Raw genomic sequence first — 57,671 nt, 5'->3', positions numbered from 1 at the left:
CGCGGAATGCGTGCTCCCCTTCGGAGTCTGGGGCCTCCGCACTCGCTGCGACATCCGTGTCGTTCGTCGTGTCGACGTTTCGCTCATCTCCACGACCGACTACAGGACTGAGAAGCAGAACCATGGCTTTCACGACCCGGCGGCGCCGCCCCTCACGGCACCGTGCGCCGTCGCGCCTCGGAGTGCGGGCCGTCGTCTTCGCGACGATCGGCGCTCTCCTCGTCGGCTCGTGGGGGCTCGGCGACGTCTCCGCCTCGTCTCCCGCTCAGGCCGCGAACCAGGCGGATCCGGTCGCCGGCGACGCCCCCGCTCCTCTCCCGACGCCCGTCGCACCGACACCGCCGGCAGCCCCCGAGGCCGATCCGGCACCCGCTCCGTCGGCACCCGCTCCGTCGGCACCCGCTCCGTCGGCACCCGCTCCGTCGGCACCCGCTCCGTCGGCACCCACTCCGTCAGCGTCCGCCCCGTCGGCGTCCGCCCCGTCGGCACCCGCCGAGGCCGCGGAGTCGCCGAGTGCCACGGCGGAGGAGCCCGCTCAGGACGAGCCCGATCCCGCAGCGCCCCGCAGCGCCGCGCAGACGGAGCAGCCCGTCGAGCCGACGCCCGCCGAGTCGGCGCCCGCTCCTCCGGCGGCTGCGGACGACGATCAGGAGTCGGACCGCGGCCCGCCCGCGACGGCGCGAGCAGCGGGAGGCTTCTCCACGCTCGCGGCCGGCGTCGCCGAGGCCCCGCGACAGGTGTGGACGGAGACCTTCGAGCAGGGCCTGACCGCCACCCCGAGCGCGCTCACCGCCTACGCGAACGGCCGCTACACGGCCGCCACCGGCTGGTCGACCGCCACGAACTGCACCGGCGTCCTGGTCAACTACACGGCGCCCTACCCCAACTCCGCCTTCTGCCCGACCCGGCCCCTCCTCACCGTCGGCACGGGATCGTCGGCCGCACGCGAGACCCGCCGCATGGCGGACGTCCTCGGCCAGGTGGCGGCCGGAGTGCCGGGGTCCACCTCCAGCACCGCACCGGCCAACGGCTCGAACACCGGCACGCAGGCGAACCACGCCCTGGTCGAGTACCCGTACGCCGCCGTCACCGGCGGCACGACCGTCGCCCAGAGCGCCGCGGGGATCGGCGTCTCCGCTCCCGCCGCCCGCTACTACGCCGTCGGCATGAACGCCGCCGGCGGGCAGTGCGGGACGAACAACGCGTCCCTCTCCCTCAACCTGGTGTCGGGCGGGTCCACCGTCCTCACCGGATTCGCCGCACCGGTCGTGCCCTGCGCCGCGACCGGCGGCGTGTTCTACACGTCCCCGACCCTCCCGCTGGTCGGCGGGCTCGGCTCGCTCGTCGATCCCGCGCTCCCCGCCTCCGCCCGCGCCGCCGCCTACACCGGCACGAGCACCGCGCTCCTCACTCCGGCGCAGATCGCCGCGGCCCAGGTGCAGCTCGTGAACACGGTCACCGGCACGGGAAGCGCCTTCGCCGTCGACGACCTCCGCGTGCTGGACGTCACCCCCGCTCTCGACGCGGCCTTCACGCAGGCCGTGCCGACCGCGACGGTGCCGACCACGCTGACCTACACCGTCACCAACACCAGCGACCTCCTCGCGAAGGCGGACTGGCGCTTCTCGACCGCTCTCCCGGCCGGCCTCGTCGTGGCCCCGACGCCTGCCGTCGGAGGGTCCTGCACCGACGTCACCGGAACGGCGTTCGCCGTGACCGCGGCCGCCGGATCCTCCTCCGTCTCGACGGTCGGCGGCGACCTCGCCGCGGGCGCGACCTCCTGCACGATCTCGGTGGACGTGGTGGCCGCCGCCGCCGGGACGTACAGCACCGGGACCACGACTCCCACCGGCCTCATCGCCTCCGCTCCCACCTCGGTGACGATCCAGGCCGCGACGACCCTCACCGTCCGGAAGAACCTGCCGGTGCGCAGCGCCACGGGCGACCAGTTCACGCTCTCGGTGCGCAGCGGCACGACCGTCCTCGCGTCGGCGACCACCACGGGCACCGCCACCGGGATCCAGGCCGCGCAGATCAGCCGCCTCACCGTGCAGTCCGGAGCGACGTACACGATCGCCGAGGCGCAGACCGCGGGCGCGGGCCTGGGGTACTCCAACAGCTACGAGTGCTCGCGCGGCGGTACGGTCATCGCCTCCGGAGCATCCGCCGCCGGGTCGATCACGATCCCCAGCGAGGCGGGAGCAGAGGTGCTCTGCACCTTCACGAACACGGTGCAGACGCCGCGCCTGTTCTGCGACACCGGCCGCTTCTACTCCCTCACGGCGGCCGGCGCCCTGCAGCAGGCCGACATCGTCACGGGATCCCTGACCTCGATCGGCAGCTGGTCGGGGACCGCCGAGGCCAACGCGCTCGGCGTCGGCGCGAACGGCGCCTTCGCCTACGCGCTGGACCGCTCGTCCGACGCGACGGACGTCGACGCCGTCCTCAAGTGGACGCCGGAGGCGGGCTTCCAGAGGATCGCGAACAGCGCGTACACGACCGTGGCCGGCGGAGCGCAGGTGACCGGCAGCATCGTCGCCGGCGCGGTCGACCTCCGGACGGGCCGGTACCTGTTCGGCAGCTTCGCGAGCGGCCAGTTCTACATCTGGAGCTTCACCGAGGCCAACCCCGTCGCCACCCGGTTCGCCCTCGTCGGCTCCTTCCCCACCTCCGGAACCCCCAACGGCAACGGCGACATGGCGTTCGACGCTCGCGGCAACCTCTACGTCGTCGGCGCGGGCTCGGTCAACAACGCCAGCAGCGCCGCGATCTTCACCGTGCCGGCCGACGCCCTGGCCGCGGCGACCGGGGGCACCCTCCCGGTGAACACCTCGATCGCGAAGGCCGTGACGGGGACCGACGCCGCCTTCGCCAACATCAACGGCATCGCCTTCTCGCCGCGCGGAACCGTCTACCTCGCCAACGGCGACGTCGCCGCCGCGAACGGTGTCCCCGCGATCCCCGGCAGCGCCTACGAGTTCGACGCCACCACGTGGACCCGCGTCAGCGGCACGCCGCGCGTGAGCGTCAACGCCGTCGACCTCTCCGGCTGCTCCTCGCCGGCCACGATCACCGTGCAGAAGAGCGTGGTGGGCCGCCTGGCCGCGGCGGACCAGTTCCAGCTCACGGCCGCCGCCGGCTCTCCGGCGTCGCCGTTCGCCACGGCCACCACCACCGGCGCCACCACCGGCCGCCAGACCGCGCAGATCGGCCCCTTCCCCACTCCGATCAACAGCACGGTGACGGTCTCGGAGGCGATGGCCGCGGGCTCCGCCTCCCCGATCACCGCCTACACGAGCATCTACGAGTGCTACGCGGACGGCGTGCGGGTGAGCGCGGGCTCGAACCCGACCGGGACGGTCACCCTCCCGAACCGGCTCGGCGTCAACGTCACCTGCACCTTCTTCAACTCCCCGCGCCCCGCCTCCACCGTGCGGATCACCAAGACGATCCGGGACGCCTCCGGCACCACCCGCCCCGGCGTGGACTGGACCGTGGGCACGACCGCGACGGCCACGGCGGGCACCGTCGCCCTGCTGCCGGAGCAGTCGCCCCGCCAGCAGACGGACGCCGCGGGCCAGGCCGCCTGGACCGTCCTGTTCGGCACGGAGGCGTCGCGGGCGACGCTCACCGTCTCGGAGGTGCAGCAGACGGGCTTCGCGTTCGTCAGCGGCGCCTGCACGGTCAACGGCGCCGCCCGGGCGACCACCTTCTCGCAGTCGGGGACCGTCATCAGCGCGAGCCTCACCGGCATCGCCTCCGCGGCGGTCGTCGAGTGCTCGATCGTGAACCGGCCCACGGCCTCCCTCACGCTCGTGAAGACGGTGAGCTCCGGCAGCGCGCTGCCCAGTGACTTCACGCTCAGCGCCACCGGCCCGACCGGCGCCCTGCCCGGCCCGACCGGCCGCGCGGGCTCCGCGGGGGTGTCGGCGATCCCCGTCACCCCGGGTGCCGCCTACCGGCTCGCCGAGACCGGGGGCCCCGCCACCTCTGTGCAGACCGGGCCCTGGCAGTGCCGCACCGACACCGGTGCCGCCCTCACCGTGAGCGCGGCCGGAGACGTGACCCCGACGAACGGTGCCGCCGTCACCTGCACCGTGGACAACGCCAGCGCGACGATCACCCTGGTCAAGCAGGTCCTGCGCCCCCAGACCGGGTTCCAGGCCGCCGACTGGCGCGTCACCGCGACGCCCGCCGCACTGGCCGGAGCGACGCTCCCGACGGAGACCCGGGCCGGCGCGGAGTACGCCGCCGCGGGCAACCCGGCGAGCACCTTCGAGGTGCGACCGGGCCACGGCTACACGCTGTCCGAGGCGGCGACGGATCCGACCCGCCGCCTCGCGTACCAGGAACTGCGTCTCGAGCGCCTGACCGGGACGACGTGGTCCCCGGTCGCCTCGCGGACGATCACGGCCCCCACGGCCGGTCAGACGGCGGTCTACCGCTTCGTCAACGCCCCCGTGGACCCCACACGCCTGCCGCTGACCGGTGGCGCCAGCACCGACGCGTTCCTCCTGGGCGGGGGGTCGGTGCTCACTCTCGCACTCGGCCTCCTCCTCTGGGAGCGGCGCCGGAGGCTGCGAGGCCCCTCCCGGTGACGCCCCGACCGAGAGCCCTGGCGCTCTCCCGCAGACCCCTTCCCGCACACCTTCGACTCCACGACACCAGCACTCACGACCTCAGTAGGAGAGATCACATGTCCCGCTCACTCACCAGGCGGCTCGCCGCCGCAGCCGGCGTCCTCGCGCTGAGCGCTGCGGCGGTCTTCACCGCCGTCGCGCCGGCGTCAGCGGTCACGCTGCCCGGCAACATCGACCCGACCATCAGCCGCACCCTCACCGTGCACAAGCTCGCGCTGGGCTCCAACAACGGCCAGGCGATCGGCACCGGCCAGGAGATCACGGTCCCCGGCGACGCGCTGCCCGGCGCCGTGTTCACCGCCGCGCGCGTCCAGGGCGTCGACCTCACCACGCCCGACGGCTGGAACCAGGTCGCGAACCTGACCCCGGGCACCGCCGCGACCCGTGTCACCGCCGCCGACACCTTCACCGCCACCAGCGGCACCGACGGCGAGGCCGTGTTCAACAACGGCGCGAGCATGCCGCTCGGCCTCTACCTCGTGACCGAGACCCAGCTCCCCGCCGGAGCCACCAACGGCGCGGCGCCGTTCCTCGTCACCCTGCCGTTCCCGACGGGCCCGACCGGTGCGCCGGCGAACCAGTGGATCTACGACGTCCACGTCTACCCCAAGAACGCGGTCACGGAGCTCACCAAGACGCGCGTCCCCGCGGCGGCGAACTCGGTCGAGGCGCGCAACCCCGACCTCATCCGCTGGGCCATCGCCTCGGACGTCCCGGTGCTCGCCGCCGGTGACGCGCTGGAGGCGTTCACCCTCACCGACACGCTCCCCGCCGAGCTGACCTACCTGCCGACCGGCCCGGCCGGCGTCGCGCCCACCGGCATCACGGTGACCAGCGCCGCGGGCACCGCGCCCGCACCGGCGTTCATCGCGAACACGGACTACACGCTCGGCTACGACGCCGCGACCCGGAACGTGACGCTGAACTTCTTGCAGTCCGGCCTCACCAAGCTCCAGGGTCTGCAGGGCGGCGTCGTCACCCTCACGGTGCTCACCCGCGCCACCGCCATCCCGGCCAACGGCATCATCACCAACTCGGCGACGAGCGTCGTGAACGGGGCCACGGAGACGGTCACCGGCAGCACCCCGATCGGTCAGCTGACCGTGTACGCCTACCAGAACAACGGCGCCAACCGCGTGCCGCTCGCGGGTGCGGTCTACCAGGTGTTCCTCACCGAGAACGACGCCAACCTCGGCCAGAACCCGGTGTTCATCAACGGCAACCAGAACTGGACGACCGGAGCGAACGGCTTCGTCGAGATCCCGATCATCACGCCGGGCAACTACTACGTCCGCGAGCTGACCCCGCCCGCCGGATTCCGTCTGCCCACCCCGGCCCAGGTGCTGACGCAGGTCGTCGCCGGACCGAGCTCGGCCACCGCGCCGATCCAGAACTACGTCGAGTTCCTCCACACCCAGGTGCCGGCGTTCGCCCTGCCCCTCACCGGTGGCGGCGCGCAGTGGTTCACCCTCGGTGGAGGCGCGCTCCTCGCCCTCGCGATCGGTTCGGGCCTGATCGCCTCGCGCCGTCGCACCGCGCTGGCTGCTCAGACCGCCGAGTAACGTAGCACCATGCCGAAGTCGAATGCGGGGCACCCGTCGGGTGCCCCGCATTCCTCTGTCTCCGGCTCTTTTCCTCTGCGGAGGCAGCTCCACCGCCGGCCGCGGTGGCGGCTCCCGATCGCCCCGCTGGTCATCGCGCTCATCAGCCTCTCGGGGGTGGCGCTGCTGCTGTACCCCGCCGCCGCCAGCTGGCTCAGCGCCGTCGAGCAGGCGCGCGAGATCGACTCGCTCACGCAGGACATCACCGACCTCGGCGCCGAGACCCTCCGGCAGAACCTCGTCGAGGCCCGCGCCTACAACCAGAGCCTCAGCGGAGGCGGCGCGGCCGTCGCCGCGAACGAGCGCCTCCCCCTCGCCGCCGACGAGCAGGTCGCCGACCGCGAGCGCTACTCCTCCCTCCTGCGCGGCGACGCCGAGGGACTGATGGCCCGCATCCGGATCCCCGCCATCGACGTGGACCTGCCTATCTTCCACGGCACGAGCGACGCCGTCCTCGAGCGCGGCGTCGGCCACCTCGAGGGCACCGCCCTGCCGGTCGGCGGCCCCTCCACCCACTCGGTGCTCACCGGCCACCGCGGCCTCGCCTCGGCCGAGCTCTTCACCCACCTCGACCGCGTCGACGTCGGCGACACCTTCACCATCGAGGTCTACGGCGAGGTGGTCACCTACCGCGTGCGCGAGACGCTGGTCGTCGAGCCGGAGGACACGCAGAGCCTCCTCGTGCAGCCCGGCCAGGACCTCCTGACCCTCGTCACCTGCACCCCGCTCGGGATCAACACCCACCGCATCCTCGTCACCGGCGAACGGGTGATCCCGACGCCGCAGTCGGACGTGGACGCCGCGGGGGAGTCGCCCGACGTCGCCGGGTTCCCGTGGTGGGCGATCGCGGCCGGAGGCGCCGTGGTCGCCGCCGGTGTGTACGTCTGGTGGGCGGGGCGGCCGGCGCGGGGTGCGTGGGCGCCGGTGGTGGTCGCCGGCGAGGAACGCGACAGAGTTCCTGCGGATCTGTGAGGCGAGGGGGCGCGGATCCCCGCTGTCCTGCTCCAGTCGCCTCGGCGCCGTGCTGTCCCCGTCACCGGGATCGCGGCTGTGCCGACCCGGTCAGGCGGGACGCCACTCCTCGAGGAACTCGGCGACCGTCTTCGTCTCGAGGTCGAGCTCGACCTGCCCGAGGAGATAGTGGGGATCGGTGAGATCGGCCTTCACGCGGCGAAATGTGCGTCGAGTTTCCATGCTGAGCTCATCGCAATCGATGAGGCCACTCGCGCGCAACCGCAGTTCACGCGAGTGAAGCTCCTCGTCGACTCCCAATGCGCGGTCGACGCGGTCACGCTCGTCCTCGCGAACCCGCCCCAGCGCAGGGAGCGCCTCGATGTCATCGAGCGCCGCCTTCATTCCATCGTGAATGCCGCGGCCAACCGTGAGGTGGTACTCCGGTGGGTGCGCGGCCATGACGGCCATCCCCTCAACGATGCGGCCGACCGCATCGCGGTCTTGATGCGGCGGTCCTTCGCCTGGGGGACATCGCGCGACGTCGTCGCCGACCTCGCCCGCTCCATCGCGGAAGCCGGCGCAGCGATCTTCACGTCCTCATCTGACGGCGACGAGCGGTAGCCCGTAGTACAGCAACCGGGAGCGCGTCTCGGCGCATTCGTCGGCCCTGTAGCGGTCAGGACGGGTCGACGAGGCCGATGAAGCGGCTCAGTTCCGCGACGCCGGCGGGCGTGCTGGGCAGCCCTTCGAGGAGGTCGGGGGAGTAGAGCAAGAAACACGCCCACTGCGCACGCGAGACAGCGACGTTGAGCCGGTTTTGTTGGATGAGGAACTGCATGCCGCGGGGGACGTCGACGGGCGATGAAGCTGCAAGAGACACGATCGAGATCACCGCCTCTTGGCCCTGAAACTTGTCCACCGTCCCCACGCGAACACGCGACAGGCCGGCAGCGTCGAGAGCTGACCGGAGTTCCTGGACTTGCGCGTTGTAGGGGGTGACGACGATGAAGTCCGTCTCGCCGAGAGTCGAGCTGGTGCGACCGGCAGCCTGGTCGTGCCAGGGCATACCGAGGTGCTCCTGCACGATCTCCACAACGAGGGCAGCTTCTTCTGCGGAGGAGGTGGAGTTGCCGGAGTGGCGCACCGGCCTCGCATGCAGCCCAGGGGCGGCACCGTCGAGTGATCTCTCCGAGGTGCTCGCATGCGCGTGAAGTTCGTTGTTGTAGGACAGTGCGGAGACTGACGCGGCGACGGCGGGATGCATGCGCCTGCTCTCAGCCAGGAAGTACCCGAGCTCTGGGGGAAGAACGTCGTGGCCGGCGCTGACCCAGCCAAGTGCTGATTGATCGATGGGCTCCGGGTGAATGCCCTGGCTCACCTGCGGGAGCTGCTGGGGATCGCCGAGCAGCAGCAGGTTGCGCGCACCGACCGCGGAGGCGACGGTGGACGCGAGCGAGAATTGCCCGGCTTCGTCGATGACGAGAAGATCCAGGCTGCGCCGGGCGATGCGCGACGCGTTCGCGAAGTCCCATGCTGTTCCGCCGAGGACGAAGCCACCCGCGTTCTCGGCCACGAACGCGGGAAAGGCTTTCGGGGGAACGGCGACGTAAACGTCAGGAGTGTCACCGGGTGACGCCTTCTTCCCCACCTGCTGCGCGGGGACGCTGGCGGCGACGATCTCGGTGAGGAGATTGTCGACGACCTTGTGGGACTGCGCGACGACGCCGATCTTCCAGCCGTGCTCGAGGACGAGAGCCGCGATCACCCGCGATCCGAGATAGGTCTTACCCGTTCCGGGCGGTCCCTGCACGGCCAAGTACGAGTCGTCGAGGTCGAGCACGCTGGCGGTGACCGCAGCGATGGTGTCACCGTGGTTGGCCGCGAGAGCGCTGGAGCGCGTGCGCGGCGGCACCCGGCGGAGCAGATCCGCGACGGGGTCGCGGGGCCAGTCGGGGTACGAGTCGACAAGACGCTGCGCCCACTCCGTAATGGCTACCTGCTGCTCAAGGGCGGGCGGAGGTTTCGCCGGAGTGACAGCAAGGGGGAGGTCGTCGAACATCTCAACGTCCTTCGGCTGGGACTCCTCGATCTCGACGAACGCGCCGTTGTATCCCGTGGCGACGGGAACTTCATGCGCATGCCGCTGGTCGTCGCGGTCCTTCGGCCCTGAAATTGACGCGTCGAAGTCGTAGACGAGGAACGGCTTCACGCTGGCGTTCGGTTCCAGAGCACCGCCTGCGGCGAGGGTCCCATGCAGGCGGAGAAGGCGCCGATAGTTCTTCTGTCGTCCCTCCCGGTACCAGTCCCGGAGAACCTCTGCGCGGTCAACGCGGAGGACGCCCTTCTGGTCGTCCCATTCATCGATCGGGTACTCCAGTCGCCAGAAGTGCTCCCACCAGAAGTTCGTGTGCTCCCGGTCGTGGAAGTCGAGCGCTGCGGCCGCGAACGCCAGCGCGGTCTGATTAGCAGACCGCTCGGGGTTCAACGGATCACCCGCGAGGCGCATCAGTTCCACGTGAAGCTCCGAAGCGGGTCTGTCGTCCTTTCCCTCCCGCTGCGCCCCAACACCGGTCAAGGAGACCCCGGCGTCGGCGGCGTGACCGAGCAGCCAGCGGTGCAGGCGCAAGGTCGAGACGCAGTCGTAACGGTTGTAGTCGGCGATAGCCGCAAGCTTCGCCCTCCCTGCATCGACCTTGCCGTGGTCGATCAGGTCGCGGGCGAGGGCATACTCGACGATCGAGGCCGCCGCGTTCGTGACGTCACCGTCGCGGAGCTCATCACCCATGTAAAGAGGTTCGAGTTTCTTGATCGAGTACGACGGCGAGCCGATCCGGATGCTCTGACGAACGATCGGATACAGGTCGACGAGCACTCCCTCCCGCAGCATCTGATCAACCTGCTCAACACCGAGGTCATGTCGAGCGGCCAGCGACGCGAGGTGAGTTCGTTCGTAGGACGCGTAGTGGTAGACGTGCATCGACGGGTCACGCCGTCGACGCTCCGCGACGTCCGCGAGGAAGAGTCGCAGGGCTTCGCGCTCTTCGGAGAAGGAATGCGCCCAGTAGGCAGTGAACATTTCGGAACGGTCGACGTAGCCGAACAGGTAGTCCAACCCCCACCGAGCACCTCCGCCTTCGGAGTAGAGCGGGTCACCCTCGAAGTCGAAAAAGATGTCCCCTGCGGATGGTGCCGGCAGCGCTTCGAAAGCCGACGGAGTGTGAACATCCACGGGGGGTATGGTTCCGGTCGCCGTGATCTGCGGCCTGGCCTGACTGCGGAGATTGACGAGGGTCTCAGCACCGATCCCGTCTACCGGGTGCGTGGAAGTGGCGAGCCCGTCGATGGTGCTGATTCCAGCGTTCTGCAGGCGCTCTCGCTGCAGCACGCGCAGGCCCGCAACCAGCAGGACGTCGCGGGCAGCTGCGATCTCGCTCTTGCAGGCGTCGCACTGCTCACAAATCGAGAACCGTTCGTCTCCCCATTGGAGCGGGTCCTTCTCGCTCATCCGCTGCTCGACAATCGCTTCAAGACGCGCTCGGCGCTTCCGGTACACGGGCAGGATGTCCACCACCTGGTGGGTGCTGGTCGTGCCGTCCCCGAGAAGGAGGTCGACCTCGTCGTCGACCGGAACTCCGACTCGCTTCAGCTGGTCCGCGTACGCGGCCAACTGGAGCAACGCCGTCACCTTCGCTGAGCGGGCGAGCTTCGTGTCCTGAACGCGGTAACTACCGGCAGCCGAGCGGACGATAAAGTCCGCGAAACCCACGAAGGCAACATCAGTGAACGTGGCCTGGAAGACCACATCAGCATTCCTGGCGAACGCCTGGACCGTCGCCGCGGCGGCGGCCTCGACGGCTCCCTCATCCCGCACCTCCGGCTTCTCTACCTCCACCACTCCGTCGTCGAATCGGGCCCGGTATGCCTTCAGGGTGCGATCCTCGTGGTCGTCTCCGAGCTCAGACGTCCGCTCATACATCGGGTCGACGGCAACCGACAGCGGTTCTGCGCGGCCCAACTTCACATCGAGGGCACGCAGAAACGAGAACTCGCAGACGGATGCAGAACTGAGATCGCTGGGGCTAAGCACGACGTGACCCGTAGAACGTAGGAACATCCGCAACCGCATCTCTCTATCGGGGCGCCAAGCAGAACGGGGCCACGTACGGTCGCAGGATATCTAGTCGCCGCTCTCGAGGAGCCGTTCCCAGGCGTTGTGCGCGGGTATCCCCCGTCGGCTGGTGCTCAATCCCGTTTATTCGAACCTGCGTCATTGCTGACTCCGTTCACGGATGTACGTGACGCCGAACGCACGCACCTGCCGGAATTCCTGGCGGCTGGTGCCGAAGTCGAACCATCCACCGTCGGACTTCTGGAAGATGTCTAGGCCTCGGCCGAGGTTGATACGCCAGTCCGTGTCGGTTCGGATCCAACGGTCGTGACCGCCGGGATCCTTCGCCACGTTCACCTTGATACCTTGCTGTGCGGCGCCCTGCACGATGTCGTTGAGCATCCGGAGCTGCTTTGGCTGATACTCGGGATCTTCGTCAAGCACAGTGAACAGGTTGAAGATCACTTCGTCGGCCGGGTCTTTCGCCACGGCGATCATCGCGAGCAGCTCAACGAGATTGCGCCCCTGGTGCCCCAGTCGTATGTAGGGATCGTGCAGTTCAATCTCGGTTGCGCCCTGCAGATACGGCATGAGCAATGCCTCGTAGGAAATGCCCCGCTGGTTCTCGACGAAGTCCCGCTGCCCCTGGAACAGTTCTGACCGAACGGATTCGGGAACGAGTGTGGGGACGGAAGACGCCGACGCGGTGGACACCATCAGCACATCAGCCGCGGCCGATGCCGCGCCAGCAGGAGCTACTAAGCCACCTCGGTGGTAATGCAACGGGTACTCGTCTTCCTCAAGCGTCGTAACCGCCGACCAGCCCCCGTCGAGCGAACTGTAGCCGAATTTCACGGCCGTCATCGTGGCGTCGATCCGGAGGATCTGATCCTTTACGCGCTTTCGCCCCTCAATAGCAAAACGCAGGATCTCCTCGATCTGCTCGGCCGTGGCCTGCTCGTGAGGATAGAGCAGTTTCATCAGTCCAGAGAAGGTCTTGTGAATGCCATCGCGATCGCGGGTCGAAATGTCCGACCCTAAGGTGAAGTGCTGTTGGTAGCGATCCGAGTAGTCGAGATTGCGCATCGACTTCAGTACCTCGGCGATGTAGTCGACAACGAATCCATAGCCGTCCGAGAACATTTCGCTGCGGATCGTGTCGACTTCCCAGCCAGGGATGTAAAAGTGCAGCCGGTCAAGGAAAGCGGGGTCATGGTAGCTCTCGGGCAGCTCGTCGAACAGGTCTGAATTTTTGAGCATGTACGGGACGGTGTGCGAGGTGTTGCCAATGAACACCATCGAGGCCTCCGCACCCAGTGTCTCGACGCCGCGAGAGAACGACTTGTTCGCCATGTAGTTCTTCATGATGTCGACGATCGCCTTGTCGGTGCGCTTCTTCTTGCCCGCAAACTCATCGAATGCAACTACATCCCAGTAACCCACAAGACCGAGCCGTCCGTTCGCGTTGTTCACGAACAACTTCGGAACGGTCACCTCGCCACCTGAGATCAGCATGCCGTGCGGCGAGAACTCCGAGTAGATGTGCGACTTGCCAGTGCCCTTGGGACCCAGCTCGACAAGGTTGTAATTTCGCTCGACGAACGGGATCAAGCGAACCAGTTGCAGCAGCTTCGCACGACGACCGAACATCTCGGGGTTGAATCCGATCGACTGGATCAGTAGGTCGATCCACTCGCCGGTGGTGAACTTGGCTCGCGCGGCAAGGTAGCCGTGATAGTCGAAGTTCGACATCTGGATTGGTTTGAGTGATCCGAGGATCCAGGGCGAGACCCGTGCATCATCGGAGTGGAAGTACTCAACGTCGCACAGGCACCAGACTCCGCCGACGAGCATCTTCTGGTGCGCGTTGACAGTGGCCGAATCGACGACCACGCTACTGATCCCAAGGTTTGCGAACGAGGCTTGGTAGACGTCGTCCTTCTCATTCAGTGTGACGCTGACCTTGTCGATGACTCGGTAGCGCCCGCGTTCCTTGATCTTTGACTTGACCAGTTCCGACTCGTTGCGATGCACATAGTGCTGGGCGAGGATAACGCGGACGCGGTCGATACCCGCTTGGATCGTCGCCTCGTCGTCGGATGCCGCGTACTGGCCGAGCAGGTACTCCAACACATAGGACGGAACGATTGCGTTGCCCTTGACCGCTTTTACGAGGTCCTTGCGAACCACTGCCCCGGCGAAGTGCTCGTTGATTTTGTGATCAAGCTCACTCGGCTGCGCACGACCGTCGGGGCCTCCAGCTGCGAACGGCTCCTCGGCGGACGCCGCTTGGGAAAAGTCAGTATCGTCGCTCATCAGCAGTCCTTAGAAGTCGAAGTCTGAGGTGAAGGAACGCTTGATTGTGTACGGCGCGCTCTTGTATTTCTTCCAGGCCCCGGTGTCGGAGATTGGCTGCTCCAAACGGAACTCCACAGCCTTGTTGTTGGCCGCTTCGGCATCTTTGCTCAGCAGCAGTCGCACGCTCTGGAATCGGTCGCGCCCCTCCGCGCTCTCGGTATCGAAGAGCAGCTCCGGCTGGTTCGAGATCAGCATGTCACCGAAGTAGAGGCCTGCCCGCAGCTTCCGGGCAGTGCGCTGATCTGCAACCGGCATCGTCTGGTACAGCTTGACCACGACCTGCCCGGTCGTGATCTTGTCGGTCTCGGGGTGGATGTCGACGTTGACAGGCTCGACCGTGTCGGAGCGACCCTTGTTAATCGTGATCACCGGGATTACGATTTCCTGCAACGAGGCACCGCCGTGCACGAACTGAAACCCAGCACCAGGCTTGATGATCCGGCAGATCGAGTTCGGGATCTGAACCTCAAGATCACTTGCGAGTCCAATTTGCTCTGGCAGGAACTTTCGGAACGCCGGGTCATCCTTGAGTCCACGCCCAAGCACATAGCGACGGTTCTCGACCAAAATTGCGTCGCCCTGCGGCTTGACGGTGAGGTTGAACTGCGGTGGCAGTTTGCTCTCTTGGTAGAGGAACCCATGGTCGGCCGTGACAAAGACGTTCGTCGCGTTCGCGCTGGCGAGCGCTTTCACGATCCCGACGAGTTCCTCAATCGCATCGGCGGCGGCCTTGAACGTACGGTGCTCGGAGACCGCCTTGTCACCAGTCGCATCGATGGTGTCGTGGTAAACGTAGAGCACCTGGTTCGCCCCGTAGAGGTCACGCCGTTCAGCGGGCTTCATCTTCAAGAAGTCCTTGGCCTGGATGGCGGTTCCACCAACGGCAGCGAGTATCTTGCTCCGGTTGTTCGTGCCGTCCGAGCGCTGGCCATCGACCAGTACCGGGTCACCGTTCTCTGAGTGCGCGAGCGTCTTGTGCGGCAGCAGCGATGCCATCCCAAGCTGGGTATAGCTCGGGAGCACTCCGATCATCGCCTCGATCTCGGCTTCGAACTTGTTCTCACCACGAATGCGTGAGTGCAGCTCGTGGGCGACCTCGTACCGCACTGCATCCGAGATCACCACGACGGCCTTCTTCCGCCCGCCGCGCACGATCGGCGCGACGTACTGGCTGTAGAACGAACTCTGCGAGGTTACCGATGGCGTCCTCCACCGCTCCACAAGATCTACCTGGCTCTGCCAACTCGTGCCTAGCTTGAACAGGAAGTCGGTGACGTAGGCGTTCTCGACCTGCTCGGTGAGCATCTCGAGCGGCTGCTTGAACTCCGCCGTTTGCGCCGCGTACGTGTACTGGCGGTACAGCTGGTCAATTCGATAGAGGTCATCGCGGTATCGAGTAATTCCCTCATCGAAGCTGGACACGTCGAGCCGGGCGGACCTGATCACCGGGATCAGCTCCGCAGCAGCGCTGAGCGCGGCATACAGCGTTGCGTAGTCTTCGAACCACACGCTGTCGCGGCGTCGAGTTCGAATCGTCTCGGCGAGGTCCCGAGCTGACATCGTCTGGGCAGAGATTCCGCCGATCAATCGACGGATGATCTCCTTCTCGCCCGCATCAAATGTGTCCGTGGCGACAAGATCACTCAGCGACGCCGAGGATGCTTCGTCAGCGTAATCAAGGTCCTTCTCAGCATGCTTGGCAAGCGTCTTCAACGCGTGGGTGCTCTGTCGGTTGTCGCGGAAACTGCGGAAGTCGATCTCGAGGTTGCGTGCCGCGTTCGACGTCGACGCGGCGAAACCACCCTTGGCATGCTTGAACATCCAGAGCACAAAACGGGCAATGCTCGGCGAATCAGATTCGAAGCCGTAGATCTTCTCCGCTCCACCCCAGTAGAAGTTGGCCAGATCCTGCTCGACGAGCGCGTCGTAGCCGGAAGCCTCGTCGCTCGCGTGCTGGATCAGCAGTGTGCGGGTGAGTTCCGAGAAGCTGTGTTCCTTTTGTCCGAGCAGGGCGGCGCACATCATGGCCTGCACCGTGACAAGGTCATCTCCGTCGCGGAGCAGGGCTTTGAGCTTCGCTACCGACTTGGCATTGCCGAAAAACGTTTTGTGCGCAGCGATCAGCTGGTCGGCACCGGGAGCGGTGATACCGAGATCTGCTCGCATCAGCGCAGCTCGGTCGGCGCTAAAGGTGCCGTATGCCAACTCCAAGTCGAGCAACCAGTTGTCTGCCCCCTCGGGCACGACACCAGGGCGATAGAGCAAGAACTTCGCTGAAATCTCTTCCCGCAGAACCCGGTACTTAATCGCAAACTCGTCGCCCGCGATGCGCAACGCTGTCACGTCGGGCGGAGTCTGCACGTCGAGGTCATCGGCGTAAATGCCGTCGGGGTCGCGCCAGATCACCAGCCTTTGGCGGTCGAACCGCGCGGTAAGGTGCTCTTTGATCGAAGGCACTTTGCTCACTCTGTAGCCTCCAGCCCAGAAATATTCTTCAGCGCTGGGTAGAACTTCGGGTAGTTCGCCTTCACGCCGTCGTCAAGGTCGATCACGATCTGCTTCGTTGCCAGCGGATAGAGCACGTCGTGCTCGTACTCCGCCAGCTCCACGAGCACCTTGCGAAGTCGGTCGGCTTCTTTCTGTTCCTTCGCCGACCCACCGCCCGCCGCAGCTTGCTCAGCATGGGCTAGCGCAACTTCCAATTTGGCGCGATACTCCCGCAGGTACTCATTCAGCACCGTCGACACCGTCGACGGTGTGTAACGGTGCATGTAAATCAGCGCATTGAAGGACCCTTTCGGGCTGGAGAACATCCAGTAGATTGGGCGCTTCTTGTAACGCTGCACGTGGTCGTAGTAGAACTTCGACTTGCCTGCCTTCGTGATGAAGTAATCACGCAAGGCCTTCACTCCCAGCGACTCCTCGACGAACCGCAGGTTCTCCTCGAAGTGATCCTCTCCAAACGCGGCACGGAGGAACTGACGGAACCGCTCCACGATGTCGTCCTCGAACCAACCGTCATCAACGAACGGGATCACGTTGTCCGCGTCAGGCATGAAGGACGGTGCGGGTACTCTCGCGAGGTAGTCCTGCAACGTCGCGCCTTGATCCGCCAGGATCAGGCCCGGCTCGTCGATACTGAATCGGCCGAACATGCAGCCAACCGCGTAGGCGACGAATTCGATAACGGTTGTCTGCAGGTCAGCAGGAGATTCTCCGTCCCTGACGTCGGATGTCAAAGTATGAGAAACGCCGAACGCGGAATTGACCTCCATGTCTACTTTCTGAGAGAGAAGGGCCATCTGTCCAGCCCTAGTTTGAGATGCGCGGAAGAACCCTTCAACCGCATGCCTCAGGGATTCTGTTGGCCAGCGGAGCAGGGGACTCTGTCTGAAACCCCACGAAAGTTCGCTCTCATCCCATTCCGATTTCGCTTCTTCCACGAGCTGTCGGACTAGCCCATCGACGGTGCTGTCAAGAGCGTTTCCCGGAACTGGAAGGCCCGCAACGATACCAACTTCAAAATTAAGAGTGGGCGCGACCACGGCCAAAACTCTCTGGGACACTGTCGAGTTTAGAATCCCGAGCAATTCGTACGGCGATTGTCCTACGTTAGGAAAAATCGAGGGGCCAGCGCCATCGAAGTGGAATCCCTGTGGAAAGAACCGAAACGAGGGACGGCCACTCGAGACCGCAGTCCACCCCAGGCTCTCTCGTCCTTGATAGGAAAGGTTTCGAATGACGGCCTTGGGCGACGAAATTAGTTGCCTTCCCCCGTCGGCCCAGTCGACAACGTGCAACTGATTGCCAAACCATCGACGAAACTCCCCGCCCTTGTTGTACGCGACCCACCTTCGCGTCGCGTCAGAGGTTAGTGACTTATCGCCCGACGGAAGGGCCGAGGCAGATCGCGAAACCTCAAACCAAAAACGGAGAAACAAGCCGACGTCGCCTGTTGAAATTCCCTTTCGCACGTCTGCGACGTCGGCCAAAACCTTGCCCCCCATGAAGACATGTCTGATCTCCTCCGGCAGACGATAGGCGAAAGGCATTCCTGAGATCCGTGAGAAATCGCGAGCATCTACGACGAACCGCCGAGAGCTACCTTCTTCCCGGACGGCTTCACGGAACTGCGAGATCTTTGCGTCTTCACTGAGAGCGTCAACGTACTGAAAATCCGAAGCTGAGTCCGTCCGTCCTGGAGAAATTACCAGCGCAGTGTTCGCCCCGAAGACATCGGAATGATTTGAGACGTCGTGGATGTGAAGAAGAGTATGCAGGCGGCAGGACTCGACAATGAACTTTCGTAGGCCACCGAACGTGGAGATGGTCAACCACGTGTCGCCAACGACTTCAGCGACCATCCCTCCGGAAGTGACTAGGTTGGTCGCTCTGCGAATGAAGCAGCCGTATAGATCCTGCTTCACATCCGGAAACTCTTTGGACAGCCACTCGGCCAAACGGCCACCCATATTTTTGGTCCCGAGGTAGGGAGGGTTGGCGATGACTACTGAATACTTTCGGGCTAGGAATTCGGCTTGGCGAACAACTTGGCCAGCAGTCTCGATGATGTCGGACTTCAGTAGGTCGTCGTCGCGGTCGAGTGTCTCGTGGTGCCGAGCCAGGCGGTACGTCACCGTCGGGTCCGGCTGAATCAACGACCCGAAAAGGTCAGCCTCTGCAAACTGGTTCCAAAAGGTCTCTTCCTCATGAGTGTCACCCGCGCCGCTCACGAGGAAGTCCAGCTCCTCCTGCTCGAATACAACGGGCTCGATCACGCAGATGTTGGGCCTGATCTGTCTATTGAAAAAGGTCCGCTGTTTGGCGCGAGCCTTCATCGTGAGCGCGAACGCTGCGAGAGATCCGGCCCGCGGGTCGATCTCGGTGCCATGGAGGTTGTGGGTAAGGATTAGTCCTGGGATGGAGGAGGGCGAGTGGCCCTCCTCCTCATAGATCGCGTAGAGCAAGTCGAATGCGTAGGTGAGCATGTGCCCGGAGCCGGAAGCCGGGTCGATTATGGACAGCTCTTCGGGTCTTTCGATCTTGGCAAAGTCAGACGGCTCATCGACGGGGGGAACGTAGTACTCCATCAAGTCAATGAGCCGTGACCCGGGCCGATTAAGCATCCACAAGCGGCCCAAGGAGTTCTCGACGAGGTAGCGGACAATCCAATGCGGCGTAAATAGCTGGGTTGCCGCCGCGATCTCTTCGGCCCCAGCCTTCTGATCCTTCTTAAACCCAGCGAGGACCTGGTCTTTCCGTTCGGATATGTAGAACTGGTAGAGCCAACCGATTACCTCAACGTCATCGCAGACATCCTCAGTCAGTACCTCCCGGGCGCGTGAGAGTATCGCACCATCGGCGAGGAGGTTCGCCGGCACGAGTAGCTCGGTATAGTCGCCCTCGCGCTCGAACATGAACGGCATCGACATATGCCAGTGCCGGCAGTACTCGGTCAGAAGCAGCGCATATGCCTCGCCCTCGACGTCGGTGCTTCGACGAGTCCCGTCGAGAAGGCCGATGATCGCGTTGGCCGTGCGGCTGTTCGTCACAACATCGGTGTCAAGGTTGCCACGCTTGGCATCGGAGAGGATCTCAGGTTGCCCGTGCGCTTGCCCCTGGGCGGGTGAGACGACCCCGGCGTCGGTATAGCCGCGGGCATCCATGAAGCGCAGTGCAACGATGCGGTTGAACCAGATGTAGGCGACCTTGTCGACAATATTCTGGCGGCCGTGGCGTCCGATCTCGGCTTCGAGCTTCTTGACGATTTCGGCTCGCTCGCTACGCGCGATCGATCCGACGGCGAGCACGGCGGTTGTTTGTGCGTCGACCGCGTTGATGAGTTCGCGACGGGCCCAACTGGCGAAGCGCTCTAAGGGTTTGGTGTCCATGTATCTCTCCTAGAGCGCGATGCGCTTGTTGTCGTTGATCGTGGAGAGCAATGTCTCGCGGAGCTGGTCGAGATAGCGATCGACGTCGTCCGCGTTCTCCAACACCCGGCCGGCTCCCGGCAGTGCAAGGCGCTTGATTGCGATGGTTTGCTTCGATGGGGCTGGCGCCGGTGCGGGGTGGGTACCCGCGCCCGCGCCGGGTGTTTCTGGCAGTTCCTGCGCAGGTGCTGCGGCGACGAGTTCGTCCAGGATCTCCGGATAGGTCGTGTCCGCGAACGTGGCTGCAACATTCCGAATGACCGGGATTTGTGTCTCACGTTGCACCCGGGCAAGTACGGCGTGCGCCTTACTTGTGACCGATCGCTGCGCAGCGTCGGATGCGTCCAAGAACGCCTTGCTAGCGGGCACCTGTTCCCAGCGTGCGTTGATGTCATCTGCTGCTTCTGCTCGTTGCCCGTCAACGATGGCGGCGATCTGGCCTTCGAGCGCCCAGACCGCGGTGCCGAGTTGGCTGATCTTGGCGCCACGGAAGACCTTGGGGTCTTCGAGCAGCAGCGCGACAGGATCCGTCGTCCCTACGGTCAGGTAGCCGATGTTCGACTGGTTAGCCTGCATGAACGTCGTGGCGCTGTCATAGATTCTTCGCTGGGCGCCGTTGAGGAACTGCTTGATCGGGTCAATTACGCTGTCCTTGGCATCGAGTAGCTCGTCCGCCCCAGGGAACTCGGTGATGAACCATTCGGCCGTGTGGTCGCACAGTTCGGTGAGCAACCTAACTGGTCCGTCGAGTTGGTCGATAAAGGGATAGCGCGAACCGGTGGTGAGCCCCTGGAGTTCGGCGAGCTTCTTGTCGAGGAGTTCTTTGCCGGTGCGAGCAAGTTCCAGCGGGTCCTTCGAAATCGCCCCCTCGTCGGTGAAGTCGACGACGAATTTGCGGAACGCGGTGACCGTCTTCTGGTCAAACACCCGCTGTGGCGCGATGACCATGTTCGGGTAGCTCTGGGTGTTGCGTAGCACGCCCGTGATCTCGGTGCGCTTGAGTAGCTTGCCGTTGAGCGTGATCTCAATTTTGGACCCGCCAGCGAGGTGGGCGACGGCCGCTGCGACCGACCACTGATCCCAGCCGTAGGGCTTGGTCGTGTACTTCTCAAGCAGGTGCTTCATCGTGACCTGCTCATGGCGCTTACCGCGCATCTCCAAGTGGCCGAGCACATCTTCACCGGGCACTGTGAGCAGGCTCGCCACATCGTCGATGAGCCCTCCGTCGGGCGGATTGACCAGTGTTGAGAGTTGTTGCTCGCTAAACGTCTTGCCGCCCAGCAGGGCAAGGTTCGTGTACGTCGCGGCGATCACCCGTTGGAACCCGTCGCTGATCCGGCCCACCGGCTCGGTTGCTGACACGTCGAGAACCCCTGCGTTGTGGACAAGGGTTGCGCGTCCGACGGCGGCGCGGAGGCGTTCGACGATTTCCTTCTCGCGCTCGGCGTTCTGGGTGCCTTTGGCCTGCAGAATGGTCTGCTCGATAGCGGTGCGGCTGCTGCCGTGCGCGCGCTTGATGTACTTCTCGGTCTTCAGCTGGAGACGCAGGTCTGCGAGGATGCGCTCGCTGTCGCCCGGAAGCACGACCCGCAGCTCGTCGAGCCCGGCGCTGTGCGCCTTGATCTGCTCCAAGCTGAACTCCGTATCGGGACTCGTGAAGTGCAAGGCCAGCTCGTGCTGCTTGCTCATCGATTGACCATCGAGCTTGTACCCGATCGGGAAGTTCTGACCGTTCTTCGAATAGACGACCTTTGTCATTTTCACGACGGACTGGGTGAGTAGATCCGAGAGCTTCTTTGACACCTCAGAAGAGTCGATGTCGACGTTCTTGATCTCCTGCTCGATCTTCTGCTCTTCATTGGTGAGGTAGTCGTACACATCGCCGTTGCGCTGAATGTAGGTCTGAACCTCCAGCGCCGCGAGCGCCTCGATCACGTCCTTCGACAGAGCCGTCAAATCGGTGCCGAAGTGGTCGTAGACCAGCACGGTGAGGTTGCGAGGCGACGCCTTAAAGCCGTCGACGTACTTGACGAGGAAGAGCGCCTTGAGTAGTCGGATCGCTAGCTCGCTAAGTTTGCCGCTGCTTTCGGCGTTCAAAATCGCGCGTTGGTTTGCTGACTTCAGTGATGCCCGGATGCCCGCGAACATCTGGTCAAACGAGGCAAGCTGCCCTAATGGCTTGTCGGCAAGCGCACTCGCGACCTCCTGCACGACGCCGAGCATCGACCGCTCACCGACTGAGCTGTTGCGGCCTTCGAAGATGTTGTGATCCGAAATTCCCTCGATCGCGGCTTGAAACAGGGGGAACTGGTAGCTCACGAATGGGTATGCGCCGACAAAGTGCTCTTCGTCGCGGTAGTTCGGATAGCGCCCCCCATCGACGAAGTCGAACAGAGTCTTGAAGTTTGCGTGCTCCGCCGCGTAGATCTCGGCGACCTGCGCCCCACCTGCATCGTTCTTGGCGAGGAGACGCTTGCGGATGACTTCCTCAACATCCTGGCTCGTGAGCTTGAGACGGTTCGCGAAGCGGGCCTGAATCTTGGAGAAGTCATTCGCCTGGCGCTTGGTGCGGTCGCCGCCGACCTTCTCCATGTCTTCCTGCGAAGTCACGAAGATCCAAGAACGGCCCTTGCACTTGGTGGCCAATGACTCAGCGATCGTCTGGAGATTCAGCATCAGCTGTGTGTTGTTGCCGATGAACTGGCCGACCTCGTCGACGAAGAAATTGAGGCGGAACCCGTCAGGCTGCTGCGCGAGCCAGCCCGCAACCTCATCAGCGAAATCCTCGATCGACACTGAGTACGACATGCTGTACTGACGGATGATCCCGGGGCTTGCGCTTCCGTTGACTTCAGCAAACGCTTTGTCAATGTTTCCCGCTTCCAGGGCGCTCTGCTCACGACCTTGCGACCATGGGATACCTGCGAGACGTTCGAATGCGTCCTTGAACACGTTGTACTGCCCGCGACCATCGAGGTCTCGCTCGAAGCGAGCGATGTGGCCCTGGTTTCCGTAGTATCCGCGGGACTCGTCGAAGATCTTGACGAAGACCTTCAACAGCGCGTCGTTCTGATCTTTGCTGATCAGGGTGGCCTTCTGATCGATATTGAACAGCAGGCTCTTGGCCGCAATGCTGTCGGACTTGGCGATCAGCGCCGGGAGGAACGCGTCGTCGGCCTTTGCTCGGAAATGCTCGGACACCTGGCCGCGCGGGTAGTCATGTCCGTCGATGTCCCCCAGCAGGTGGGCGAGCATCTTGAGGAGGTGGGACTTGCCGGAGCCGAAGAAGCCCGAGATCCACACGCCGTTTGCGTTGGTGTAGTTCGTGTATGCCTCAAGCGTCTCCACAACACCTTTAGCGGCCTCATTGGTGAGGACATACTCCTCAACCTCAACGCTGAGCTGAGAAGTGTCATCGGCCTTGATAACACCTTCGATAGGGCGCTGGATGTTCTTGGCGAAGATCTCGCTGATTTGGGTCATCGTCATGCTTCCTGTTCCAGAATGTCCTTGGCGCGGTAATAGCTGTCACGGGCACTGAGATTGAGGGCGCGGAGCTGGTGACCGCTTGCCTGGGTGAATTCGTACGTTCCTGGAAACCAGGCGAGCATCGGTTTGCCGACCACGACGCTTTGCAGGTTCTCCAGCACCGTATGTGTGCGGATGAAGGGAAAGACCTCGCCGATGCCCGTGAGGAAGACCATGTCGCTCGGGTTCTCGGCCAACTGCTCGCGGATGGCGGGCGCAAGGTGGTCATGCGGATCGAGCATTCCCTGTAGCGTCTCGCGGAACTCGTACTTGTCCTGTGTTGGCTCAAGGTCCAGGATTCGTTGCCATACGCCACGGTCGGTCAAGAGTTTGATAGCGAGGTCGTACAGGTTGATGTCGACGACAGTGAGACCGTCATCACTGCGGAGCTTGGTAATCACGCGGTCGCGGGCAGCCTCCACGTCCAGCGCCCACGCGGGCGGGTAATGATAGATGAAGAACGGGACTTCTTTGGAAAGGCCCTCCATGTTCAAGAACCGCTGACTGCGCAGTACATCGTAAACATGACTCTCCTCTACTTGGAGATTTCGCTCAGCTGTGATCTTCATCGCGGGCGCACCTCGGTCGGCAGATTGGTCGGGAGAAATCGAACATCGCTCGGGGTGCGAGCAGCCAGCGCGTCATAAACACGCTCAGACAGTACGGCCGGAAGGATGTCGTCGTCTTCGCTGCACAGTCCAGCCTCGTGGAGCATCCGGAATATGTTCTGGCGCACCTTGGTACGCGTGGATGGCTTCAACTCATCGAGTTCTGGATGCCAGAGATTTTTACCGGTGATGAACCGATCGAAGTGATCAGCACTGAGCGATGGGGTGAGCAACAGATACCGCTCACGGAGGACCTCCTCAGCGAAGTCTCCGATCAGCTCGTACCGGCGGCACGCCGCCACCCACATCAGGTGGCAACGCTCGGTGAGACTCGAATCGGCGAGGAGCTCCAGCTCAGCGTCGTCCAAGACGCTGAGCCGCTGGATCGTCTCCCGAATCACGCGCATGCTCGATGAGGTCGTGCGTGCCTGAAGGAGGTTCCCGTCCATGGCGACCTGCCGCACCATCCCCCAGTCGCGCTCACGCAAGTACACGGACGCGACCACATCAGCCTCACGAACTAGGAGGCCCCCGCTCGTGAAGGACAGCGCGTAGCGACCCTGCGCGTCGGTACTTATCGCCAACTGGTGCCTCCTTCCCGGTTTAGGGCAGTGGATCAGGATATGTGGAGCCTCCGACATCGAAGCCGGAGGTGATGAAGGTCGCAGAGTAAATCAGTCGGTATCAGCACCATTTGATGCGGCTGCGCCGCCGCCTCGAACCCAGTCGTCAACCTCGCTGGCCTGGAACTTCCACAGTCGGCCGATCTTGTGGGCGGGCATGCCCTTCTCAGCGATCCAGGTGTAGACGGTGTCCTTGGTGACGCCGAGATGGACAGCGATGTCGTCAGCTGACAGCCACGGTTCGGTCATATCAGTCCTCCATCTCGGCCCGTTGGGGGTCGACGTTCCCGATGATACCGGAGAGACAGCGGTTGAGTTGGGTTTCTCCGGGTGTGAACCGGCTCACTGCCCCTGGCAGATCGCGCTCGCATTCCGTTGCGGATCAAGAAACTAGCTGCTTCGCGGGGCAGGCGCTGACTGCAGAACGCCATCGCGTCCGGTCGGAGTTCCATGCAAGCGTGTGCCCTGCGTCAAAGGATTCCAGTTGGACAAGGTCAGGACGTCGATCGCGGAGTGCTTCCGAGACGTTGATAGGAGCCGAGTCATCCCTGGCGCTGTGAAGGATCAGCATGGGCACGGTGAGTTCGACGTCGCGAACGCCTTCCGGAACATGGGCGAGCTCGCGACCGTCTCGATCCGCGCGTTGATCGGCTGCGGCCGCTGCTTCGTGAAGTCCTCGCCCACACCGGCACGAACCCCCCAGTGCATCGTCGGCGCCGACCGCTCCCCGTCGCGCTCACGCACGACAGTCACGGGATTCGTTGGTGCCACGTTGTAGTTCGGTCGCAAACCCTCGAAGTCGGCGGAGACGTGATCCGGCAGCAGAGCCACCGTAGAGTCCTTGACGACGAACCGACCACACATGCGTCCGGCCTAGGGAGCGACCCACTTAGGCAGGGTGATCTCCGCTGCTTGCAATGCAGCACGGAACTCCGTGGCCGGCTGTCCGTCGCCCTCGAAGAGCCGCACCCGCAGGTCAGGCCACCTCCGGCGATATTCGATCGTGTCGTCGTGAACTCCGTTGAGGATCTCGCGTACGTCCTGAGAAGACTCGTGCTCCACACCGACGCTGCTGTTCTCGAGTCCAGCCTCAGCGTTCCACCACACCCCGCCGTCCTCCTCGTCAACGTGGCGGTAGACATCGACGTCGTAGAAGTGACTCATGACAGGAAGTCTCGTGGTCGCCCGGGCGGTTGGGCAACCGGGAGCGTCCCAGCATCCCTCGCGCGATGCTGACCCGTCGTCTCGTCGGAGTGGCGCAGGGCAGGTCGCTCTACCTACGCTCAGCCCATGACTGACGCACCCATAACTGTCAACACCCCCGATGGCCCCGGGACGAAGCTCGAATGGCCGAGTGAGCCGGGCGGGCCGTTCCGCAAGGTGCGGGGTTCAGGAGAAGGACTGAGAGCCGAGTCGATTCCCGTGGTTCCGGTTGAGCTCGCATCCGGTGAGGTGAAGTTATACCGCAAGGACAAAATTTAGCTAGGCGTAGAGGACTGAATCCCGGGGGCGTCAAACGGGACAGCTCGTTGGTGTCCTCTGCGAGCCTTTGCGGTGGCGGTGCTAGTTCGCGGGTGCAGGCGCGGCGGCGCGCAGGTACGCGTAGACGGTCTCTCTGCTGACGCCGTAGTCATTCGCCAAGACGGTCTTTGGGACGCCGGCTGCAACGCGCTCGAGGAGCTCGGCGACCTGCGCGGAAGAGAGCGAGCGGGCGCGGCCGCGGTAGGCGCCGCGCTGCTTGGCCAGGGCGATGCCTTCGCGTTGGCATTCTCGGATAAGTTCGCGTTCGAACTCCGCGAACGCGCCCATCATGTTCAGCAGTAGGTTCGCCATCGCGCTGTCCTCGCCCGTGAAGGTGAGCTGCTCCTTGACGAACTCGACGCGAACCTTCTTGTCCGTCAGTCGGCGCACCAGCCGGCGCAGATCCTCGAGATTCCTGGCGAGCCGATCCATGGAATGCACCAGCACGGTGTCCCCGTCGCGAACGAATCCGATCAACGCTTCGAGCTGTGGACGGTTCACGTCCTTGCCGGAGGCCTTGTCCTCGAACACCCGATCCAGCGTTATGCCATCGAGCTGGCGGAGCGTGCTCTGATCCAGCGTGCTGACCCGCATGTACCCGACCAGCTGACCCGACATGCCGCCTCCAACCCCTACTTGTCCAGTTGAAGTCAAAGAGTCACGGAGGCGAGTGCCAGACAAGATAAGAAGTGACCCTGGCTGGACGGGGTTCCGCGGACCTGCCTGACGTCTAGTTGGGATATACCTCACCGATGGCTCTCCGTCCCAGCGACTCAGCCCACGGCTTGCTGGACCAGCTTGTCAATCTGGCGCATGATCTGCGCGGGCGGTTCGTCGAGCGCGATGGCGTGGCAGACGATGGTCACGTTCGATTGCCTCGTCACGATGTGCTGTGGTGTTCCGTTGCCTGCGGCGTAGATGAGGTGGCCTTCGCTGACGCCGTGGCGGATACAGTAGGCGAGCATTTGGTAAATGTCGGCATTGGGGTACCCGGCGGGCTTCTCTGCCTTGTACTTCGCGTCGAATACGGCGGCAACTGTCCGGTCTCGCAGCCAAACTAGATCTGGTTTCACCAAGACCAGGTCGTCGCGATCGAGGTAGTCGCGTCTCTGCGACTGGATGGTCCCTCCGTAGGAGGCGGTGGCGCGAGCGATTTCTGCTCCGATGAAGCGCTCGAACAGGCTCGACATCGTCAGCAGGAAGCCGGACCCTGTGATGCTCGCGAGGCCGCGCTCGAGGGACGCGTCCTCAAGGATCAGGCGCGCGAATCCGAGAGCGGTGCGGTAGCGGCGGTTGCGGCGATCGAAGTGTGGCTGGGGGAGCGGCACGCCGCGCGTGAGTACCTCGGCATCAGCTAGCTCGGCATCTATTCGATAGAGGCGCTTTCGCAATGGCGCCGCGAGGTTCGGAAGCCGGAGCAGACGCCTTGCCGCGGAGCGAAGCATGCGGTTCTCGTCGATGTCGCTTGTGAAGTCGTCGTACGCCAGCTCGGCCGGGAGAGGTAGGCCGTGCCGGCGGCGGAGTTGCTCGGCGACGAGCCAGCGCCCACGAACCGTCGATTCAGCAGCACGATGCTCTCGGTAGGAGCGCAAAATGCCGTCGCGGAGGACGCGCTCCGAGGCGCGAGCGAACAGTTCGGCGATCGCGGGATAGAGGTCGGTGACGCTGTCGAGTGTCACCTCCTCCTCCCGCCAGTTGTTCCACTCGAGGGTTCTGGAGAGCAAGAAGAAGAGGGAGTGCAAGGGAACCTTCGGCTCGATGCGTAGCTCGACTGAGCCGAGCCGTACCACCCCCACCTTCTCGACACTGCTCAACAACCACTCCTGATTGCCGAGCGGCGTGACTGTGGCGATGCGCATCCTCGCGATTTCGGCGGCGGCGGCGTCGGGGAGATGCACACGTGCTGGCGGAGAGCTTTCGCGCAGCACAACATCTTGGATGTGGTCGGTCACTGATCGGAATTCAAGCGAAGGTGTCTGCGAAGCGAATCGAGGCCGTAATCGCGGTGGACGTCGCGGTCCTCTCCGTAGTGGTACTCCTCGAGTAGCGGGATGATCTCGTGCCGCCAGATTTCTTGGAGTCGCTCTTCGGAGAGGTCTCCGTCGGACGGCATCAGGTAGCTGGGTCCGATTCGAGCGGCGCGTTCTGGGATGCGTTCGTTCAGCATGGTCAGCAGTTGCGCTGCTTCGTCGGCCAGACCACGGCTCGCGAGCCACCGTGGCAGGACGCTCGCGGTCGGCTCGACGTCCGGATGCATCTCGAGGAAGGAGAAGCGGCGGCGCATGGCGCTATCCAAAAGCGCGATGGAACGGTCGGTCGTGTTCATCGTGCCAATGATGAAGACGTTTTTCGGCAACTTGAAACCGTCTTCGCTGCCGTACAGCAAAGCAATGCGTTCGTCGCGGTACTCGAGAAGGAAATAGAGCTCACCGAAGATTTTGGGCAGATTTCCCCGGTTGATCTCGTCGATCACGAAAACGTAGTTTCGGTCAGGGTTCTTCGCTGCGTCGCGAGCGATGCGCCGGAACGGGCCTTCCTTCAGCTCGTAGCTCAGGGAGCCGTTCGAGGAGATCGGACGGTATCCCTCCACGAAGTCCTCGTATGAGTAGCTGGGGTGAAACTGCACGAGCAGTGTTTCCGCGCCAGCAGCGACGTGTGCCGCGAGTTTGCGGGCAAGGAAGGTTTTCCCGGTTCCGGGCGGGCCGTGCAGGATGATCTGGCGGCGCCGCTCCAGCAGGTCGAGCGTCATCTGAGGCCACTGCGGCCCCATGAAGAGACTCTCGGCGAGTGCGGAAGTGACACGTGGGAAGGGCGAACTTTGTCCCGCTTCGTCGACGCCGACTTCGTCTACATCGAGGGAGGGGCCGAGTGTGGGCAGGAGGTCTGCTTCGGCTTCGGGCTTCCAGGCGGATTTCAGTGGCTCTTCGTAGTAGGCGACAGCCCCTCCGGTCTTGATCTGAAGGGCGATCGTGATGGCGAGGAGGTCACGATCAAGGTCCCCGCTCTCGACACCGCCGACCTCGCCGATGAACGCATCTCGGATCGCCGTCTTGTGCGCATCCGAGACGATGCTCACGTAAGTCTCCGGGTGCATCAGGTAAAGCAGCGCAGACCTCTGGCTGGGGAAGCGCTCACCGGGGATGCGGCGCACGAAGTCCCGCATCGCCCACGGATCCGCGAGCAGATCTTCTTTCTCCTCAGCCTCGAGACGAGTCCACGATGCGACGAAGGCGACGAGGATCGATACAGCCGCTCCGAGCGCGCTGGCCATACGTGTTCCTGGGTTGAAGGAGCCCGCACTGAACGCTCGATCGACTTCGGCGGGGATGCGCACTGGGTGATCCATCAGGTTCAGCATGAAGGTCACCCGATCGCGCTTTGCCTTCTCGCCAATGGCGCCGATGGACGCAGGCAACAGTTGCAGCGCAACGAGTTCAGCCATCAGCAAGCGAGCGCCATCGCTCGCATCGCGGAGCTGTACGGCCACCTTGCCGAGGAAACCCTCGCCGTCTTTGCCGTCGGACTCCACGAACCGGCGCATCAACTCGTCTGCGACGTCTTTCGTCCAGACGGTGCGTCCGGGAGAGAAGACGGATGCGCCGTCGCTCAACCCACGCTCGACGAACAGTGCCGCAGCGCGAAGGATCTCCTCCTGCGCCTCGTTCTGCGGGACGATGCCGCTCGTGAGCGACGCGGCACGCGCTGAATCGCGAGAGTGACTCCAGGCGGTGTAGCGGTTGCGGGCTTCAACTCGAAGTCGGTCAGCGTCAGGTTCGCGCTCGAGGACGTCCCGGCCATCAAGAGTGATTGACCAGCCGGTCGTGCGATCCTTCATCATCCAACCCGCCTTGACGAACTCGGCGGTAGTCCACGCCCAAGCGGTCATACCGCGAGGAGCCCCGTTCGTGTTCGCTTCGGTTTCCACCTCCGTTAGAGGGAACCGCTCGAGGATTTGAGTCCAGAGCAGGGCCCGTGGCACAGCTGTCCCAGCTTCCGCCAGAAGCTCGAGGGTGAGACGCGAACGCGCGGCGGAAAAGTCTGTCTTCGCCATGGGATCTCCTCGCTATTCTGCGCGGAGTCGAGCCCTGCGCAAGTGCAATCGAACCATGCAACGGCGGATTAGGAGGCGCCGTCGCCTCGAATGACATTAGCTTCCCGAGACGCGCGGTCGCAGGCGATGCCTGAGCGCTCATCGGATCTGCCTCCGCGTGTTGCATCAGTGGATTCGATCGAGTCTTGATTGCTCTACTCACACCGCCACCCTGCTGAGGGAACGCGGGACACCCGATTGTCCTTCTAGGCGCATCGGAAGCATCAGTGTGCCCTTGCGTGAGGGGGGGCGCCTGTCGCGGTGCGCCCCATCAATCTCCTACTTCCGCCGGTTCAGCACCTTCGTCCCCACCCCCGCGATTGCCGCTCCGACGACAGGTGCCACGATGAACACCCACACCTGCCCCAGCGCATCCGGCCCCGCGAACACTGCGGCGGCGATGGACCGCGCCGGGTTCACCGACGTGTTGCTCACCGGGATGCTGATCAGGTGCACGAGGGTCAGCGTGAAGCCGATGGCGAGCGGTGCGACGGCCTTGTACTCGCTCTTCGCGGTGACCGAGAGGATGACGGCGACGAAGACGGCGGTCAGGACGATCTCGGTCAGCAGGACCGCGCCGAGGCCGAAGCCGCCGGGGGAGGCGGCGCCGTAGCCGTTGGAGGCGAAGCCGGAGTCGCGGGCGGCCGCGAGGTAGCCGGCGGGGCGGTCGGCGGCGACGAGGAAGACCATTCCAGCTCCGACGAGTCCACCGAGGATCTGGCTGATGATGTAGCCGGGGATGTGCTTCCACTCGGTCCGGCCGGCGATGGCGAGGCCGATGCTGACGGCGGGGTTGAAGTGGCCGCCGGAGATGTGGCCGACGGCGTAGATGCCGGCCATGACGGTGAGGCCGAAGGCGAGGGCGACGCCGAGGAAGCCGACTCCGAGCGCGTTGCCGGAGTCGGGGAAGGCGGAGGCGAAGACCGCGGTGCCGACGCCGCCGGCGACCAGGAGGAAGGTGCCGAACGCCTCCGACGCGTAGCGCGCTCCGGCCGAGTACTGCTCGGCGTGCTCGGTGCGCTGCTCGCTCGTGGTGCGGCTGGCGGTGTGGGGGCGGGCCATGATCGTTCTCTCTCTCGGGTCGGGGGGTGCCTGCGGGGTCTCCGGGCACCGGGACACTCCAGCACCAGCCAGCCGGGCCGGAGCCGGGACGCGGAGGGCTCTCAGATTCCGCCGTACGACGGTTCCGTGAGCGGCCTGGAGTCACTCGCTCGGCGGCCATCCCGGGCGCCCCTGCACAAGCGTCCGTCACCGTAGCGACCGGCCGACGCCTGCGCGTCCCAGCACCGGGGACAGGCGGGAAACAGGCTCCAGGTGGCACGCGCACCGCCTCGTCCACCTCCCTCTTCTCGTCCGCCCACCTCCCTGCTACGGTGCTCTGAACCGGTTTACAAAACCGGTTCAGGCGCGGCGACGAGCGAAGGAGCTCCTATGGCGGGCAGACCGACGATCCTCGACGTCGCGCGCGAGGCCGGCGTGAGCAAGGCGCTCGTCTCGTTCGCGCTCAACGACCGGCCGGGCGTCTCGCCCGACTCCCGCGAGCGGATCCTCCGCGTCGCCGCCGAGCTCGGCTACCGGCCCAGCCTCACCGCCCGCTCCCTCTCCACCAGCGTCTCGTTCGCGGTGGGCCTCGTCGTGGCGCGCGACCCGGCGGTCATCGCGGCCGACCCGTTCTTCCCCTCCTTCATCTCGGGAGTGGAGCGGGTGCTCGCCGAGCGCGGCCGGGTGCTGGTGCTCAGCGTCGTCGACCCGGGCGCCTCCGAGGAGGCCGTCTACCGCACGCTCGCGGCCGACCGCCGCGTCGACGGGGTGTTCCTCACCGACCTCCGGCAGGACGACTCCCGGCCGGCGCTGCTCGCCGAGCTGCAGATCCCGGCCGTCACGCTCGGGCGGCTGGAGGGCTCCTCCTCACCCGCCGTCGTGATGGACGACTCCGCCGGGATCGCGGACGCCGTCCGGCACCTGGCGGAGCTCGGCCACCGCCGCATCGCCCACGTCGCGGGGCCCAACCACCTGCTCCACTCCTCCCGCCGCCGCGACGCCTTCACAGAAGCCTGCACGGTGGTGGGACTCGAACCCACCACCCCCATCGCTACCGACTTCAGCGCGGAGCAGGGCGCGGCAGCCACGGAGCGCCTCCTCGACAGCCCGACCCCGCCCACCGCGATCGTCTTCGGCAACGACCCGATGGCCATCGCCGGGCTCGGCGTCGCGCACGCCCGCGGGCTCCGGCTCCCCGACGACCTCTCGATCACGGGCTTCGACGACTCCGAGATCGCCGCCCACGTCTACCCGTCGCTGACCTCGGCCCGCACGCGCCCCGCGCGCTGGGGCGAGGAGGCCGCCCGCACGCTGCTCGACCTCATCGAGTCCGGCAGCGCCCCCGACGTCGACCTCGAGCCCGCCGGCCTCGTGGTGCGCCACTCGACCGCTCCTCCGCGGCCGTCGACCCACTGAAGACGCGTGCGCACCGTCGCGCACGCCGGACAAGGAGAACACCATGGCCCCCTCGACGACGAGACGCTGGCTGACCGGGATCGCCACCGCCTCCCTCGCGACCCTCGCCCTCACCGCCTGCAGCGGTGGTGGCGGAGCGTCGACCGACCTCACCGCCACCGGCCCGATCACCATCTGGTACTCGAACAACGAGCAGGAGGTGCAGTGGGGCAAGGCGATGGTCGACGCGTGGAACGCGGATCACCCGGACGAGGAGATCACCGGGCAGGAGATCCCCGCGGGCAAGAGCAGCGAGGAGGTCATCGGAGCCGCGATCACGGCCGGCAACGCGCCGTGCCTCGTCTTCAACACGGCCCCGAGCGCGGTCGGCCAGTTCGAGCGCCAGGGCGGACTCGTCGACCTCTCGAAATTCGACGGCGGCGCCGACTACATCGAGACCCGCAGCGGCGACCTCGCGGAGCAGTACCAGAACGCCGACGGCGAGTACTTCCAGATGCCGTGGAAGAGCAACCCGGTCGTCATCTTCTACAACAAGGACCTCTTCGCGAAGGCGGGCCTCGACCCCGAGAACCCGTCGCTGTCGACCTACGACGACTTCCTCGCCACGTCGAAGACGCTGGTCGAGTCGGGAGCCGCCCCCGCCGCGATCCAGCCCGCGCCCACGAGCGAGTTCTTCCAGACCCAGTTCGACTTCATGCCGCTCTACGCCGCGGCCACCGGAGGGACGAGCCTCGTCGAGGACGGCAAGGCCACCTTCGCCGACGACGACGGCTACGAGGTCGCCGACTTCTGGAAGAGCCTCTACGACCAGGGCCTCGCCGGCCGCGAGCAGTACCAGGGCGACGCCTTCGCCGACGGCCAGGCCGCGATGTCGATCGTCGGCCCGTGGGCGGTCTCGGTCTACGACGACCTGAACTGGGGCTCCGTCTCGGTGCCCACCCCCGACGGCACGCCCGCCGAGGACACCTGGACCTTCAGCGACGCGAAGAACGTCGGCCTCTACTCCGCCTGCGCCAACAAGGGCACGGCGTGGGAGGTGCTGAAGTTCGCGACCAGCGAGGAGCAGGACCGCTCGCTGCTCGAGACCACCGGGCAGATGCCGCTGCGCACCGACCTGCAGACCACCTACGCCGTCTACTTCGAGGCGAACCCCGCCTACCAGCGCTTCGGCGACCAGGCGAGCCGCACCATCGAGGTGCCGTCCGGACCGAACACCGTGCAGATGCTGCAGGCGATCCGCGACGCGTGGGGCAAGACGGTCATCTTCGGCGAGGGCGACGTGAAGACGGCGCTCGACGGAGCGGCCGAGACCGTCACCGGGCTCGCCGGCCAGCAGTGACCCGGCCGTGACCACCCTCACCCGCCGGCCCGCGCCGGCCGGGGCACCGGGGAAGCGGAGCCTGGTGCACCGCGTCCTCGGGCCCCAGCCCCTCGGGCTGCTGTTCGGCAGCCCCTACCTCCTCTTCGTGCTCGCGGTCTTCGCGTTCCCGGTCGTCTACTCGGTCTGGATCGCGTTCCACGACTTCTTCTTCGCAGCTCCCGGCGTGCAGGTGGAGCGGCCCTTCGTCGGCCTCGACAACTTCGTCGCGGCGTTCTCGAGCCCGCAGGTCATCCGCTCCTTCGGCAACATCGGGATCTTCCTGGTGATCAACGTGCCGCTGACGGTGGTGCTCTCGCTCCTTCTCGCCGCGGCGCTCGACAAGGTCGTGCACCTGCGGACGTTCCTCCGCGTCAGCTTCTACGTGCCCTACGTCACGGCGAGCGTCGCGGTCGTCGGCGTCTGGCTGTTCCTCTTCAACGGGAACGGGCTGGTCAACAGCCTCCTCGGGCCGCTCGCGCCGAACCCGTCGTGGCTGATCAACGAGCAGCTCGCAATGCCGATCATCGCTCTCTACGTCACCTGGAAGCAGCTCGGGTTCTACATCCTGCTGTACCTGGCGGCGCTCCAGAACGTGCCGAAGGAGCTCTACGAGTCGGCCTCGACCGACGGCGCCGGACGCATCCGCCAGTTCTGGTCGGTGACCGTGCCGAGCGTGCGGCCGGCGACCCTCCTGGTGCTGCTGGTGTCGACCGTCACCGGGGCGAACCTCTTCACCGAGCCCTACCTCCTCACCGGCGGAGGCGGCCCCAACGGCGCGTCCGCCTCGCCCGTGCTGCTGATGTACCAGCTCGGGATCCAGCAGGGGCAGCCCGACGTGGCCTCGGCCATCGGCGTGGTCCTGGTGCTGCTGGTGCTGGTCATCGCCTATCTGCAGAACCGCTTCGCGGGGGAGAGGAACTCATGAGCACCCTGTCCAGTGCCGGAGGCGCCGCCTCGGCCGTGCCCGCCGCCGTCGCCCCCGAGAAGTCGCCGCGGAGGCGTCCCGTCGGCTCCAGCCGCGGAGCCGTGATCCTGCGCGGAGTCGTGCTCGCGATCGGCGCGATCGTCTTCCTCTTCCCCTTCTACTACATGATCGTCGGCTCCCTGCAGACGGATCCGGACCCCACGTTGGCCGGAGGGATCCCGGAGCCGGGCAACCTCACGCTCGACAACTACGTCAACGTGAACGAGCGGATCAGCCTGCTCACCGGACTGGTCAACTCCGGGATCTTCACCGGCGGCGTGCTGCTGTGCACGGTGTTCTTCGGCGTCCTCGCCGGATACGCGCTCGCGATGCTGCAGTGGCGGGGGCGCAACGCGGTGTTCGCGCTCGCGCTGCTGGTGCAGGTCATCCCGTTCCAGCTGCTGCAGATCCCGCTCTACGTGCTGATCGCGCGCGACTACGGCCTCGCGGACAGCCACCTCGGGATGATCCTGCCGTTCGCCATCAACTCGACGGCGGTGATCATCTTCCGGCAGTACTTCCTGCAGCTCCCCAAGGAGCTGTTCGAGGCGGCCCGGATCGACGGCGCCGGCGAGCTGAAGCTGCTGTGGACCATCGCGCTCCCGCTGGTGCGGCCCGCGCTGGTGACCGCCGTGCTGCTGACCTTCATCGGCCCCTGGAACGAGTTCCTCTGGCCGTTCCTCATCACCAAGGACGCGTCGCTGCAGCCGCTCGCCGTGTCCCTGGCCAACTACATCTCGAACGTGGCGTCGTCGACCGACAACCCGTTCGGGGCGATCCTCGCGGGAGCCGTCGTGCTCGCCGCGCCCGTCGTGGTGCTGTTCATCGTGTTCCAGCGCTACTTCGTCTCGACCGATCTCGGATCCGGAGTGAAAGGCTGACCATGTCTCCCACCCTCACCACTGTCCCCTACCGTCTCGAGCGCGTCGGCGTCGTGATGGAGCCCGCCCCGGGCGACGAGCTCGAAGCCGAAGGGGTGCTCAACCCCGGCAGCGGCCGCGGACCCGACGGCGAGCTGTACCTCCTGCCCCGGATGGTCGCCGCCGGCAACGTCTCCCGCGTGGGCCTCGCCCGCGTGATCGTCGAGGGCGGCGTGCCCGTCGGAGTCGAGCGCGAGGGCGTCGTGCTCGCGCCCGACCGCGGCTTCGAGCGCGGCGCGCACAACGCCGGCGTCGAGGATCCGCGGATCACCTTCATCGAGGCGCTCGGCCTGCACGTGATGACGTACGTCGCCTACGGGCCGCTCGGGCCCCGGACGGCGCTCGCCGTGTCGGAGGACCTCCGCGACTGGCGGCGCCTGGGCCCGGTGACCTTCGCCTACGACGACGCGCTCGACATCGACCTGGGCCTGTTCCACAACAAGGACTGCGTGTTCTTCCCCGAGATCGTCGCCGCCCCGGACGGCACCCGCTCGTTCGCGGTGCTGCACCGGCCGATGTGGGACCTCGGCGAGACGCGGCCGGGCGAGGGCGTGCGCCTCCCGGCCGGGATCGAGGACCCGCGGCAGAGCATCTGGATCAGCTACGTGCCGGTGGACGAGGTCGACCGCGACCTGGCGAGCCTCACGCGCTGGACGCGGCACCGGTTCCTCGCGGGCCCGGAGTTCCCGTTCGAGGAGCTGAAGGTCGGCGGCGGCCCCGCGCCGCTGCGCGTGCCCGAGGGGTGGCTGCTCATCCATCACGGGGTCACCGGAGTGATCGACAGCGCCTTCGCGCAGCAGCAGCACGTGAACTACTCGGCCGGAGCGATCCTCCTCGACGGCGATGACCCGTCGAGGGTGATCGCGCGCACCGCCGAGCCGCTGCTCGAGGCCGAGACGGAGGAGGAACGCAGCGGGATCGTCCCGAACGTCGTCTTCCCGACGGCGATCGAGGAGATCGACGGACAGCACTACGTCTTCTACGGCATGGCCGACTCGAAGATCGGCGCGGCCCGCCTCGTCCGGACGGACGGCTGACGCCGCTGATCGAGTCCGCCGGCGCCTCCCGCTGATCGAGCAGCCCGTACCGCGGGCCTATCGAGATCCGCCCCCCGCACCCCACCCAAGGAGAGTTCGATGACGAACACGCTCACCAGATCGGCGGCCGTCCTGGCCGCCGCCGCCCTCACCGTCGGGGGCCTCGCCCTCGGCGCGACCCCCGCGCAGGCGGCCGAGCCGCTGACGAACACGGCGCACCTCGACTTCCTCCTCGACACCGCCACTCCGGTGCCCGAGCCCGGCCACACCACCTACCGGCTCGACGAGGAGCCGACCCTGGTGATGCCGTGGACCTACGCCGACGCCCGTGACGGCGGCACCTTCGAGCGCGTCGGCGGCGGTCGCCTCGATCCGGCGACCGGCGACTACGAGCAGGGTGCGTTCAACACCGACGACATCTCGCGCGCCGCCGTCGTCTACCTCCGCCACTGGCAGCAGACCGGATCGACCGAGAGTCGCGAGAAGGCCTTCGAGACGCTCCGCGCCCTCGCCTACTTCCAGACCACCGAGGGCGACGACGCCGGGAACGTGGTGCTCTGGATGCAGACCGACGGGGAGCTGAACGCGAGCGCCGAGCCGGTCGAGCTGCCGGATCCGAGCGACTCCGAGGACAGCTACTGGCTCGCCCGCACCCTCTGGGCGCTCGGCGAGGGCTACGCGGCGTTCCGCGACACGGATCCGGAGTTCGCCGCCTTCCTGCAGGAGCGGCTGCGGCTCGGCGTCGCGGCGGTCGACCGCGAGGTGCTCACGCGCTACGGCGAGTACGCGCAGGCCGACGGCGTGCGGGTGCCGGCCTGGCTGATCGTCGACGGCGCCGACGCCACCTCGGAGGCGCTGCTCGGCCTCTCCGCCTACCTCGAGGCCGCCCCCGACGACTCCGCGGTCCGCACGAGCACGGCCGAGCTCGCCGAGGGCGTCGCCGCCTACGCCCGCACCACGACGACGGAAGCGGACACCACCGCCTGGCCGTACGGCGCGATCCTCCCGTGGACGAAATCGCGCACGCTCTGGCACTCCTGGTCGTCGCAGATGGCCGGCGGACTCGCCGCGTCGTCCGCGGCGCTCGATGACTCCTCCCTCCTCGAGCCCGCGATCGTCGACGGCGCCCGCTTCGCTCCGGAGCTGCTCACCGCCGGCGGCCCCGACAACGGCTGGAACCCCACTCCGACCGACCGCGTGCAGATCGCCTACGGAGCCGACTCCCGCCTGCAGAACTCGCTCGCCCTGGCCGACGCCACCGACTCCAGCGCTTTCACCGACCTCGCGGCCGTGCAGGGCGCCTGGTTCTTCGGCCTGAACCGCAGCCTCGGCCCGGTCTACGACCCGGCCACCGGAGTCGTCTTCGACGGCGTCCAGGCCGACGGGTCCGTCAACCGCAACAGCGGCGCCGAGAGCACGATCCACGGCCTGCTGGCGATGCTGGCGCTCGACGAGCACCCGGAGGTCGCCGACCGTGCGCGCTCCGTCGCCACCGAGCGCTCGCGCGACGGGCTGACGCTGGTCGAGGCGGAGAGTGCGCGCGGTGGCACCGTCGTCACGCCCGAGTCGTCCTGGACGGGGGAGGCCGGCTGGAGCGGCTCGTACCTCTCGCTGACCGACCCGCGCCGCGCGGTGTCGATCCCGATCGGCTCGTCCACGCAGGACCGCGTGGTGGAGGCCGTCATCGACCAGCCGCAGCGCGGCACGGAGCGCACGCCGCTGAGCGTCTGGACGTCCGGCAAGCGCCCGCTCGACCTGCTCCGCTCGACCGTCGGGTCGCAGGGGGTGACGGAGGCGTCGGGCGCGCTGCTCCCGGAGAAGCTCCGCCGCACCGTGCCGGCCGGCTCGTCGAGCGTCGAGGTCCGCCCGCTGAGCGGCCGGACGCGCCTCGATGCGCTGCTGGTGCGCCCGCTGGTGACGCGCCTCGTGGTCGGAGGAGAGGGCGGCCGCACCGAGCTGATCCGCAACTCCACCGACGGGGTGCGCACCACGGCGATCGGCGTCTCGGGCGGCTCCGGCACCCTGCGCGTCTACTCGCAGGACGGCGCGCTCGTGAGCGAGACGTCGCCGTCCGGAGCCGTCTCCGTGCAGCTGCCCGCGCAGGGCTTCGCGGTGCTGGTGGGCTGAGGTCGGCCTGCTGGTCGAGTAGCCGCTACTCGATCGGCAGGGGGCGGTGAGTCCATGGAAGTCGCGGTACTCGCGTTCGAGTACCGCGACTTCTGCGTTCTCGTGGGGCGAGGGCGGCGGGGAGGCGCGCGGCTGGGCGCGGACCATCAAATCGATGAGAGCGCTCTCTCGAAAACGCTTGACCTCTCCGCGGGGGCGTGCGTAAGCTCGCCGCACACCTCGTGAGAGCGCTCTCACATACGCGGAACAGCACGCGTGAGAGCGCTCCCAGGGGTGCCCCACCACCATCACGAAGGAGTGACCGTGCCCTATTCACGACGCACCAGGATCGCCGCGGCGATCGCCGGCGCCTCGGCCCTCGCCCTGATCGTCACCGGATGCTCGTCGGGATCCGACGCCTCCGAGGGCGGCGAGATCGAGCTGACCGTCACCACGTTCAACGCCATGGGCTTCGACGAGCTCTACGGCGAGTACGAGGACGCCAACCCGGGGATCACCATCGTCCCGAACAACATCGACACCGGCGGCAACGCGCGGACCGACGCGTTCACCAAGCTCGCCGCCGGGTCCGGACTCGCCGACGTCGTCGCCATCGAGGAGGGCTGGCTCGGCTCCGTCATGGAGGTCTCGGACCAGTTCGTCGACCTGCGCGACCACGGCATCGAGGACCGCAAGGCCGACTGGGTCGACTGGAAGTACGAGCAGGCGACCGACCCCGAGGGACGCGTCATCGGCTACGGCACCGACATCGGACCCGAGGGCCTCTGCTACAACACCGCCGCCTTCGAGGCAGCGGGCATGCCCACCGACCGCGCCGCAGTCGCCGAGATGCTCGGCGGACCGGACGCGACCTGGGACGACTACTTCGCCGCCGGCCAGAAGTACCACGACGCGACCGGCAAGGCCTGGTTCGACCACTCCGGATTCGTCTGGAACGCCATGGTCAACCAGCTGCCCGAGGGGTACTACACCTCCGACGGCGAGCTGAACGTCGAGGGCAACCCGGAGCTCGAGGAGCGCTGGGGCCAGCTGACCGACGCCACCGCCTCCGGCCTCTCGGCCGCGCAGAAGGCGTGGGACTGGAACAAGGGCAAGTCGTTCACCGACCAGACCTTCGCCACCTTCGTCTGCCCGGGCTGGATGTTCGGCACGCTGAAGAGCAACGTCGAGGCCGGCGGCGGGAAGGCCGAGGCCACCGGCTGGGACTTCGCCGACGTCTTCCCCGGCGGCCCCGCCAACTGGGGCGGCTCGTTCCTCTCGGTTCCGACCCAGTCGAAGCACCCCGCCGAGGCCGCCGCGCTGGCGTCGTGGCTCAGTGAGCCGGAGCAGCAGCTGAAGGCGTTCGAGGCGGCCGGACCGTTCCCGAGCACCCTCGACGCGCAGAAGGAGCTCGCCTCGGCGGCCGCTCCCGACCCCGGCATGAACGACTCCCCGACCGGCGCGATCCTCGCGCAGCGCGCCGAGGGCGTCGTCGCCCAGTACAAGGGCCCGGACGACTCGCTGATCCAGGAGAACGTCTTCGGACCGGTCCTGCAGAAGGTCGACCGCGGCGAGATCGACGGCAAGGAGGGCTGGAACGAGGCGCTCCAGCTCCTCGGTGAGCTCGTCGACTGATCCTTTCGGGCCGACGCCCGGGGGCTGACGCCTCCGGGCCGACGCCCGGGGGCTGACGCCTCCGGGCCGACGCCCACCCGATCCGGGAGGTCCGGTCGCCACCGGACCTCCCGGTCCCCGTGCGGCCGGGCCGTCCGCATCCCGGGCCACCTCGCCGCCGGGAGAAACGCTGCCGCCCGCCGGCCGAGGCCTCTCCGGCCCCGCTGCCCGCGACTCCTCCCGGCCGGCCCCGCCGCACGAGAGACTCCGGCCCCGCCGCATCCCCTCCGACTCCGACTCGACCTCGAAGAGAGCGCCATGACGAGCACACTCACCCCGCCGACCACGGCGACGCCCCCCGCGGGGAAGCGGCGCCCGGCGCCCCGACTCCCGCTGACCTTCCGCCAGCGCGCGAGCCGCTTCGACGTGAAGGCCTCGCCCTACCTCTACATCTCGCCGTTCTTCCTGCTCTTCGCGCTCACCGGAGCGTTCCCGCTGGTCTACACGCTCGTCGTGTCGCTCTACGACTGGCAGCTGCTGCAGGGCCAGGGCGACTTCGTCGGGTTCGCGAACTTCGCGGCCGTGCTCGGCGACCGCTTCTTCTGGAACTCGATCGTCAACACGCTGAGCATCTTCCTGCTCTCCACGATCCCGCAGCTCGCCGTCGCGCTGCTGCTCGCAGCCGCCCTCGACCAGGCGCTGCGGGCCAGCACCTTCTGGCGGATGAGCGTCCTGCTGCCGTACATCGTCTCGCCGGTCGCGGTCGCGCTGATCTTCTCGAGCGTGTTCAGCGACCAGGAGGGCCTGATCAACAACCTGATCGGCCTGGTGGGCATCAGCCCGATCGAGTGGACGAACGACCGCCTCGCCAGCCACGTCGCGATCGCGACGATGGTCAACTGGCGCTGGACCGGCTACAACGCCCTCATCCTCCTCGCCGCCATGCAGGCCGTGCCGCGCGAGCTGCACGAGTCGGCCGCGATCGACGGAGCGAACGCGTTCCGCCGCTTCCGCTCGATCACGATCCCCAGCATCCGGCCGACCCTGATCTTCGTGATCATCACCGCCACCATCGGCGGCCTGCAGATCTTCGCGGAGCCGCGCCTGTTCGACGTGTCGAACGCGGGCGGCATCGGCGGCTCGGACCGGCAGTTCCAGACCACCGTCCTCTACCTCTGGGAGATGGCGTTCTTCCGCCAGAACTTCGGTGAGGCGGCCGCGATCGCGTGGCTGCTGTTCCTCCTGATCGTGCTGATCGGCCTGCTGAACTTCGCGATCTCGCGGCGGATCGCCTCCGTCGAGAACCGGATCTCGCAGCGCTCGAAGCGGCGCTCCGCCCGCCCCGCGACCGCCGACGAGATCGCCGCCGCGGACCCCCTGCTCACCACCACCGGCCTCGGCCAGAACGAGAGCGAGCGATGACCACCTCCGCCGCCTTCCCGGTGCGCCGCGTCCGCGCCTCCCGCGCCGGCCGCGTCGACCGGCCCGGCTTCCTCACGTACGGGCTGCTGAGCGCCTTCATCCTCGGCTCGACCTATCCGCTGTGGTGGTCGTTCGTCGTGGCGAGCGGCTCGAACGCGACCCGCAGCGAGACCCTGCCGCTCGTCCCCGGCGGCAACTTCCTCGCCAACGCCTCGCAGGTGCTGACGGCGATCCCGTTCTGGACGGCGCTGCTGAACAGCGTCATCGTCTCGGGGATCATCACGCTGTCGGTCGTGTCGTTCTCGACGCTCGCCGGCTACGCCTTCGCGAAGCTGCGGTTCCGCGGGCGCGACGGCCTGATGATCGGAGTGGTCGCGACCATGGCGATCCCGACGCAGCTGGGCATCATCCCGCTGTTCATCCTGATGCGGCAGCTCGGCTGGACGGGCTCGCTCGGCGCCGTGATCGTGCCGACGCTGGTCACCGCGTTCGGCGTGTTCTTCATGCGGCAGTACCTGGTCGACGTGATCCCGGACGAGCTGATCGAGGCGGCGCGCGTGGACGGAGCGAACCAGTTCCGGACGTTCCTCACCGTCGCCGTCCCGGCGGCACGACCGGCGATGGCGATCCTCGGGCTCTTCACGTTCATGATGGCGTGGACCGACTTCCTCTGGCCGCTGATCGTCCTCAGCCCCACGAATCCGACCCTGCAGACGGCGCTCGCGCAGCTGCAGTCGGGCTACTACGTCGACTACTCGATCGTGCTGGCCGGCGCCGTGCTCTCGGTGATCCCGCTGCTGGTGCTGTTCCTGCTCGCCGGACGCCAGCTCATCGCGGGCATCATGAGCGGAGCGGTGAAGGGCTGAGGCCCGGAGACTCCCGCGGGACCGGGTCGGGGGACATCGGACCGCGGGACGGGGGCCTCGGGCCCGGGGCCGTGGTGCTCCGGGTCCGGGGGTCGGGAGCTGCGGGGAGGGATCGGGCCGTGGACTGAGCGGTCGGCGGGTTCTCGACCCGGCCGGTCGTCGTGCTCGGAGCATCCCGACCACTGCCGCGCAGGATTCCGCCGATCACGCCCCGTTCGGGCCTCCTGGCCCGACCTGCCGCCACCTAGGCTGGCGCGGAGGAGGCGACATGGAGCCGAAGGACCGGCGCGACGAGGACCCCTCGAGCGGGCCGTCGGAGCCGCGTCCGGGGGACGGGCCGACGCCGTCGGAGCAGGCGCTGCGCGCCATCCGCGATGTCGCGAACGGGGCGGACCCGACGAACGAGGCGTTCCGGCTGTCGAACGACTTCACCGACCGGCAGGCCGAGCGGCTCCGGAGCCTCCTCGCGCGCTTTAGCCGCGGGCGCTGACCGTCACGGGGGCGGCCTGCTGCCGGTGGCGGGCGATCGATCGCTGCGCGCCGGTCGTGTCGGCCATCGCCGAGGCGGCGCCCCCGACCGCCCGGCGTCACCCCGGACGGTCGCTATCCGAGCCCTCGCACGCCGCGGACTCGCTCCGCCGGCCCGGTCCGCCGCCCCGCATCACCCCCGAATGGCCGCGATCCGCGCCCCTTCACGCCGCGGACGCCCCGCACGAGCCCGCTCCTCCGGCGCTCGGCTAGCCTCGGAGGCACCCGCGAGGAAGGCCTGCATGACCCACGACACCGCCTCGGCCGCCCCGACCCTCGAAGCCGTCGCCGCGCTGGCCGGAGTCTCCCGCGCCACGGTCAGCCGGGTCGTCAACGACTCCCCGCGCGTGAAGGACGGCGCCCGGACGGCCGTGCTCGCCGCGATCGAGCAGCTCGGCTACGTGCCCAACCGCGCCGCGCGCTCCCTCGCCAGCCGCCGCACGCAGACCGTCGCGCTCGTGGTGCCGGAGTCGGCGGCGAAGGTGTTCGCGGATCCGTTCCTCGCCTCGGTCGTGCAGGGCGCCGCGATGGCCTTCGCCGGCACCGAGTACACGCTCACCATCGTGATCGCGTCGGAGGCGGCGCCCGAGAAGACGCGGCGCTACCTGCTCGGCGGCAACGTCGACGGCGCGCTCGTCGTCTCGCACCACAGCGGCGACCACTCCTACGCGCAGCTCGGCGCCTCGCTCCCCGTGGTCTTCGGCGGGCGGCCGCTGACGGAGGAGGGCGGCAGCTACTTCGTCGACGTCGACAACACCGGAGCGGCGCGCACGGTCACCGAGCACCTCCTGGGCCTCGGCCGCACGGCCCCCGCGATGATCGCGAGCCGCCAGGACATGCCCGCCGCGATCGACCGCCTGTCCGGCTGGCGCTCGGCCGTCACCGCCGCGGGCCTCGACGACTCGCTCGTCGAGTACGGCGACTACTCGCCCGAGGACGGCGCGACCGCGATGCGCCGCCTGCTCGACTCCGGCCGGCCGATCGACGCGGTCTTCGCCTCCAACGACCAGATGGCGTCGGGCGCCCTGACGGCGCTGCGCGAGCGCGGCCTCACGGTGCCGGGCGACATCGCGCTCGCGGGATTCGACGGCGACTACTTCGCCGAGGCGAGCGAGCCGCGCCTCACCACGGTGCGCCAGCCCTCCACGGGCCTCGGCGAGGCGATGGCGGACGTGCTGGTGCGCCTCCTGGCCGGCGAGGAGGTGCAGCGCGTGACGCTGCTGCCGACCGAGCTGCTGGTGCGCGGCTCCACGGTCGCGGGCGCCTGAACCCGGGCCGAGTGCGCTGACCCGTTCGCTGAGTCACGCGGATCGGCTCCCCGCTGCGGTGTGTCGCGAGCCGATCCGGGCGACTCAGCGCGGGACGGGGTCGTCGGGGATCTCGAGCAGGTGGAAGGGGCCCCGGGGGAGCGGGCCTGTGCTCCACAGCGCGACGACGGCCCAGCCGAGGTCGGCGTGCGCGACGGCGCCCTCGGGCAGAGTCCGGGTGAACAGGGCGTAGTCGATCCCGTCGAGGGGGAGGGCGCTCACGTCCCACGCGGGCCGGTCGGCGGCCAGCTCCTGGGCCCGCGCCTCCGCCGCCACCATCGCCGCTCGCGTCCGGTCCCCGGGCAGGCCGGCGGGGATGGCCGAGAGGAGGAGCGAGCCGATCGCCAGCGCGGCCGTCGCGACCGGGTCGGTGACCACTCCGTGCACCGAGCCGCGCGGCCCGAGGCGGACACCGGTCAGCCGCAGCGTGCGGACCGAGTACGAGCGGCCGTCCCGCTCAGCGCGGACCGAGAGGTCATCGACCGGCCCGTCGTCCGTCCGCCCGCTCCCGTCGACGGACCACGGATCGGAGACGGGGACCAGCGCGCGCACGCCCTCATCCGACTCCCTGCTGCGCCGCCGGTCAAGAGGCGCAGCTGGAATGCGGCCCCGGCAGGCCAGCCGGTCGGTGGGGACGCGTCAGGCGCGGAGCGCTCGCAGGACCCGGTCGACGTGCCGCTCGACCCACGTGCCGGTGAAGGGGCCGCTCCGCAGGAGCCATCGGTGGAGGATCGGGCCGAGCAGGAGCTCCGCCGCGCCGGAGGGGTCGGCCGCTCCTCCACTCGCGAGACGCGCGGCGATCGCGCTCAGCTGGGGCTCGAGCAGCAGGGTGCGGTACTGCGCGGCGAGCTCGGTGTCGGTCTGGATCGCAGCGGTCACCGCGCGCAGGAGCGGCTCGGCCACTGGGTCGCTCAGCTCGGCGGCAGTGCCGGTGACCAGGAGGAGCAGGTCGGCGCGCAGATCTCCGGAGTCCGGGACGGCGACGGCCCCGTCAGGAGTCAGGCTCCGCGCGAGGAGTGCGTCGAAGAGGATCGCACCGGTGGAGGGCCAGCTGCGGTAGAGGGTCTGCTTCCCGACTCCGGCGCGGGCGGCGACGCCCTCCATCGTCAGGCGCGGAAGCCCCTCGGTCCCGACGAGGTCGAGCACGGCGGCGTGCACGCGCTGCCGTGTCCTGCTGGTGGCCATTCTCCGATCCTACTGCGAAACGAGACGGAGCGTCTTGTTCGGAGTAGCGTGCAGGCATGACCACTCGACAGACCTGGCTGATCACCGGAGCCTCCCGCGGGCTGGGGCGTGCGCTCGTCCTCGCGGCGCTCGCCGAGGGCCACTGCGTCCTGGCCGCGGTCCGGGGCGCGCACTCCCTGCCCGAGCACGAGCGGCTGCAGGTCCACCGGCTCGACGTCGCGGACTCCTCCGCAGCCGCCGGCGCCGTCGACGCGGCCACGGCGATCGAGGGGCGCCTCGACGTCCTCGTCGACAACGCGGGCTACGGGCTCATCGGCACGGCGGAGGAGGTGGGCGAGGACGAGGTGAGGGAGCTGCTGGACGTCGACCTGCTCGGTCCGCCCTGGCTCTGCCGGGCCGCGCTGCCTGTGATGCGGCGGCAGGGGTCCGGACACATCGTGCAGATCTCGACCGTCGGCGCGGTGGGGACGATGCCGACGCTCGGGGTCTACAACGCGGCGAAGTGGGGCCTCGAGGGCTGGACGGAGGCGATGGCCGCAGAGGTCGCCCCCTTCGGCGTCCGCGTGACGCTCGTGCAGCCCGGGGAGATCGCCACCGACTGGGCCGGCGGCAGCATGCGGTTCGCGGCGCCGATGCCGGAGTACGACGACCTGCGGCGGGAGCTCTTCGGAGCGGCCGAGGTCCCCTGGCCGACCGACGGTCCGCAGGGAGGCACGCCTCCGGCCGAGGTGGCGGCGGAGATCCTCGCGCACGTCGCTGATCGGAGCGACGCCCGGTTCCGTCTGCTCGTGGGCGACGACGCTCCCGGTCAGGTGCGCGCCGCGCTCGAGAAGCGCCTCGCGGACTACGCCCTCGACCCGCGCTGGGCTGCGTCCGCGCTCTGAGGGACGGCCGCTGAGGTGCCGGATCGGCTGGCCGCTCCGGCGTGTCGTGAGCAGATCCGGGCACCTCAGTGCGGAGGCGTGAAGGCCCGCAGGCGCGGCTCAGAACTCCTCGTAGTTGTAGGGCTCCGGGTCCTCGTCGATCACGGGGCGCGCGATCGTGGCGCGGTTGCTCTTGATGCGGGAGCGGATGTCCTCGACGGCGGCCTCGACGGCGCCGGTGGTCGACTCCTCGTCCTTGATGGAGACCTCGACGGGGACGGCGACGAGCTCGCTGCTCGCGTCGAGCGTCATCTTCGCCTCGATGAGCTCGCCGTCCTCGGTGAACGCCGGGACCGTGACCGCCTCGGAGTGCTCCTGGCGGTCGATCGCGGTCACCAGGTCGAGGAGGGCCTCGGTCACGGCGTCGGTCGTCACGAAGCTCTTGGAGGCGTAGGTCAGCTGCTGCATGCCTCCACTCTCCCGAACGGGAGCGCCCCTCGCGCGGGGTTGCGCCTCGTCGGCCCAGCCCGTAGCGGAGGGGCAGCACGACCGGCGCGGGCGCGAGGAGTCAACCCTCTAGGCCGCGATCCGGGCGTCCGCTTCCCTGGTGGCGGGGCCTCGGGAGGAGGCGCGGGGGTCTCGGGATCCCGGGGCCCCGGCACTCGATCGGGAGGGGACCGGATGCGGCGTCGGGGACTCCGCGGCGACCGGGCGTTCCAGGGCGGCCTCCTGATCGGAGTCGGCCTCATGGCGGCCGTCGACGAGATCGTCTTCCACCAGATCCTCGCCTGGCACCACTTCTACGACCGCTCCACTCCGGCGATCGGCCTGCTCTCGGACGGGCTGCTGCACGCGGCCGAGATCCTCGCGCTCGTCGGCGGCGGCTTCCTGCTCGCCGACGCCCGGCGCCGATCCGCTCTGCGTCCGCGCACGGCGTGGGCCGCGGGGCTCACGGGGGCGGGGCTGTTCCAGCTGTGGGACGGAGTCGTCGACCACAAGCTGCTCCGGGTGCACCAGGTCCGCTACGACGTCGACCTGCTGCTCTACGACTCCGCCTGGATCGCCTCGGGAGCGGTGCTGCTCGCGGCGGGGCTCCTCCTCCTGCCTCGGCGACGGCGCGCGACGGCGTGACCCCGCACGCCGACCACTCCCTGCTCGACCCGGGCCTGCTGCTCCTGGTCCCGCTGGCCGCGGTGGCGGCGCTCGGAGGGGGCGCCGCGGCCCTCGAGCGGCGGCGCGGACGGCCGTGGCCGCTGCACCGGACCGCCCTGCTCCTCGGCGGGCTCGTGACCGCGGCGCTCTGCTTCACGGGTCCGCTCGCGGAGTGGTCGCACGCGGATCCGCGCGGGGCGATGCTGACGCACCTGGTCGTCGGGATGCTCGCGCCGCTCCTCCTGGTGCTCTCGGCCCCCGTCACCCTGGCCCTGCGCGCGCTCGACGTCACCGCGGCCCGACGACTCTCGCGGCTGCTCCGGAGCCGCCCGGCCCGTCTCCTCGCCCACCCGGTGACGGCGCTCCTGCCCTCGACGGGCTCCCTCTGGCTCGTGCACGCGACCGGGCTGCTCGCCGCCGCACACGCGGATCCGCTGCTGCACCTCGCACTCGGCGTGCACTTCCTCCTCAGCGGCTGCCTGATGACGGCGGCGCTCGCCGGAGTCGATCCGAACCCGCATCGCGCCCCGTTCGGCCTGCGCCTGGGCGTGCTCGGAGCGGGCATCGCCGCGCACGGGCTGCTCGCGACCGTGCTCTACGCGGAGGCGCCGGACGAGACCGGACGCCAGGCGGCGCTCCTGCTGTTCTACGGAGGCGACCTGCTCGAGACGGCGCTCGCCGTGGTCGTCTGCGCCCGGCGCTTCGCGGCGACGGCGCCCCGGCAACCCCCTCCGCCGAGCGCGCCCTGCTCCCTACGCTCGGACGCATGCTCCTCATCTTCGGGACCCGAGTCGTCGAGGACCTCCTCCGGACGCTCGTCTTCGTCTGCCGGGTCTGCGGGCAGCGCGACGAGCAGCGGATCCTCCGCCGCCGGACGCGCCTCTCGCTCTTCTTCGTCCCCGTCCTGACCGTCTCGACCCGCTACCTGCTCGAGTGCTCGCACTGCGGCAACGTGTCCCCGATCAGCAAGGAGGAGGCGCAGGGCTCCGTCAGCTGGGCCGGCAACTCCGACCAGTGACCGCCCCGAGCGGGAGGCTCTCGCGATGCGCTCAGCGCACCGCAGCCGGCACCGCCGCGGGGCGCGCGGCGACCGCGGCCGCGCGCCGCGTCGCCCAGTTGTTGAGCAGCAGCGCCGTCACGACGATGGCCGCGCCGAGCAGGGCGACGGGCCCCGGCCGGTAGCCGCCCGCCATGCTGATCGCGAAGGTCGTGACCGGGACGAGGTTCTGGAAGAGCGTGCCGTTGAGGGCGCCGAGCAGCTTGATGCCCGTGTTCCACAGCAGCACGGCGACGACTCCGGCCAGCAGGATCAGGTAGGCCAGCTGCGGCCAGGCCGCGAGCACCTCGGCACCGGTCGGCGGGTGCGCGGAGCCGGTGGCCGTCGCCACGGCGACCGCGACGGCGATCGAGGGGCAGCCGAGCGCGGTGGTGAGCGTCGAGTACCGCAGCGCCGACCAGCCGGGGAACGCCGCGGCTCCGCGCGTGTAGACGACCCAGCAGATCGCTCCGAGCAGGGCGAGCAGCTCGCCGAACCCCAGCTCGCCGTCGAGGAGGAGGGCGACGTCGCCGCGGGTGACGACGAGCGCGACTCCGGCGAGCGCGAGCAGGATGCAGCCGACGGTGGCGGCCGGCGGCAGGCGACGCGCGCCGATGCTCGCGAGCACCGCGCCGATCGCGGGCATCATCCCCATCATCAGGCTGACGTTCGGGGCCGAGGTGAACCGCAGAGCCGTGAAGGCGAGCAGGCCGAAGCCGGCGAATCCGGAGGCGCCGAGCAGCGCCAGCCGCCACCCGCGGCCGTCGAGCCGGAAGGCGCGGAGCCCCTCCGCCCGGGCGAGCAGCAGGGCGAGGACGACCGCGGCGGCCGTGTAGCGGATGAGGGTCATGAAGAAGGAGTCGACCGTCGCCGCGATGCTGTCCGCGACCGGGAGCATGCCGCCCCAGAGGATCGGCGGGATCAGGCAGAAGAGCAGACCTCGCGACCGCATGGCGCCCCTGACCCGTCGGGTGCGGCCGCCTCGGGCGGGGGGCCGTCGCTCGATGGTGGACCCCGGCGGCTCGGCGCACAAGAGCGCCGCCGACCCCCGAACGGCCCGCCGCGGGGCCGAGCGGAGAGGGGTGCGCCGGGTGTGGAGGAGGCTCGGCGAGCCGACTGACCTGCTACGACGAAGACGACGGAGCCGCAAGGACCTTGCATGGCCCCTTTAGGGTGACAAAATTCACTTGCTTCCATCATCTCCGTGCCCCTAGGTTGATCGCAGCACCCCCCGATGCTGTCCTCTGTCAGGCCCTGCTCCGATCCCCCCGTCGGACGCCGTTCCTCACTCGGGTCGCGCCCACCCCGGCGACGACCTCCGTTCCGCGCGGGCGCTCATCAGCGCACATCGGCCCCCGGCCGCGGAGAGGAACAGTCATGAGCACACAGCCCGGCCACGGCGCGGACGAGCCGGCGGCTCCCCGTCGCCGGGCGACCTGGGAGGCGCACGACGAGACGGCCTCGCGCCCGCTCTCGGGACGCCGTGCCGCCCGCTCCGGGCGCGAGCGGGTCTCCGCTCCGCGCCGCCTCGCGTCCGCGACGCCTGCCGGAGCGGTGACGGTCCCCGCCGCCCCGACCGCGGTGCTGGAGCGTCCGGCCGCCCCGCCCGCAGTGGTCGAGCGACCGGCCGCCGCGACCGCGGTGCTGGAGCGTCGGGCCGCGATGAATGAGCGTCCGGCCGCGCCGACCGCCGTGGTCGAGCGTTCGTCCGCCGCGACCGCGCTCCTGGAGCGCCCGGCCGCCCCGACCGCGCTGCTCGAGCGTCCGCCGGCCCCCGCCGCGGTCCTCGAGCGCACCGCGCTCCCCTCCGTCGACGCCGACCGACTCCCTCCGGCATCCACCCCGATCGCCGGCACGCGCCCCCGCAGCGGCCGCCGCGCCTCGTCGCGCATCGGCGACCTGGTCGCCGCCCTCCCCGCCCACAACGAGGAGGCCGGGATCGCCGCGGCGATCGAGGGCCTGCGCCGGCAGACCTGGCCGCCGGACCGGATCGTCGTCATCGCCGACAACTGCACCGACGCCACGGTCGAGATCGCTCTCGCGCACGGCGCCGAGGTGTTCGTCACCGTCGGGAACAGCCACAAGAAGGCGGGCGGCCTCAACCAGTTCCTCGCCGAGGTCCTCCCGGGGCTGCAGGACGACGACCTGGTGCTCGTGCAGGACGCCGACTCCGCGCTCGACCCCGGGTTCCTCGAGATCGCCCGCGGCAGGCTGCACGGCGGCATCGGCGCGGTCGGAGGAGTGTTCCGCGGCGGCGAGGGCGGCGGCTTCGTCGGCCACCTCCAGCGCAACGAGTACGCGCGCTACGCCCGCGACGTGCGCCGGCTGAACGGGAAGTGCCTCGTCGTCACGGGCACCGCGGCCGTGCTCCAGGTCGCCGTGATGCGCCGCATCAGCGCGGCCCGCCTGGCCGGCTCCCTCCCCTCCGGAGACGGCATCGGCGGCATCTACGACACCACCGTCCTCACCGAGGACAACGAGCTCACGTTCGCGATCCGCCACCTCGGCTACGACGTGCTGAGCCCCGCCGGCTGCACCCTCGTCACCGAGGTCATGCCGACCTGGGGAGACCTCTGGCGTCAGCGCCTGCGCTGGAAGCGCGGAGCGGTCGAGAACTGCGTGCAGTACGGCTTCACGCGGGTCACGGCTCCCTACTGGGGGCGCCAGCTGCTCACGATGCTCGGCTGCATCATCACCTACGTCTACCTGGCCACGATCGTCTACGCCGTCGGCTGGGGCGAGCTGAGCCTCCAGCCGTTCTGGCTGGCCGTCACCGCGATCTTCGTCGTCGAGCGGATCGTGACGGTCCGCGACCGCGGCTGGCGGTACATGCTCGCCGCCGCGTCGATGTACGAGCTCGTCGTCGACCTGTTCCTGCAGGTCGTCCACACCAAGGCCTACCTGGATGCGCTGACACGCCGTCGGCGCGACTGGTGAAACAGAGAGAGAGACATGTACAACCACATCGGAACAGCCGCCGGAGCCGGAGTCGGTGCCGGAACGCTCGCCATGACCGGGTTCGACTCGGTCTGGCTGGCACTCGCGGCCTTCGCCCTCATCGCTGCGGGGACCGCCGTCCTGCGCATCGCTCCTCGCCGCAAGCGCGAGGTCTGAGACACGGTGGCGGGCGGGGGACAGCCCGCGCCCGTCACCGTCCCACGACCGCCGTCGCCGCGGAGGTCCGGCTCGCGGTCGAGTAGCCGGTCTTCGTCCCGGTGACGGTCAGCGTGATCCGCTTCCCCGCCTGAGCCTTCGTGAGCGTGAACCGCGGCGACGTCGCTCCCGCGATGGCCGCGCCGTCCGCCTTCCACCGGTAGGTGAGGTTGACGGGAGTCGGCGTCCACGGACCCGGGGCTGCCGTGAGCACCGCTCCGACCCGGGCCGTGCCCGTGACGGTCGGCGTCGCGGCGCCGAGGGTGCCGGCGGCGACCGGTGCGGTCGGCTGCGAGGTCGTCGGGCCGGAGCCGTCGGCGGCGCTCACCGTCACGGTCACCCGCTTGCCGACCGCGGAGGAGGGGACCACGAGATCCGGACCCGTCACTCCCGCGATGTCGACGCCTCCCGCCGCCCAGCGGTGCACGAGCGGTCCCGTCCGGCCGGCGGAGGAGGACAGGGTCGCGCCCACCGCGGCGGTCCCGACGACGACCGGAGCCGGCGCCGCGTCGGACCGGTAGACCGCGACGTGGTCGACGAGCATCGTCCCGCCGGAGCTCTTCGGAGCGGCCGCGCTGTCGCATCCGCACACCCCGTTCGGCAGCCCGCCCCCGATGGCGAGGTTCAGGATCAGCAGCACGTCGTTCGGGACCGCGGCCTGCCACGCGGCCGTCCCCACCTCCGACTCCCGCACCACGTGCCGGGTGACGCCGTCGACGAGGAACTCCACGCGCTCGTCGCCGGGCACGGTCCGGTCGAGCAGGGCGGAGTAGCGGTGGAACCCGGTCACGCAGGACGCGCAGTCCAGCATCCCGCTCGTCCGGCCGGCGGGCTCGTCGCAGGGGCCGCCGTCCGGTACTCCGCAGTGCAGCGTCTGGATCACCTGGGCGGTGCCGTTGACGGCCTCGAGCATGTCGAACTCGCCGGTCGCGGGCCAGTCGATGACGGCGTTCGCGTCCCGCCCGAGAGCCCAGAAGGCGGGCCAGTAGCCGGTGGCCTGCGCGACGTCCGGCAGCTGGATCGAGGCGGTCATCAGCAGTCGGCCGCCCGCCGGCGCCGAGAACGACTTGTCGGCGGTGACGATCCGCCCGGAGGTCCATGCTCCGGCGGAGTCGCGGAGGGCGCGGATGCCCAGAGCGCCGCCGCCCGTGAGGAAGACGTTCGCCGTCGACGCGGTCGTCCGGTCGACCGCCCCGGTGCCCCAGGTGCCGACCTCGTGCTCCCACTGGCTCCCGACCGGCGCGCCCGCCGGCCCGGTGAAGTCGTCGCGCAGGAGCGTGGTCCAGCCCGGGGCGTCGGCGGGTGCCGCCGTGACGGCCTGGCCGGCGGACGAGGCGGTCGGAGTCGTGGACGCCGGTGCGAGGGCGGCGACCGCCTGCGGGGGTGTCGCCGCCAGCACTCCGAGGCACAGGGCCGCGAGGGCGAGGGCGAGTCGCGGCCGGTCGAGGAGTCGTGAAGGCATGGCGAGTCCTCTGCGTCGAAGGGGCGCGCAGCTGCACGCGCCTCGACGCTAGTGAGGAGTACTCGCTCTCCCCCCACCCTCCAGGCGGGGTGATCTCCGGCACGAAAGCTCACGACCGGGCTCGGCCGGGCCGGGTCCAGGGTGCTGGCAGAGGGGCGGCCGCCGTCGCCTCCGATCGCCCGTTCGAAGGAGAACACCATGCATCGTCGTCTCACGGCCACGCTCGCCGCGATCGCCCTCGCCCTCGGAGGGGCCGTCGCCGTCGCGACCCCCGCCTCCGCCGGGCAGCTCGTCTACCGGAACGGCGGCCCGGGCAACTGCTACGAGGTCCGCTCGCAGCGCGACTCCCTGGGTCGCGCGCAGGTCACGGTGTGGTGGCACTGCGACCAGGCGAGCAACGTCAAGGTCATCTGGAAGAACGGCCCGGACAGCGGCTGCAACAAGATGAGCGTCATCAACCGCAAGTTCAGCGACAGCTCGGGCGTCGCGTCCCGCTTCGACCGCCTCGTCTCCTGCTGACCCGGACGGGCTGCCCCTGATCCCTTCCGCGAGACGCCACCTCGGTACGCGGCACGCCGCGCGAGGTACTCGGGTGGCCTCTCGCGGGAGGGGGGCGGCGGCGGCCCCACTCAGTGCTCGGCGCGCCCCGAGTCCTCGATGAGGCGCACCTTCACGTTGACGGCGAGCGGCCCCGTGACCGACGGGTCGGCGGCGAGCAGCGCGTGCATCCGCTCGCCCACCAGGCGGAGCGTCTCGGGGGCCGGCAGTGCGGCGGACGCGGAGATGTGCGCGCTCACCGTGGTGAACCCCTCCGACCGGTCGATGTCGACCAGCACGTCGGGCTGCCGCAGGTCCAGCTTCACGGCGAGCGCGTCGGCCGCGGCCTCGACGATCGGCTGGGCGGGGTAGACCCCCGCGACGCCCTCGGTGTCGCGGATCTCGGCGGTCAGCCGCTGCGAGAGCTCGGTGTCGTCGGTCATTCCCGCTCCTCCCGGTGGGGGTACACGTCGTCGACCGTCACGTCGATCGCGCCGACGGTCAGCTCGGTGTGGCGCTCCAGGGCGTAGCGGATGCGCTCGCGCAGGCGGTCGGCGGCCACGGCGACCGGCAGGCCGAACTCGAGGGCGCAGGTCACGTCGATCCGGACCACGGCGCCGGGAGCCGAGACGTCGCCGTCGAGGGTGCAGCGGCCCATGATGACGCCGCCCATCGTGTCGCCGGCGCGGCGGATCATCCCGCGCACGGCCGCCTCGGTGAGCGCCAGGCGGAGGGTCGGGTCGGGGTGGCGGACGGGGATGTCGCGGCCGGAGCGCACCTCGGAGCGGATCGCGTCGAGCAGGCCGGCGATCCAGACCTCGTCGCGGTCGGGCTCGCGGTCGGCCTCCTGCCGCAGCGCCCGCGCCGAGAGCTCGGTGAGGCGGGTGAGGTTCGCGAGAGCGAGCCGGCACGCGGCGGAGTTCTCGATCGAGGGGTCGCGCGGCTCGCGGCCGCGGTCGAGGTACTCGCCCAGCTCCTCGAGCGTGTGGCCGTCGAGGTCGTCCTCGGGCACGGCGGCGTCGTCGGTCATCGCCATGCCTCCAATTCGTGGAGCAGGAATCGACGGGCCCGGGCGAGGAGGCCGCGGACCGTCGAGACGGGGAGTTCGAGAGCGTCGGCGATCTCCTGGTAGCTGTAGCCGGCGGTCTCGCGGAGTAGCCAACAGCGTCGCTGATCAGCAGGCAATCGGTCCAGCGCTTCCCAGACCGCGTCCAGCTGGAGTCGTGCTTCGACGATGCGCTCGGGGGAGTGCTCGGGCGGCGCGGGCGGGTCCCAGTCGTCGATGTCGTCGTGGCGGCGGCGGACGCGGATCCGGTCGATCGCCTTGTGGGTGACGATGCGCATCAGCCAGTTGCGGATGTGCGCCGGGCTGTCGAGATCGGCCAGACGCCGCCAGCCGGTGAGGAACGCCTCCTGCACCACGTCCTCGGACTCCGCCTCGGAGCCGAGGAGCTTCGCGGCGTAGACGCGCATGAGCGCACCGTGGCGGCGGGCGAGCTGCTCGAACGCCTGCACGTCGCCGTCGACGGCGCGCGCGGCGAGGGTCGCGTCGGACGCGTTCAGGAGGGGGTCGTCGTCGATGAGCGCCTCCTCCGCGGTCCCGCGCGCGGTGTCCCGCGCGCGCCGATGCCCTCAGTGTGGGGCGCCGTCCGGCATGACTACCAGCCTTGACAACGGGCCGCCGAATCCGCTGGCCGGATTGCGAGTGCCGCCGATGGGGGACGCCTCGAGACGGGATTCGTGACATTCCGGCTCCTCGACACGTCTTGATTCCGTACCCCTCGTGCGTCCCCCCGAGCGCACGGACCCCGAACCCGGAAGAAGTCCCCCATGCACTGCTCCCTCCGCCGCCGCCCCGGGCGGACGTCATGAGCGAGTCGACCTTCACCCTCGGCAGCCCGTTCGCGGGCGACGAGCGGGCCGACCGGCGCTACGAAGCCTCCGGCGACGATCCGTCCGCCGCGTCCGCCGTCTACTCCGAGGCGTACGGCGGAGGCGAGTTCCGCGTCGCTCCGTTGCAGCGCGGCTTCTCCTACCGCTACGCCGTCCGCGGCAGCGACCGGGTGACCCTGCGCACCTCCGACTGCTCCGGCGCCCTCACCGGCCAGGTCCCCCACCTGAAGGAGTACGTCGTCGGCTGGTTCCGCGCCGGTGGCGGACGCCTGAACCTGCCGCCGTTCACCCGGACCGGCGCGCTCTCGGCCCCGTTCCTGTTCCCCGCGGAGCGCCAGTTCGGGCTCGAGTTCGAGCCGCACCGGCAGAACCTCATCCACTTCGCCCCCGGGTTCCTCGAGGACGTCGCGACCGAGACGCACGCCGGCCCCCGCCAGCCCGTCTCCTTCGACCACGGGGCGGACGCCGACCCCGGCGTCCTCGCCCGCTGGCGCGCCGCGGTGACGGAGGCGAGCACCGCGCTCGCGACGGCCGCGATCACTCCGCTCGTGCGCTTCACCGCCGAGCTCGACCTCGCCCGGGTGCTGCTCCTGCTGTTCCCGTGGCGCGCGTGGGACGTGCCGGCCGTGCTGCGGCGCCCGTCCGCCTCCCGCACCCGGGTGGCGCTCGACTTCCTCCAGCACCACGCCCACGAGCCGATCACCCCGGCCGACGCCGCCCGCGCGGCCGGTCTGCACACCCGCACACTGCAGCAGGCGACGAAGCGGCACCTCGGGGTGTCGCCGTCGGTCTACCTGCGCGACGTGCGCCTGGACCGCGCCCACTCCGACCTGGTCGCCGGCGACCCCTGCTCGACCACCGTCGCCGCGGTCGCCCGCGAGTGGGGCTTCGGCAACCTCGGCCGCTTCGCGAGCGCGTACCAGGTGCGCTTCGACGAGAAGCCGAGCCACACGCTGCGCCGCTGACGCGCAGCCCCAGCGTGCCCGAGGGCCTGGACCGTCTCACGGCAGTGCCGGCCCTCGTCGTCTCCGGGTGCGTCCCGAGGGGCCGTCTCGGAGGATGCTTCATCGTGTCCTCCGACCGGTCTTCCGGACACGGACCTCGCGACACTCGGCGCCGGCTCAGCCCGGCTGATGCACGTGGATGTCGCTGCTCGACGTCACGCCGTTGAACTCGAGATACAGCTGCCCCTCGACGACCGACACGGTCAGCGTGTTGCGGCGCTCCAGTACCGCGACCACGGCATCCAGGAACCCCTGGTCGAAGCTCTGCACGGTGATCTGCTCGAGCTGGTGGACGCGCTTGCCGGACCACGCCGCGATCACCTTCTCCGGGTTGCGATGCGTGTAGACCGTCGTGCGGTCGGCCAGTCTGCTCCCGAAGTGCAGTCGCTCGGCGTCCGGCGCGCCCACCTCGATCCACGTGGTCAGCCTGCCGGTGAGATCGCGGACCAGCACCGCCGGCTCGGTTGCCGTCGACGAGATCCCCTCGCTGAACGTGATCCCCTCCACGTATTCGAGGCAGTACGCGAGCACGCGCGTCATCATGTACGCGTCGGTCTCGGAGGGGTGCCGAGCGGCCCGCAACGTGATGTCCTCGTAGACACCGCGGTCCACATCAGCCAGCTGTATCGCGAAGTTGTACATCACTGCGCCGGCTGCCACGTGTGAGAGCTTATGTCCTCTCGCTCATCGAGGAGCGCGAGGCTTCTCCGGTGCCGGTGGGGGCATCGTGTCCGCGCGCCTCCACGCAGGAACGGCCCGGCAGGAGGCATCCACTCCGTCGAGAGCGTCTCACTCCGGGCGACGTCGGCGCGCGTGCGCAGGTCGATGACGACGGGAGCCGACC

Annotated in this window: 48 protein-coding genes; 24 read left to right on the top strand and 24 right to left on the bottom strand. The window is 68.2% G+C overall.

Annotated elements, in window-relative coordinates; all coding sequences use genetic code 11:
• Positions 1-122: 122 nt before the first annotated feature.
• From C5B93_RS04610 to C5B93_RS04600, 3 genes are all read left to right on the top strand, one after another.
• Positions 123-4,598, top strand: a complete 4,476-nt coding sequence (locus tag C5B93_RS04610; protein ID WP_104291924.1) for an LPXTG cell wall anchor domain-containing protein — start codon at positions 123-125, stop codon at positions 4,596-4,598.
• A gap of 98 nt (positions 4,599-4,696) precedes the next feature.
• Entirely contained in the window at positions 4,697-6,202 is a 1,506-nt protein-coding gene (locus tag C5B93_RS04605) for a SpaH/EbpB family LPXTG-anchored major pilin (protein ID WP_104250221.1), read from the top strand.
• Between the two features lie 9 nt (positions 6,203-6,211).
• Entirely contained in the window at positions 6,212-7,213 is a 1,002-nt protein-coding gene (locus tag C5B93_RS04600) for a class C sortase (RefSeq protein ID WP_104291923.1), read from the top strand.
• 90 nt (positions 7,214-7,303) lie between these two features.
• Here C5B93_RS04600 and C5B93_RS17595 read toward each other — a convergent pair whose 3' ends face one another.
• The gene (locus C5B93_RS17595) at positions 7,304-7,435 is read right to left on the bottom strand and encodes a hypothetical protein (RefSeq protein WP_258068150.1); all 132 of its coding nucleotides are present in this window, start codon (positions 7,433-7,435) and stop codon (positions 7,304-7,306) included.
• Here C5B93_RS17595 and C5B93_RS04595 point away from each other — a divergent pair.
• Complete coding sequence (locus tag C5B93_RS04595) at positions 7,382-7,816, top strand: ribonuclease HI (protein ID WP_258068146.1); 435 nt, start codon at positions 7,382-7,384, stop codon at positions 7,814-7,816. The two genes, C5B93_RS17595 and C5B93_RS04595, sit on opposite strands and share 54 nt — an antisense overlap.
• Before the next feature lie 55 nt (positions 7,817-7,871).
• Here C5B93_RS04595 and C5B93_RS04590 read toward each other — a convergent pair whose 3' ends face one another.
• The 10 genes from C5B93_RS04590 to C5B93_RS04540 form a co-directional block, all read right to left on the bottom strand.
• The gene (locus tag C5B93_RS04590) at positions 7,872-11,282 is read right to left on the bottom strand and encodes a TM0106 family RecB-like putative nuclease (RefSeq protein WP_308471246.1); all 3,411 of its coding nucleotides are present in this window, start codon (positions 11,280-11,282) and stop codon (positions 7,872-7,874) included.
• Between the two features lie 180 nt (positions 11,283-11,462).
• A complete protein-coding gene (gene brxL / locus C5B93_RS04585; protein WP_104291921.1) occupies positions 11,463-13,619 on the bottom strand; it encodes a BREX system Lon protease-like protein BrxL in 2,157 nt (718 codons plus the stop codon).
• Positions 13,620-13,628: 9 nt separating this feature from the next.
• A complete protein-coding gene (gene pglZ, locus C5B93_RS04580) occupies positions 13,629-16,127 on the bottom strand; it encodes a BREX-1 system phosphatase PglZ type A (RefSeq protein WP_104291920.1) in 2,499 nt (832 codons plus the stop codon).
• Positions 16,124-19,552, bottom strand: coding sequence for a BREX-1 system adenine-specific DNA-methyltransferase PglX (gene pglX, locus C5B93_RS04575; RefSeq protein WP_104291919.1), 3,429 nt, complete (start codon positions 19,550-19,552; stop codon positions 16,124-16,126). Before pglX ends, pglZ begins: the two co-directional genes overlap by 4 nt.
• A 9-nt stretch (positions 19,553-19,561) precedes the next feature.
• The gene (brxC, locus tag C5B93_RS04570) at positions 19,562-23,074 is read right to left on the bottom strand and encodes a BREX system P-loop protein BrxC (protein WP_104291918.1); all 3,513 of its coding nucleotides are present in this window, start codon (positions 23,072-23,074) and stop codon (positions 19,562-19,564) included.
• Between the two features lie 2 nt (positions 23,075-23,076).
• Positions 23,077-23,688 carry a DUF1788 domain-containing protein gene (locus tag C5B93_RS04565; protein WP_104291917.1) on the bottom strand — a complete coding sequence of 204 codons (612 nt, stop codon included), beginning with the start codon at positions 23,686-23,688 and terminating at the stop codon, positions 23,077-23,079.
• Entirely contained in the window at positions 23,685-24,311 is a 627-nt protein-coding gene (locus C5B93_RS04560; protein ID WP_258068131.1) for a DUF1819 family protein, read from the bottom strand. Before C5B93_RS04560 ends, C5B93_RS04565 begins: the two co-directional genes overlap by 4 nt.
• A 90-nt stretch (positions 24,312-24,401) precedes the next feature.
• Positions 24,402-24,599: a helix-turn-helix domain-containing protein gene (locus tag C5B93_RS04555; protein ID WP_104291915.1), complete on the bottom strand. Its 198-nt coding sequence runs from the start codon at positions 24,597-24,599 to the stop codon at positions 24,402-24,404.
• A 315-nt stretch (positions 24,600-24,914) separates the two neighbouring features.
• A complete protein-coding gene (locus C5B93_RS04545; RefSeq protein ID WP_258068130.1) occupies positions 24,915-25,181 on the bottom strand; it encodes an SOS response-associated peptidase in 267 nt (88 codons plus the stop codon).
• Positions 25,182-25,223: 42 nt separating this feature from the next.
• Entirely contained in the window at positions 25,224-25,514 is a 291-nt protein-coding gene (locus tag C5B93_RS04540) for a hypothetical protein (protein WP_104291913.1), read from the bottom strand.
• Positions 25,515-25,640: 126 nt separating this feature from the next.
• On the opposite strand from C5B93_RS04540, the gene C5B93_RS16910 reads away from it, so the two are divergent.
• Positions 25,641-25,832, top strand: a complete 192-nt coding sequence (locus tag C5B93_RS16910) for a hypothetical protein (protein ID WP_146078437.1) — start codon at positions 25,641-25,643, stop codon at positions 25,830-25,832.
• Between the two features lie 81 nt (positions 25,833-25,913).
• Here C5B93_RS16910 and C5B93_RS04535 read toward each other — a convergent pair whose 3' ends face one another.
• The 4 genes from C5B93_RS04535 to aqpZ form a co-directional block, all read right to left on the bottom strand.
• On the bottom strand, positions 25,914-26,489 hold the full coding sequence (locus C5B93_RS04535; RefSeq protein ID WP_104291912.1) for a recombinase family protein: 576 nt from the start codon (positions 26,487-26,489) through the stop codon (positions 25,914-25,916).
• 155 nt (positions 26,490-26,644) lie between these two features.
• A complete protein-coding gene (locus tag C5B93_RS04530) occupies positions 26,645-27,823 on the bottom strand; it encodes an McrC family protein (RefSeq protein ID WP_146078436.1) in 1,179 nt (392 codons plus the stop codon).
• The gene (locus C5B93_RS04525) at positions 27,820-29,922 is read right to left on the bottom strand and encodes an McrB family protein (protein ID WP_104291910.1); all 2,103 of its coding nucleotides are present in this window, start codon (positions 29,920-29,922) and stop codon (positions 27,820-27,822) included. Before C5B93_RS04525 ends, C5B93_RS04530 begins: the two co-directional genes overlap by 4 nt.
• 318 nt (positions 29,923-30,240) lie before the next feature.
• Positions 30,241-31,023, bottom strand: coding sequence for an aquaporin Z (aqpZ, locus tag C5B93_RS04520; protein WP_104291909.1), 783 nt, complete (start codon positions 31,021-31,023; stop codon positions 30,241-30,243).
• A 369-nt stretch (positions 31,024-31,392) separates the two neighbouring features.
• Between aqpZ and C5B93_RS04515 the strand changes: the two genes are divergently transcribed.
• From C5B93_RS04515 to C5B93_RS04465, 11 genes are all read left to right on the top strand, one after another.
• Positions 31,393-32,418, top strand: coding sequence for a LacI family DNA-binding transcriptional regulator (locus tag C5B93_RS04515; RefSeq protein ID WP_104291908.1), 1,026 nt, complete (start codon positions 31,393-31,395; stop codon positions 32,416-32,418).
• Positions 32,419-32,461: 43 nt separating this feature from the next.
• Positions 32,462-33,757 carry an extracellular solute-binding protein gene (locus C5B93_RS04510; protein ID WP_104291907.1) on the top strand — a complete coding sequence of 432 codons (1,296 nt, stop codon included), beginning with the start codon at positions 32,462-32,464 and terminating at the stop codon, positions 33,755-33,757.
• A 7-nt stretch (positions 33,758-33,764) separates the two neighbouring features.
• Positions 33,765-34,703: a carbohydrate ABC transporter permease gene (locus C5B93_RS04505; protein WP_104291906.1), complete on the top strand. Its 939-nt coding sequence runs from the start codon at positions 33,765-33,767 to the stop codon at positions 34,701-34,703.
• The gene (locus tag C5B93_RS04500; RefSeq protein ID WP_104291905.1) at positions 34,700-35,623 is read left to right on the top strand and encodes a carbohydrate ABC transporter permease; all 924 of its coding nucleotides are present in this window, start codon (positions 34,700-34,702) and stop codon (positions 35,621-35,623) included. The genes C5B93_RS04505 and C5B93_RS04500 overlap by 4 nt, the downstream gene beginning before the upstream one ends.
• A 2-nt stretch (positions 35,624-35,625) precedes the next feature.
• On the top strand, positions 35,626-36,699 hold the full coding sequence (locus C5B93_RS04495; protein WP_104260547.1) for a glycosidase: 1,074 nt from the start codon (positions 35,626-35,628) through the stop codon (positions 36,697-36,699).
• 99 nt (positions 36,700-36,798) lie between these two features.
• Positions 36,799-38,826 carry a hypothetical protein gene (locus C5B93_RS04490; RefSeq protein WP_104291904.1) on the top strand — a complete coding sequence of 676 codons (2,028 nt, stop codon included), beginning with the start codon at positions 36,799-36,801 and terminating at the stop codon, positions 38,824-38,826.
• 303 nt (positions 38,827-39,129) lie between these two features.
• Entirely contained in the window at positions 39,130-40,440 is a 1,311-nt protein-coding gene (locus tag C5B93_RS04485) for an ABC transporter substrate-binding protein (RefSeq protein WP_104291903.1), read from the top strand.
• 297 nt (positions 40,441-40,737) lie between these two features.
• On the top strand, positions 40,738-41,841 hold the full coding sequence (locus C5B93_RS04480; protein ID WP_104247219.1) for a carbohydrate ABC transporter permease: 1,104 nt from the start codon (positions 40,738-40,740) through the stop codon (positions 41,839-41,841).
• Complete coding sequence (locus C5B93_RS04475; protein ID WP_104291902.1) at positions 41,838-42,707, top strand: carbohydrate ABC transporter permease; 870 nt, start codon at positions 41,838-41,840, stop codon at positions 42,705-42,707. The genes C5B93_RS04480 and C5B93_RS04475 overlap by 4 nt, the downstream gene beginning before the upstream one ends.
• A gap of 268 nt (positions 42,708-42,975) precedes the next feature.
• The gene (locus C5B93_RS04470; protein WP_104291901.1) at positions 42,976-43,197 is read left to right on the top strand and encodes a hypothetical protein; all 222 of its coding nucleotides are present in this window, start codon (positions 42,976-42,978) and stop codon (positions 43,195-43,197) included.
• A 280-nt stretch (positions 43,198-43,477) separates the two neighbouring features.
• Positions 43,478-44,503 carry a LacI family DNA-binding transcriptional regulator gene (locus C5B93_RS04465; protein ID WP_104250504.1) on the top strand — a complete coding sequence of 342 codons (1,026 nt, stop codon included), beginning with the start codon at positions 43,478-43,480 and terminating at the stop codon, positions 44,501-44,503.
• Between the two features lie 84 nt (positions 44,504-44,587).
• On the opposite strand, the gene C5B93_RS04460 is transcribed toward C5B93_RS04465, so the two are convergent.
• Together C5B93_RS04460 and C5B93_RS04455 are read right to left on the bottom strand one after the other, a co-directional pair.
• Positions 44,588-45,094, bottom strand: a complete 507-nt coding sequence (locus C5B93_RS04460; RefSeq protein ID WP_104291900.1) for a hypothetical protein — start codon at positions 45,092-45,094, stop codon at positions 44,588-44,590.
• Between the two features lie 87 nt (positions 45,095-45,181).
• Entirely contained in the window at positions 45,182-45,727 is a 546-nt protein-coding gene (locus C5B93_RS04455) for a TetR/AcrR family transcriptional regulator (protein ID WP_104232939.1), read from the bottom strand.
• Positions 45,728-45,783: 56 nt separating this feature from the next.
• On the opposite strand from C5B93_RS04455, the gene C5B93_RS04450 reads away from it, so the two are divergent.
• Positions 45,784-46,611 (top strand): SDR family NAD(P)-dependent oxidoreductase, encoded by an 828-nt coding sequence (locus C5B93_RS04450; RefSeq protein ID WP_258068128.1) that lies wholly within the window; start codon positions 45,784-45,786, stop codon positions 46,609-46,611.
• A 99-nt stretch (positions 46,612-46,710) separates the two neighbouring features.
• Here the strand turns inward: C5B93_RS04450 and C5B93_RS04445 are convergent, their stop codons facing one another.
• Complete coding sequence (locus tag C5B93_RS04445; protein ID WP_104223965.1) at positions 46,711-47,058, bottom strand: hypothetical protein; 348 nt, start codon at positions 47,056-47,058, stop codon at positions 46,711-46,713.
• 213 nt (positions 47,059-47,271) lie between these two features.
• On the opposite strand from C5B93_RS04445, the gene C5B93_RS04440 reads away from it, so the two are divergent.
• From C5B93_RS04440 to C5B93_RS17860, 3 genes are read left to right on the top strand one after another with little or no spacing between them, the layout of a single operon-like run.
• A complete protein-coding gene (locus C5B93_RS04440; protein WP_104268776.1) occupies positions 47,272-47,721 on the top strand; it encodes a DUF2243 domain-containing protein in 450 nt (149 codons plus the stop codon).
• Positions 47,718-48,650: a cytochrome c oxidase assembly protein gene (locus C5B93_RS04435; RefSeq protein WP_181067995.1), complete on the top strand. Its 933-nt coding sequence runs from the start codon at positions 47,718-47,720 to the stop codon at positions 48,648-48,650. Before C5B93_RS04440 ends, C5B93_RS04435 begins: the two co-directional genes overlap by 4 nt.
• On the top strand, positions 48,602-48,760 hold the full coding sequence (locus C5B93_RS17860) for a hypothetical protein (protein ID WP_374953132.1): 159 nt from the start codon (positions 48,602-48,604) through the stop codon (positions 48,758-48,760). Before C5B93_RS04435 ends, C5B93_RS17860 begins: the two co-directional genes overlap by 49 nt.
• Positions 48,761-48,791: 31 nt before the next feature.
• Here C5B93_RS17860 and C5B93_RS04425 read toward each other — a convergent pair whose 3' ends face one another.
• Positions 48,792-49,730, bottom strand: coding sequence for a DMT family transporter (locus tag C5B93_RS04425; RefSeq protein ID WP_104291897.1), 939 nt, complete (start codon positions 49,728-49,730; stop codon positions 48,792-48,794).
• A gap of 425 nt (positions 49,731-50,155) precedes the next feature.
• On the opposite strand from C5B93_RS04425, the gene C5B93_RS04420 reads away from it, so the two are divergent.
• A complete protein-coding gene (locus C5B93_RS04420; protein ID WP_258065397.1) occupies positions 50,156-51,715 on the top strand; it encodes a glycosyltransferase in 1,560 nt (519 codons plus the stop codon).
• Between the two features lie 15 nt (positions 51,716-51,730).
• Positions 51,731-51,892 carry a hypothetical protein gene (locus C5B93_RS17160; RefSeq protein WP_167305255.1) on the top strand — a complete coding sequence of 54 codons (162 nt, stop codon included), beginning with the start codon at positions 51,731-51,733 and terminating at the stop codon, positions 51,890-51,892.
• A gap of 34 nt (positions 51,893-51,926) precedes the next feature.
• On the opposite strand, the gene C5B93_RS04415 is transcribed toward C5B93_RS17160, so the two are convergent.
• Positions 51,927-53,393 carry a family 16 glycosylhydrolase gene (locus tag C5B93_RS04415; RefSeq protein ID WP_104232935.1) on the bottom strand — a complete coding sequence of 489 codons (1,467 nt, stop codon included), beginning with the start codon at positions 53,391-53,393 and terminating at the stop codon, positions 51,927-51,929.
• Between the two features lie 198 nt (positions 53,394-53,591).
• Between C5B93_RS04415 and C5B93_RS04410 the strand changes: the two genes are divergently transcribed.
• Positions 53,592-53,912, top strand: coding sequence for a hypothetical protein (locus C5B93_RS04410; RefSeq protein WP_104260536.1), 321 nt, complete (start codon positions 53,592-53,594; stop codon positions 53,910-53,912).
• Between the two features lie 110 nt (positions 53,913-54,022).
• Here C5B93_RS04410 and C5B93_RS04405 read toward each other — a convergent pair whose 3' ends face one another.
• Genes C5B93_RS04405 through C5B93_RS04395 form a run of 3 tightly spaced genes read right to left on the bottom strand, consistent with a single transcriptional unit; the run spans position 54,023 to position 55,445 of the window.
• Positions 54,023-54,373, bottom strand: a complete 351-nt coding sequence (locus C5B93_RS04405) for a hypothetical protein (protein WP_104291896.1) — start codon at positions 54,371-54,373, stop codon at positions 54,023-54,025.
• Positions 54,370-54,960: an Asp23/Gls24 family envelope stress response protein gene (locus C5B93_RS04400; RefSeq protein WP_146076902.1), complete on the bottom strand. Its 591-nt coding sequence runs from the start codon at positions 54,958-54,960 to the stop codon at positions 54,370-54,372. Before C5B93_RS04400 ends, C5B93_RS04405 begins: the two co-directional genes overlap by 4 nt.
• On the bottom strand, positions 54,957-55,445 hold the full coding sequence (locus C5B93_RS04395) for an RNA polymerase sigma factor (RefSeq protein ID WP_244248147.1): 489 nt from the start codon (positions 55,443-55,445) through the stop codon (positions 54,957-54,959). The genes C5B93_RS04400 and C5B93_RS04395 overlap by 4 nt, the downstream gene beginning before the upstream one ends.
• A gap of 353 nt (positions 55,446-55,798) precedes the next feature.
• Between C5B93_RS04395 and C5B93_RS04390 the strand changes: the two genes are divergently transcribed.
• Positions 55,799-56,788 (top strand): helix-turn-helix transcriptional regulator, encoded by a 990-nt coding sequence (locus tag C5B93_RS04390; RefSeq protein WP_104291895.1) that lies wholly within the window; start codon positions 55,799-55,801, stop codon positions 56,786-56,788.
• Positions 56,789-56,944: 156 nt separating this feature from the next.
• Here the strand turns inward: C5B93_RS04390 and C5B93_RS04385 are convergent, their stop codons facing one another.
• Entirely contained in the window at positions 56,945-57,487 is a 543-nt protein-coding gene (locus tag C5B93_RS04385) for a YaeQ family protein (protein WP_104291894.1), read from the bottom strand.
• Positions 57,488-57,671: the final 184 nt, after the last annotated feature.

It is taken from the genome of Rathayibacter sp. AY1A2 (genome assembly GCF_002930935.1).
Lineage (GTDB): Bacteria > Actinomycetota > Actinomycetes > Actinomycetales > Microbacteriaceae > Rathayibacter.
Note: the sequence above shows the minus strand (reverse complement) of the source record. Positions and strands in the feature narration are given on the sequence as shown.

Bases quoted from the DNA above. Each gene is read 5' to 3' on its own strand.
- C5B93_RS04415 (WP_104232935.1), bottom strand. From the start codon at position 53,393: ATGCCTTCACGACTCCTCGACCGGCCGCGACTCGCCCTCGCCCTCGCG.
- C5B93_RS04605 (WP_104250221.1), top strand. From the start codon at position 4,697: ATGTCCCGCTCACTCACCAGGCGGCTCGCCGCCGCAGCCGGCGTCCTC.
- C5B93_RS04500 (WP_104291905.1), top strand. From the start codon at position 34,700: ATGAGCACCCTGTCCAGTGCCGGAGGCGCCGCCTCGGCCGTGCCCGCC.
- C5B93_RS04405 (WP_104291896.1), bottom strand. From the start codon at position 54,373: ATGACCGACGACACCGAGCTCTCGCAGCGGCTGACCGCCGAGATCCGC.
- C5B93_RS04455 (WP_104232939.1), bottom strand. From the start codon at position 45,727: ATGGCCACCAGCAGGACACGGCAGCGCGTGCACGCCGCCGTGCTCGAC.
- C5B93_RS04565 (WP_104291917.1), bottom strand. From the start codon at position 23,688: ATGAAGATCACAGCTGAGCGAAATCTCCAAGTAGAGGAGAGTCATGTT.
- C5B93_RS04610 (WP_104291924.1), top strand. From the start codon at position 123: ATGGCTTTCACGACCCGGCGGCGCCGCCCCTCACGGCACCGTGCGCCG.
- C5B93_RS04475 (WP_104291902.1), top strand. From the start codon at position 41,838: ATGACCACCTCCGCCGCCTTCCCGGTGCGCCGCGTCCGCGCCTCCCGC.
- C5B93_RS17160 (WP_167305255.1), top strand. From the start codon at position 51,731: ATGTACAACCACATCGGAACAGCCGCCGGAGCCGGAGTCGGTGCCGGA.
- C5B93_RS04480 (WP_104247219.1), top strand. From the start codon at position 40,738: ATGACGAGCACACTCACCCCGCCGACCACGGCGACGCCCCCCGCGGGG.
- C5B93_RS04410 (WP_104260536.1), top strand. From the start codon at position 53,592: ATGCATCGTCGTCTCACGGCCACGCTCGCCGCGATCGCCCTCGCCCTC.
- C5B93_RS04515 (WP_104291908.1), top strand. From the start codon at position 31,393: ATGGCGGGCAGACCGACGATCCTCGACGTCGCGCGCGAGGCCGGCGTG.
- C5B93_RS16910 (WP_146078437.1), top strand. From the start codon at position 25,641: ATGACTGACGCACCCATAACTGTCAACACCCCCGATGGCCCCGGGACG.
- C5B93_RS04440 (WP_104268776.1), top strand. From the start codon at position 47,272: ATGCGGCGTCGGGGACTCCGCGGCGACCGGGCGTTCCAGGGCGGCCTC.
- C5B93_RS04490 (WP_104291904.1), top strand. From the start codon at position 36,799: ATGACGAACACGCTCACCAGATCGGCGGCCGTCCTGGCCGCCGCCGCC.
- C5B93_RS04420 (WP_258065397.1), top strand. From the start codon at position 50,156: ATGAGCACACAGCCCGGCCACGGCGCGGACGAGCCGGCGGCTCCCCGT.
- C5B93_RS04555 (WP_104291915.1), bottom strand. From the start codon at position 24,599: ATGACCGAACCGTGGCTGTCAGCTGACGACATCGCTGTCCATCTCGGC.
- C5B93_RS04445 (WP_104223965.1), bottom strand. From the start codon at position 47,058: ATGCAGCAGCTGACCTACGCCTCCAAGAGCTTCGTGACGACCGACGCC.
- C5B93_RS04540 (WP_104291913.1), bottom strand. From the start codon at position 25,514: ATGAGTCACTTCTACGACGTCGATGTCTACCGCCACGTTGACGAGGAG.
- C5B93_RS04425 (WP_104291897.1), bottom strand. From the start codon at position 49,730: ATGCGGTCGCGAGGTCTGCTCTTCTGCCTGATCCCGCCGATCCTCTGG.
- C5B93_RS04450 (WP_258068128.1), top strand. From the start codon at position 45,784: ATGACCACTCGACAGACCTGGCTGATCACCGGAGCCTCCCGCGGGCTG.
- C5B93_RS04510 (WP_104291907.1), top strand. From the start codon at position 32,462: ATGGCCCCCTCGACGACGAGACGCTGGCTGACCGGGATCGCCACCGCC.
- pglX (WP_104291919.1), bottom strand. From the start codon at position 19,552: ATGGACACCAAACCCTTAGAGCGCTTCGCCAGTTGGGCCCGTCGCGAA.
- C5B93_RS04465 (WP_104250504.1), top strand. From the start codon at position 43,478: ATGACCCACGACACCGCCTCGGCCGCCCCGACCCTCGAAGCCGTCGCC.
- C5B93_RS17595 (WP_258068150.1), bottom strand. From the start codon at position 7,435: ATGGAAACTCGACGCACATTTCGCCGCGTGAAGGCCGATCTCACCGAT.
- C5B93_RS04525 (WP_104291910.1), bottom strand. From the start codon at position 29,922: ATGGCGAAGACAGACTTTTCCGCCGCGCGTTCGCGTCTCACCCTCGAG.
- C5B93_RS04400 (WP_146076902.1), bottom strand. From the start codon at position 54,960: ATGACCGACGACGCCGCCGTGCCCGAGGACGACCTCGACGGCCACACG.
- C5B93_RS04535 (WP_104291912.1), bottom strand. From the start codon at position 26,489: ATGTCGGGTCAGCTGGTCGGGTACATGCGGGTCAGCACGCTGGATCAG.
- C5B93_RS04470 (WP_104291901.1), top strand. From the start codon at position 42,976: ATGGAGCCGAAGGACCGGCGCGACGAGGACCCCTCGAGCGGGCCGTCG.
- C5B93_RS04495 (WP_104260547.1), top strand. From the start codon at position 35,626: ATGTCTCCCACCCTCACCACTGTCCCCTACCGTCTCGAGCGCGTCGGC.
- brxC (WP_104291918.1), bottom strand. From the start codon at position 23,074: ATGACCCAAATCAGCGAGATCTTCGCCAAGAACATCCAGCGCCCTATC.
- C5B93_RS04390 (WP_104291895.1), top strand. From the start codon at position 55,799: ATGAGCGAGTCGACCTTCACCCTCGGCAGCCCGTTCGCGGGCGACGAG.
- aqpZ (WP_104291909.1), bottom strand. From the start codon at position 31,023: ATGGCCCGCCCCCACACCGCCAGCCGCACCACGAGCGAGCAGCGCACC.
- brxL (WP_104291921.1), bottom strand. From the start codon at position 13,619: ATGAGCGACGATACTGACTTTTCCCAAGCGGCGTCCGCCGAGGAGCCG.
- C5B93_RS04600 (WP_104291923.1), top strand. From the start codon at position 6,212: ATGCCGAAGTCGAATGCGGGGCACCCGTCGGGTGCCCCGCATTCCTCT.